Source organism: Mycobacterium sp. SM3041 (assembly GCF_039668335.1).
In the GTDB taxonomy this organism is placed as follows: domain Bacteria; phylum Actinomycetota; class Actinomycetes; order Mycobacteriales; family Mycobacteriaceae; genus Mycobacterium.
The window spans coordinates 115135-168273 of the sequence record NZ_JAYXBQ010000074.1 but is presented as its reverse complement, the minus strand read 5'-3'; the positions used below and the strand labels follow the sequence as shown (position 1 = coordinate 168273).

Here is a 53139-nt window from a genome sequence, read left to right as displayed (position 1 = left end):
AGAACGGCACCGCGGCGCCGGCAGCTACCGCTACTCGCCCGTCTGTCACTGATCGGCGGCGCCCCCAGGCACCCATCGCCACTGCGGCGTACCAGGCATGCAGTGCGGCGGCGTCCGCCGGCGAGGGATACACCGAGGTGCTCGCCACTAGCGAGGGCACGGCCGTGCCGCTGGCGTTGTCCATCCCGTTCTGCAGTGTCGACAACCATGTTTTCGCCACCGATGTCGCCCCGGCCGCGGTGACGGCATCGCGCACCGCTGCGGTCCCCGTGGACACCTCGGCCACGCTCGGGACAACCTTCACCGGGTCGACGGTTACCGCCGAGACCTCAGGATCAGCACCCAGCATCCGGCTGACAGGATGCTCACCATCACTGGCGATGTCCAACCATGGCAGCGGCGTCATGAATGCGATTAACGCGGCGGGGTCGGCCCTGACCCGATCGGAGTAGGCAGCCCATGCGACGTCGTCATCATCAGGGGTGTCCACGGCAAGCTCGATACCAGCCGCCGCGGCCGCGGCTTTGCTCAAGGCCCGCCGCTGCTCGGCAGTGAAATCCACCGGATCGTACTTGCGAATCCCCCGCACCCGCTGAATCACCTCTGCCGCATCATGACTCAAACCATCATGGGCAATGCCCTCAAGCAGAAACGCCCGATTTCCAGTCAGCAGCGCGTACACCATCTCCGGGCCAAGTGCAGTCCAGGCCCACCTCAGTACCGTCTCGGCATGGCGCAACGCTTCATTGGCGGCGACCAAATCCCTTGTAGCTGCGACGATCACGTCACGATCAGCCGCGATTCGTTCTATCTGAGGAGTACACACAGCGTCACGCTCGGCGATCGCCGTCGCCAGCGCCGCACGAAGCTGCCGATCGACCGCCGCTCGCCCGCGAACCTCGTCGAGTCGCTGCTGTTCGATCATTAGTTCCGCGCGTACACGCGCCAAATCCTCCGCCAGTTTTGTCGCGTCGCGGTTTTCCTTGCGCGTCTTGTACTTACCCTTGGCCATCGTCACCCTCGTCTCCGGGAACAACGCCGATCAGCCCGGCAGCAGAGACCCGCGCCCCGATCTGTGCTCGCGCTTCCCGCACTTGCGGCGCCGCAGCCAGCACCTCATCTCGGCACTCCTGAACCCGCGGGGGTGCCTCGGCGATGACGTCGGCGAAACGCTCCATCTGGCGAACACACTTATCGACATGCCGCCACGCCTCGTGAAACGAGCCGATAGCGTCAACGATCCCCTGGCGGGCTTCCTCCAACAGTGGACTAGTCACCGCGTCACGGTCTCGATGCGCCCGGCTGGTCGCCGCCCGCAACGCGTCCGGGTTCGCCAACCCCCGCTCCAGGTCCATCCGCGTCTTGATCACCGCCCGCAACTCGCCCTCAAGCCGGCGCAGTTCCTGCTCACTGTCTGGCACACTCACGCCCCCGATCATCCCCTCCACCTACGACAAATCACGAGGAGACTCACAACCACGAGCTGAGCCGCACAGCCCGACCCGCGCCATCGAAACTCGATTTAGCTTCTGGGACTGAGTTCAAAGTAGGCGTACACGTGCACGTTCTGATCACCTGCCTGGCCGCCACGCACCGGGCTTTGCAGCCCAATCGCGACGACCTTGCCGGGGTTGGCCAAGCGCTGCAGGCGGTTGGTTCGCTCCCACACGATGAACGCGGTGTCCTCGCCGGGGCCGGGGCGCTGGCCGGCGTCCTGGACGCCGAAGCCGGCACGGGACAGGTAGCCGCCAACACTGGTGCGGACCGCATCCCAGATGAAGTCTCCCTCGACCGCCAGGAACCGCTCGGCAACGGGCTGGTACCCGTCTACGACACTGCCGGCAACCCGGCGTAGCAGCTCCTCGGCGCGAGTGCGGTCGGCCGGCGCGATGTCGTCGAGCGAGTAAGCCGAGCCCACAAACGGATAGACGGGCAGCGCACCCAGTGAGGCCGGCTTCTGCGCCGCCGCATACTGACTGAAAAGGTACGTCGTCGCGGCGATGACCGCCAATGTTGCTGCCGCCGTGACCCGTAGCTTCGTGGCCTTGGTCATTTTCCGAGCTCTCCAATGTTCACGTTGGACATCGGATGGGTGCCGAAACCGTCGAATTTGCCGGTTGGCCCCGACCCGATGAGGTCACCCAATCTGACGGTGACGATGGGGTTTTTCATATCGCCAGGGTTGCCTTCCCACGGGTTGCGCAGGGTCAGCTGGGCGTCGCTACCCGAACCCGTGATGCCTTCGACGATGTAGGTGTGCGGGGCCACCAGCGGCAGGCTCGCATCCGTGGTCGTCGAGATGGTCACCGGCTGATGATTGGTGAGGGCTTGGGTGATGCTCTGATCGATGTGCTCCCTTGTCAACCAGACCTTTTCGGGATCAATGGTCACTCCCCGGTTGCCGGTCAAGGCCTGCATCGCGTCGTGGGCGTTACCCCCTTGCCCGATGCCGGCATCGAGGGCGTGGCCAAGGTTGTCGTTCGGGTGGTTCATCTTGGCGTAGGCGTCCTCGAGCACGCTGGGCCACAAGGGCGCGTGCGGTGAGCCGTTGTCGAGCCAACTGGCCCCGTGGTGGTCGATGTTGGTTTGGATATCGTCTTGGGTCACTGAAATCTTTTGCCACTCATGGCCATTCCACAACGTCACGTCGAAATCGGTGGTGTGTTCGTTGTACCGGATGCGGTCTTTGATCCACTGAGGGTTGGCATTAGCGACAGCGCCCATCGTCGCGGACAGATAGCAGTCACCGATGGCGTCCTGGCGGATGTCCACAGCAGACGGCTCGTAGGGGTAGAGGTCCTTGTCCGTCCAACGAGGAATCTTCTGAATTTCGTCGAACGGCCGCAACGGAACTGGCGCATGGTTCTTGTCGAAATCGGCCGCCTGAATGTGGCCATCGGGGTCCTTCGGGGCATCACCGTCACCGAAGTTCAGCGCCTCGTAAGCGCCGGCACCATCAGCATCGGTGGTGGTGTACACATCGGCGTGTTCGGTGAACCGCTGCGCGTAGGTGCCGAAATCGTCGATCTTTCCCCGCAGTGGCCCCTCAGCCTTCGCCAAGCCCGCGACGACACCGACCGCAACCGGATAGCCCATCACGCCATGGGTGCCGGCGATCTGCTGAACCTCCGAGACGGCCTGCGGCGAGATGAGCGCCGCACTGGCGGCCAACTGGGTGTAGGCGTCAGCGACCCCCAACAGGTCAACCGGATTGACGTTCAGTTCCGCCACGCTTGCCTCCCACCAGTTGCGGCAAGCCTGATTGTCGCCCACAACGACGACACCATGAGCAATGTCGTTTGCGGTGGTCGCCGTGATCGAGCGCAAGCAACTGCTCACGCCGGCAACCCGGCGCCGCCAACACACATGACCCATCGTGTCCGACCCAACGGGCATGATCGGACTCAGAGCACACCCCAGCCCACGAAGGGAAGCGATCGATGGCCGGAGCGTACTGCCGCTACTGCAGCCACCGCTGCTTCGTGTTCCGCCAAGTGATCGTCGGCGGCGAGCTCATCTGGTCCGGGCATATGGCCACCTGCGCCAAGGGTGCCGCCCACGACAAACGCAGCCTCGGCGTCGACTTCCGCCAAGCCCACAACCCACATGCCCCGGAGGCCGCATCATGACCACCGCCACCGTTCGCCGGCGCCCCTCCAACGCCCAGCTCAAGGCGCTGGCGATCGCCGCCGCCGGCCGCGCCCAATACGGCAGCGAATACCCCGCCAGGGACCGTCACGCCGCCGCCCGCGGCCGCCACAGTGCCCTCAAGACCTTCCTCGTCGACGGCCACGACATCTACGGAGCCGAGCACGCCACCTGGCAATCCCTGGAGGAGCGCGGCTGGATCACCGTCCGCCATGACCTGCTGCCCACCACCACGGTGCCCGCCAAAACCGTTGAGCGCACAAGCATCACCGGCGAGAAGACCACCTACACCATCCCCGAGCACCCCGAACCCACCGACCCAGGTTGGCGTGCCGTCGTCGAGATCACCCCCGCCGGCGCCGAACTTCTCGCCCGCTACACCCCACCCGCGGCCCGATGAGCCAGCCCGACCTGCCCCACACCTGGGACCCTGCCCCGCTGGCCGCTGCCCTCAATCTCCTCGCCGGCGACACCAGGGCTGCCGGCGACATCGTCTTCGACTTCGGGCCGGCCGGAACCGTCACCGTCGCCCTGGACCTGGACGCCACCGCACTCCCCCGCGACGTCCTGGACGGACTGCTAGCCCAACTCGCAGAACTGTCGCTGCTGGCCGCCCGCACCCAGACCGCACCATCGCGCACCTGACCGCCAAACCCGCCAACCAGCAACTGGCATAAGGAGAATCCCGGCGATGACGCTCCATGAAGCCACAGCGGCCGACGCGCTGGCTCAGCTCCGAGCCGAAATCGAAAGCCTCGCCGGCGCCGCCGCCGCTGCCACCATCCGCACCACACCCCTGCGGGTCGAGATATCAGGCCGAGAACCCAACGAATACAGCACCGAAATCTGGTACGAGGACGCCACATTCAAGGTGATCACGTGCGACGGATGCGTCGGCCTGTCCGGCGGATCAGGCCGGACGCTGGACTGGTGGCCAGACTTCACACTCATCGACACCGAACAGATTCGGGCGATCGTCTCGGCGCTGCTGTCAGCACACGAATGGGTCATCCGACACGAAAAGACCTGACCACCAGTCAGTCGATCGCGGCAGTACACTGGAGCAACGTCGCCTGCGCGCGGCGGTTTCCCCTGGGGAATGGACAGCTGCCCACACCAGCGTGCCCCTGTACCGGGACCACACCCACCGGGTGACGCGCCAGCCCCGTTGAACGGAGCCCTCAATATGCGTGTGGGGCAGCCGGGCTCACCAAGTCGATGGGAAGCTTTCCATGAACACCCCGAATGCACGAAAAGCCGCCGCCCGCCGTTACCAGCGCGCACACCCTGGCACCCCCTACCCTGAGGCCTTGCGCGCGGTCACTGCGGACCTCGTAGTGCACCTTCCGGACCAGGACGACAACGCCACCACGGCGGCCCTACGCGATATCACTCGGGCGCTCCAAGCCCACCTATCGGCGCATCCACCGGCTGACTACACAGCAGAAATTCTCGCCGGCAACTGGCCACCACCGGAGCCCGACGTCATCGGCCTAGGCGGCATCGACGGCTACGGCGAACACTGGACCAACGCGACATTCACCATGCGCCCCTACTACTACGGCGACTGCACATGCGGCCAGGCCGACCTCATCGAGCAGTGGAGCGATGCGAACCCCCACGCCCCCGAGTGCACCCAAACCACCATCGCCCAACTCCAAATCCGATACAGCGGCAAAGAATTTGACGCACACTTCGAGCAACTGAAGAACCAGCTGGCAATACCCGACGACGGTGCGATGTGGCACTGCACATGCGGTATCGAGGCCACCTACCAGCACCTCAAAGAACAGCACTCGCCAACCTGTGAACAGTTCGCACCGAACTTCGTCTATCACTCCACCGGCGCCGAAATCCGTTGGTACAAGTGGATCGGCCGTGACATGGAGATTACCGGCGACCTGCCGGACGACTTCGGCACGCAGTGCCTGCGCTCACTGGGCCTGCGGCGGTAGGTCAGTCACGGCCCGGTGGCTGACGTAGCGCGACACCCATCATCCGAATCAGGACGTCGCCGGCGATCGACACCACCTCCGGCGGCCCGCCCAGGGCAATGCAGGCGGCGGCGATCACAACGAAAGCCGTTATCGCGGAGATGGTTACGGTGATCCGGTACGTGTTGACGTTCATACCCGTGAGGTATATGCATGCGGATCCGAGGATCCCTGCACGCGAGCCGATTATTTTTCGAGGGCATTTCTCCGGCGCCGCTGACGCGGCGACGAGGCCTCACGCGTGGGCGATCCACCAGCTGTAGAGCTGCTCCAACGACTTGCCGTGCACGACGGCCAGCAGGTGCTTGTCGGTGTCGGTCCACGCCAGCGTCGGGCCGCCGGCGGGGGTAGCGCACACCAGGGTGCCGCGCACCGGTTGAGTGAGACCGCCGCGGCGCCACGGCCCGGGCGACTGTATCCGGCCCGGGCACAGCACCACTGCGCCGCCGGCGGTCACGGTCCCGATCGACGCTCCCAGGGCCCGCTGGTCGGGGATCAGCGCGAACGATGCCGTCACGTCGTCAGCTCGATCGCACGCCACGGCCGCGGTCGCCCCGGCCGCCGGGCCCGGCGCCGGGTGGCAGTTCTGGTCGCTGTACCCGCGTGGCAGCACCTGCCGCAGCGCCGCGGCCGCGGCCGCATCCACAGTCGGACCCGCTGCCTCCTGGGCCCGGTCACGTGCCGGCGAACCGGACCTCAGCACCACGAACCCCGCCACGGCGGCGATCACCAGGGCGGCCGCGGCGACCGCACCCACCACCAACCTCACCGACGGCCGCGGCCAGGCACGCCGGCGCCGCTGCACCAACCGAGGAGTCACCAGCGGAGGTGGCGGCACACTCCACCCGTCGTCCGCGTCGTCAGGCATCTGCACGGCGCTCACGGTAGGCGACCCACACGAGCACGCCACGCAACCGGCAGTGTGTTATTCGTCAAGTACCACAACAGAAATCACCGATACCCCGTCACCATGTCACCTCAACCGCCGGAACGTGTTTCAGCTACCAATCCCACGGCGCCGGCAGAACCCACCTGGTGGAGTCATTTGCCTCGAGCCGCTCACGGGCCACCCGCATCAAATCGCGCTGATGAGGAAAGACACCGGGCCTGCGCCACGCGTGTTCGAGTGATCCCGACGGCACTCGCCGACGATCTTTCAGGTCGGGATGGCCGGGCGGAAACATCACGTACGTCCGGGCGTCCTCGTCGAAAACAAGCTGGGTCCCATCGGCTTGTTGATAGAGAAACTGGAACGGAAACCATCGGCCCAGCCAACGGAAATCCTCATCACCATAGCCGCGCTCCCGCGCCATTGGCGGCGTCCGCAAATACCCGTCTCGCCCGTACTGCGGACTGCTGTCGGTCCACAGATAATCGCCCGCCAATGTCTCGATGACCTGGCGCGCACACGGCAATTCAGCATCGCCAAGCACCTTCACCGACGCGACCTTCACCGGCCCATGGAATCGCACACCGAGCGTCGGAAAATCCGTATCGGCCTCGACCTGCAATGCACCGGGCTTGACCTCGCACACTGCCTGCCCACCACTGAGCACACTGAACGCCGCAGCCACCTCCCACGACGGGCTCGCATACACGTATTCGCGGCACTCCGGCGGCACCCCAGGCCTGATCGGCAACCCAAGCATCTCGGCGGTTTCAATCACCTGCACCGCCTGCGGGTCTCGGCATCGACCCAGCCCGTGCCAGTACTGCATCCACCGCCGCGGACTCTTCCCCGCCTTTTTCTTCACCACAGACCACCACCTCCGCCCACACGCCGTTCACACGCCGCCGCGAAGGCCTCCGGATTGAGCACCGGCGCCGGCGCCAGCTCGCCGCTGGGCCGATTGTGCCGATGCTCGGCGGTGCGCGCGTGCCGCCAGAACCGGTACCGGCCAACGAGCTCGCTAACCCAGCTGGGCCACCCACGGCGCCCCTGGTGCAGCGTCGTGTCGCAGAACGTGCACCGCATCGCCCGGTACGGCCGGGAAAACTCGATCCGGATTCTCACGGCGTCACCGCCGGGGGTTCGGTGGGGTCGCCGGGCACCGGCCGGCCATGGGAGGCCACCGCATCAAGGTAGGCATCGTGGTACAGCTGCATCGACATCCGCTCGGTGCTGAACTTCTCGAGGATGCTGGTCACCACCGGCCGGCCGGCCAGCGCCGACGCCACCCGATCGTGCATCCAGTGCCCGAAACTCATCATGTCCACACCCAGCGCCTGGCGCGGGTTTTCCCGGGCCTCGGTGATGTCGTTGCGGACCGCTTCGAGCTCGGTCTCCAACCGACGCAGCGACGAACTCATGTTGCGCAGATGCCGATCGCGTTGCTCCTCAAGCACTCTCACGCACTCGGTCCACGTCGGAACATCACCCGCGGGGAAGTAGATGTGCCCGGCGCGGCCGCGGACTGCCTGGGGCAACAGCCCGTCGCCGGCCATCAGTTTCAGGATGTCCGCCGGGATGCCACAGGCCTGCGCGGCGTCCGACAGCTTCACCATGTCCGGATCGGCCACAGATACCCCCTCCTGGTCTCTACGCAGGGTCCCATGCCCCTGCGACACGAGCCAGCATTCACAGTGCCGGCACCACCCAACATCGCCGTGGTGTCACACAAATCACCGCAGCCCCCTTCCTCGTCATGAGAAACCTCGGTATTAACGGTAAGTGGTGCTCGACCGTGGTTGTCCGCTTAAAAAGGCGAAAACACAACGCCCCCTGTGTTGTGCGGCGTTGGCCAGCAGTGCAGAAGCCCGTTACGGGGTCCCGCCGATCAGCCAGATAATGAAACGCCCGAGCGGCAATTTCCACACATGCTCACGGTCGGGAAACGCCAGGAAGTCATCGAAAAGGCTTCGCCCACCGCTCTCATAGGGAACTTCGATCGAGTCCAAATAGTGTTCGGTCGCCGTGCGCCATCCCGGTGGCACCTGGTTGCGGAACCACAGGCACCGGTCCGGGAACAAGGGAAAGCGCTTGTTGAACAGAGCGAGATCGCCCCAGCTGAACCTGTCGAGCCCCGGGGTAGTTCCGGTAGATACCAAGCGATCCGCATGCGGGAACGACGTTGACACCTCAAGAAACCCTCGGCTGGCGAGCCCCTTGATCGCTCGGTGAAGACTGACCCTGTCGCTGCGGGGTGTTTCCGCGTCCGCCAGGCCTAAGAGTTCGATGGTGTACCACCTGAACGGTTCGACCAACTCGTCCCCGTCGCCGGCTTGTCGGACGAAGACCTCGCTGAGGTCGCTCCAGCTGTAACTGTCATGACAGGAACGCTCCACGAGCACGCTGAGGACTTCCCTCTGACGCACCCCGAGTCCTCTGGACACAAACCCCATTCTAAGTGTTGCCGAACCAGTGTTAAGTGTTGCCGCACCTCCTTACGTGGCCGCCGCAGTGAGTGCCACAGTGACAGCGCCGACCGGAAAGGAACCCCATGACCATCGACCCCGGCAACACGATCGATCAGCACCCGAACCCCAAGCCCCCGAACATGTTCCACCGCATCATCGTCCTACTCGGTGCCGCCACAGCCGGAACCGTCGCCGGATACTTCTCGGACTGGGAAAGCGGACTGACCGTCTTCTCGACCATCGTGTCGATCTGCACCATCGAGCACCGCAACTGACAAGGCCACCGGCCCCGACGCCCGACGCCCGACAGCGCAGGGAATCCGCGGCCGAGACCACTCACTGCTCGAACCCGCTAAACCCTGTCGCCGGCGTAGGACCCCAAGCGGAACCCCTGGCGCACTTAGTGTTTGGTGGCCTTACCCATCACCACATCAGAAAGCGCTGCCGCCGCGCCGGACGGATTCGGCGAGCACATCCTCGCCGTCACCGACACGTTGTCCTCAACGTGGTAGTCCTGCACGCATTTCCACGGCGTCCCGCCGTTGTCCTCAGCCGCAAGGGTGGTCGTGAACCCGATCCGTTGATCACCACGGCGAATGTCGCTGGTCGTCCACTTGGTGTCCGGGTTCGGCGCCACACCCAGCAGCGTGAACGCCCCGCACCCCGCAACCGCGGCGGCCAGCCGATCCAGCGACGCCTGCGCCGCCTCATTCGTAGACCAGAACGCCAGCCCGGCCCACGCCATGGTGCTGCTGCCGTGGGGATCGGTGAACTGCTGCCCGGCAAGCTGACTCGCGCCACCCCACATCGTCTGCGTCGTCGACGACGCCGCCAGCGAGCACGCCGGCGGGTTCGTGGGATGGTCGGGCCCCGACGTCGTCCGCGGGGTGCCGTTCGGGGTGAGCTCCATCAGCGTGGCCGTCTTGACCTCATCGGCGGTCGGCAGCGCATCGGCCGGGTCAGCGAGCATGTAGAACGGCCTTGCCGGCGTCGCGTTGGAGGGCAGCGAGCTCGGGACCGCGGTCTTGACCTCCGAGGTCCGGATACTCGACACCGTGGCCGACTGCCGGGTCACCACCACGATGGCGATCACGACCGCGACGATCACGACCGCCGCGGCCCCGGCGATCAGCAGCCCGCGACGGCCCCGCCGCCGCGCCGGCGGCGGCGCCCACTGCGGTGCACCCGGGCCCCATGACCCACCCGGCGGCTGCGGCCACGGGGTCTGTGCCCCCGCTGGCGGTGGCCAGGACCCGGGCTGCGGGCCCGCACCGGTCTGATGCGGCCCGAATCCATCGTTACCAGTCACGAATCCTCCACTCCCCGCTTACTTTTTGGTCGCGTTGGCGACGATCTGATCGGTCAGCTTCGAGGGGCCGTCGCCGGGATTGGTCTGGCACACCATCGCCTGCGCCGCGATGTTGACCTGCACCCGGTACGACTGCACGCACTGCCACTGGTTGCCCCCACCGTTCAGGGTGTTCGTCCATGCCAGCCGGCCCTCCCGGTCGGCGCCGACGGTCACCGTCCAGGACGACATGCGGCCCGGGTGGCTCGGATCCTCAATGGTGAAGGCGGGGCAGCCATGCACCGATTCACTGACCTTGGTGAAGCTGTCGGCTGCCGCGGCTGGGGTGTCGAAAATAGCCACCGCGGCGACACCGAAGTTGATCGACTTGTCGTAGTCCGGGCCGTCACCGAAGCGCTGGCGAGCAACGGAAATCGCTTGCTCCCAAGCGGATAAGGTGTTGGCTCCGTCGGTAAGAGCGCACTGTGCCGGTGTCGGGGCCGCGTCGGCAGCCACCCTGGTGATCACCTCTCCCACGTATTTCACGTCGATCAACGTGGCCTGCCGTATCTGATCGGCAGTCGGCAGAATCGTCGCCGGAACCACCTGCACCAGCGCCGGCGTCGACGCGGTCGTCGAGGTGGAGCTCGCCGCCGGCCCGGCCGGAGCTGACGACCCACCCGAATGTCGGGTGGCAACCAGCACACCGGCCACGATGAGCGCCGTGGCGATGATGGCCGCGGCGATGATCACCGGCCCCCGCACCGAGCGCTGCGGCCCCGGCGGCCCGTAGCCCTGCCCCGGTGGCCACGGCGGCGGATACGGCGGATTGTGTTGGTACCCAGGTCCAGTCATCAACACCTCACCCCTTGGTGGCGTTGGCGAGCACGAAATCCGTCATCGCGATCGGGCTACCCGGGCGCGCCTTGTCGCTGCACACCACCGCGCTGGCCGCCACATTGGCCACGACCCGGTAGGAGCGCCGGCACGCCCACCCATTGCCGATCGTCGTGCTCCACGTGATGTGGTCATCGCCCCGCTCGACATCGCCGACCGTCCACGTCGACGGCGGATTCTTCGGATTCCAATCCGGCACCGTGAAGGTCGTACACCCATGCACCGCACCCGCCACCACCGACAGCGACGACGCCGCATCGGCCGCACCGGCGAACACCGCCAGCCCAGCCCCGGCCGACGAGTTGTAGCTGTCAACCGTGCCCTCGACGAACCGCATCCCGGCCATGGCGCGCGCCGATTTCCATGTCGATTGCGAGGTCGAGTCGGAGGCGATCGCGCACGACGCCGGGGTGGTGCGGGCGTCGGCGACCGGCGACACGACGGGGTCGCCGAGGTTGGAGAAGGTGATGCCGGTCAGGCGCGACACGTCGGCGGCCGACGGCAGCGCACTCTGCGGCACCACCTGGTACACCGGCCCCGCCGGCGCCGCGCTGGTCGTGGCTGACGCCGACGCCGAGCTGGTTTCCGAGCTGCCGCCGCCGGCCGCCGGCGCAGTGGGTGCACCACCGGGGTCCCGGGTCGCCACCAGCGCCGTCGCCACGATCGCCGCGGCCACAATCAGCGCACCGCCGATGATCAGCGGCCCCCGATACCGCCCCGGCCCCAGCCCCGGCTGCCACGGCGGACCACCCGGATACTGCGCCGGATACTGGCCTGTGGGCGGTTGCTGCGGCGGAACCCATTGATTCCCAGGCATATTCACTTCGCGTTGACGTTGGTGATCACCGCGTCGATGAGCTTGGACGGCCCAGCCGACGGATTCTGGCTGCACAGCACCGCCGTCACCAACAGGTTGGCCGCCGCCCGCACCGCGCGACCGCACTTCCACGGCGTCGCATGCGTCGCATCGGGCTGTTGCGTGTTGAGCCAGGCGACCTGCTTGTCCTGCGTTTTCACCTCTGAGATGGTCCACGGCCTGGGCGGAGGATCGCCCGGCTTCGAGGCATCGGGGAACGTGTACGCCGTGGTGCACGCTTTCAGCGCATCGGCCACTTTCGACCAACCCGCGGCCGCCCCCGCGTCGGTGTCGAACACCGCCGCCGACACGTAGGCCGAATACCGGTAGTCATCGCCCGGCTTGTCGGCGTACACCAGGCCCGCCATCGACACCGCCTGGCCCATCACCGACACGTTGTCCGGAGACCCCGCAATCGAGCAGCTCGCCGGATCGACCTTGCTATCCGGATACACCCGGGTGTCGATGTCCCCGTGCTTGCTCAGCCCCAGCAGGGTCGCTTGCTGCACCTGCTGATCGGTGGGCAGCACCGACCCCGGCACCAGCCGCACCGTCGACGGCGACAACGCGGTCGTGGGCACCGCGGCCTCAGCCGGCCCTGACGGGCCGGTGACGTTGGAGTTCGAGGGCCAGGCGACATAGGCGACACCGCCGGCCACTGCCAGCACCGCCACACCCGCGATCGCGCCGATCACCAGCTTGCGACGAGACCGCCGCGGCCGCGGCGGCGTGAACGGACCCCACTGCGCGCCCTGCAGCGGATGCTGCGGCGCTCCCGGAAAATGACCGTAGCCCGGCGCCGGCGCCTGCGGCCCCGCCCCATACCCGGGCGGCGCAGGAACACCCGGCTGCCCAACACCAGGAGCCGGGGTGTTCCCCGGATTGTTGCCCCACCCCTGCTGCGGGTCCCAGCCCGCGTCCGGCCCACTCATGCGCTACCAACTCCCCCAAGAAATGCGGCGCTCGCGCGCCGAATATCAGCAGGCTACAAGCAACCTTGGACACCAACGAGCATCACTGTCGCGGATGCAGAAACGCCTCCCCGTGGCCCAGCCACCCCACGATGAACCCGGGCGGAATGGTGAACCACCTGCCGAAATGCCGATACGCCTCAGCGGGTGCACCCGCATCACGCGCCGCTGGCGGTGGCAACATGTACCCGTCCTGGTCGTAGACCGGACTGCCGTCCTCCCACCTCGTATACCGGCCGTTCGTAACTCGTTGGACCTCTTCGTCATCCATCTCGACAAGGTCTTCGACAACCTCAAGGACAACCGCGCGGCGGGCAGCGAACCCCACACCCGGATAGTCAGGGTCCAGCTCCAGGGAGCTCGGTGGCGCCGGCCGCACCCGATACAGCGAACCACCGCCCTCGAAATCCAGATGCGTCGCCCAGCCGCGGGCCAACTCACGGTCAGTGGTGAAGTACACCAGTTTCGGGTTCCGGTCAGCGTCATACCCGAGCTGCCGATTCAGCGCGGTCGTGTCCGGGACGCGGTGTAAATACGGAGCACGGGCGTAGGTTCCGCTTCACGACCTGCAAGTCTGCGAAGAAGGAGTCACGCCCGTGCCTGTTCGAGTATCAGCCGTCGATCGCATCCGCACCAGAATCGATGCCCTATTTGCCGAGGATCGGGAGCTTTCGGAGATCCTTGAAGAGGTTGCCCGGCTGGGCGCTCAACTGTTGATGCAGGCGGCCCTGGAGGCTGAGGTCACCGAGTTCCTCGGTCGCGAACGCTACCAACGCGCTGCTGCCTGTCCCGACGCTAACGGCGGCTCGCGCAACGGGTATCGACAGGTGACGGTGAAAACCACCACTGGGCCGGTTACGTTGGAGCGGCCGAAGCTGCGTGGCACCACCGCAGCGTTTGCGTCGCGGTTGTTCGGCAAGCACGTGACGAGAACCAACGCCTTGGAGACGCTGGTGATTGCCTCGTTCGTACGCGGGTTATCGGTGCGCGACGTGCAGGCCACCCTCGCCGAAACACTTGGCGACCAGGCCGCGATCTCCAAATCCACGGTCTCGGAAGTGTGCAAGGCGATCCGAGCCGAATACCAGGCGTGGGCGCGTCGTCGACTTGACGAGATCACGCTGGATTACCTGTTCTTGGATGCCAGCTTCTTTCGGATGCATCCGGGGTCGCCGGCCGAGCCGGTGCTGGCCGCCTGGGGCATCACCACCGAGGGCAAGCCGGTGTTCGTCGGGTTGGCGCCCGGGACCGGCGAGTCGACCGACGCATGGGCCGACTTCCTGACTGATCTGGGCGATCGCGGCCTGGGTTGTCCACTGTTGGTTGTCTCTGACGGCGCCAAGGGCCTGATCGCAGCCATCGAACAAATTTTCCCAAAAGCGTTGCGGCAGAGATGTCTTATTCATCGACTCCGCAACGTGCTCGCGAAGATTCCCGCCGGGATGCAAGCCGAGGTCCGCGACGGCTACTGGGCCATCTTCGATACCGCCGATCTGACGGTTGAACCGGGGCCTGGGCTCGTTGAGATCATCGACAAGCGGATCGAGGCGTTCGCCGCCAAATACTTCGACCTCTATCCGGCGGCGATGCGCATTCTGCTCACCGACAAAGCTGGGTTGACTGCCTATCTGCGGTTCCCGGTCGAACACCATGGGCGCGTTCGACATTCGAATTTTATTGAGCGCTCCTTTGGGGAGACCAAGCGTCGGACCAAGGTCATCGGCCGATTCCCCGGCGAGACCAGCGCCGTTAGCCTGGTATGGGCGGTGCTCGACCGGGCCTCGGCCGGTTGGCGCGGGCTGTCCATGACACCGGTCGGTACCCGATTGCTGCACGACCTACGTCGATCGCTGCTGGACCCACCCCGTGAACTGCGGCTGACACCGTCCACCACGAGTAACGGCACCAACCCCGCAGATCCCATCTCGGCCACCGCGTAACAACTCCGTGTCGCTTTGGCAGGCTCAGTTTCGGTGACGGCTGGCGGTGACCAGGTCGATCGGTGGGATGTAGCCGGTGATGCTGTTGATGGTGCGATGCAGGCCGTGGTGCAGCGCGTCGATGTCGCAGCGGGCCAGGCCGCCAGCGGTGGCGATGACGTGTTCGGTGGTGAACGCCAGGTCGTTGATCGTGCCCAGGATGCGGCGGTCGGCGGTCTTGGCCACGGCCACCTGCTGGGGATCAAGATCGCCGAGCGTATCGGCGGGCAGACCCTCGACGTGCAACGCGGCCTGGATCGCCGAGACGACCGGCGGGCCGATCGGGCGCAACCCGGCGGCGGTGACGTTCGGCATGAACACCGAGAACAAGGTCCCGGCGTGGGTCACCAGCAGGCATTTGCGTCGGTCGATCCAGACCAGGTGGGCATACCAGTCGGTCGCGCAGGCTTGGCCGATGGCCGGCTCAGGCGCCCTCAGCAGCGCCAACACCTTGGCGGTACATCGCAGCATCACGACCCATGATCGTAGGCAGCGTCCCCGAGGATCGGTACCCAAGAACACCGCGACGTGGCGCCGGTACAGTGTGGCGACGTGTTGGTCGCCGATCTGCATCACTTCCTCGACATGCCGCACGACGCTTCCGGTCCCGCGCGCCGCCTGGCACAACACCTGGGCGACATTGTCCGGGCGGGCACCGCCGGCCAGGTCGGTGATCGGTGGGTATCGGCATTGCCGTGTCGGCGCCGCCCCGCCCACAGGCGCTGCCCCGGGCGGATGACCATCGCTATCGCCTCGGCCGAGACGGCGGCGCCGATCCGATGGTCGTGCAGCGTCTGCGACGACGAGGGGGTGATCAGCAACTGGGCAGACTCCCCATACGACCTGCGCCGCCGCCGCTCCAGCGTTGCCGGCGACCTCAAGGAGGTCATCGTCAGCGACACGACCGCCGCCGTGTTACGCGACCTGATGCTGCTTGACCCCGACTGTGAGCGACTGGTGTACGGCATGCGCGCCCACCCAAACGGCGCTGCCTTACTGACCAATGCCGACGACCTCGAAGAGCTTATCGGGTTCGTAGCCGCCGAAGCCAACCACGAACCCAACCGCCGCCGCCAAGACCGCCTCGACGCCGCGTTCAACGCACTGACCGACGCCGCCCAAACCCTCTCCAGCTGAGCATCTCTCGGCCCTACGCATCAGCCCTGGGCGCGCCAAAGCATCCGCAGCAAGCTACCGAACCCGCTCGCCGTTATCCCCAACACCACCAGCTCAAGCTGCAAGAGCCTGTCACTTGAGTTCCCCAGCCCGTATGCTCACCCACGAAGCTGCGAACCGACCGGTGCTTTTACACCCACTTTCGGACGCGACCTTCAGCGCCTCAACCCTGCGCTCGATGGCTGACCACTCACTGCGCCGCTCGTAGGGGCTGCGAAGCATGTCGCCAACTGCGATACCGCGGCGTCCACCGTGCCAATAGTCGACCACCACTACGACTCGATCCGCTCGATGTCAGGGCCGAGGCCGCGCCCATGCCGATGTCTCAGTCCAGCGAACACGCCCCGAATGGCCAGGTACCCGACACTGATGACGACAGCGGTCCGCATCGGACCGGGACTGCCGGCAGTGAATACTCCTGCCGCAGTGGAGCCTTCCGACAATGCGAGCAGCACAACCACGCACGCCGCGACAATCAGGGCCAGCTGACGGGGCCGTGCCGGCAGCTGGAATGTGGTGAACGCCTGCTCCGCCGCAGGGTGCTCCGGATTTCCGTTCATGCCAGCGATCATCCCCCACCAGCGCGACACCATGGGCGATCGCTCAGGAAGCCAGGGAACTAGTCGCGGACCAGCCGCAGGCCCACCGGCTCCGGAACATCCGAGATGACGGTGTGCCGAGGTTCCGCCGGCCGCTCCACACCGATCACCGACCGCGGCACAGGAAACATGACCCCCTCAAGGGCGCGCATCGCATCCCGGGCCCGCGATAAATGAGCGTAAGCCGTTGTTGCACCAAGGAATTCGGGCCGATGCTCAATTGGGGTGAACCCGAACTGCTGCCAATAGCCAGACAACGAGCGCACCGCGGCGAGCTCGGCAGCCTTGCTGGGCTGCGGCTCCGCCGGGGCTGGGTACATCAGGGCCAGCGTGTCTGTCGGGCTGGCCATCCGCTCCACCAGCTCGGTCACGATCCACGGCCCCAGGCCATTCCGGCGCAGTGGCTCGGCCACCTCAACCATGGTGACGATCAAGACCCGGTTGATGGGCACATCGTCGAACTGCTCCTGGACCGCCAGGGCGACGTCGTCGCCCTCGAACAGGCCCGCGAAATGGGCAGTGTCCTGTGACAGCGAGTCCAGCAAGTCACCTATCGGGTGCTGCCCGACGTTGATGATCAGGAACTCGGCATAGCCACCGACGACATCCGGGGCGTCGCCCTCGTTGCCGTCCTCGTCGAGATAGCCCAGCTCCAGATCAGCGCGCCACGTCATCATCGCGTCGAACTGCGATTCTCCGGTGCTGGAGTACCGGAGTCTTGGTCGGAACAGCATCACGTATGGGGGTGTGGCGGCGGTCATCTCCGCCATTCTTTCGGATCGCTCGCGCCGGCGCGAACACCCACGCCGGTAGCACCGCCGGGGCAGCGCGCCGCGCCCCTCCAACCTCAGCCCACGAAAAACCTTGGGTAGAATTCCGTCGTGACCGCGCACCAGCTCCCGGCCATACGCACTGCCGCACTTCTCGGCGCGGTCATCCTCACCAGCGCCACCTGCGGCTGCTCGACCGGCACAGGCCCGTCAAGCACCACCACCTCCGGGGCCAGCGAACCCGTCATCCCCCGAGCCAAAATCGAACAGAACACGGGCGACCAAATCAAGGCTCAGCATCCCGACAAGCCCGTCGCAATCAGCTGCCCCGCCGACCTGCCCCAGCGCAACGGCGCCTCCGAGAAGTGCCTGCTGACCTCGGGCGCCGACCAATACCCCGTCACCGTCACCGTCAACGGTGTCGGAACGCCAGCCGGCACCAGCGTCGACTGGCAGATCGGCCACCTGATCGAAGGCACCTAAGCTCACCGCCCGATCGAGTGCGCCGACAGACACAGCCGCCGGCGCCGGCGCCGGACACAAACAGACACCACCGCACGCACCGCCGCGGCGGTCAGCTGTTATCGGTGATGGTCACCGTGAAGGTGCCGTTGCGCGGCGGATTGTCGGGATCGATCCCGAACACCTCGCACAGACAGTCATCGCCGCCCCACATTGAGCACAGCTCGGCTCTGCATTCACCGACCACCATCAGGGTCCCCCTACGCCGACCGGCGCAACGCACTTTCCAAGGTCGACTGCCAACCGTCCGACCCGGCCCGCGCGACCGGCGCGTCGACGGTGAAGCCGGTAGCCGCGATCGCCCGGTCGATGGTCACCCAATCACTGTCGCTCGGATATCCCCCACGGCCGTGCACCGCTTGACGCTCCCGCAGCAGATTTTTCAACGCATGAAGGATCATCCCGGCCTGCTCAAGATTGGTCATCCCCGTCGAGTCCGTCATGCCCACTGAGTCTAAGCAGCTTTGAATCTAAGGCAACACGCACGCGTTAACAGCAAGTACCACAAACACTTTCGACCGCCCGCCCTGTTGCGCAGCCCGCGGGGCTGGGCGGCGGGAGCGTGCCGGCGGCCTACCGCGGGTAGCTCTGGTTGGGATATCCGGGCGGCGGGTAGCTCTGGTTGGGATATCCGGGTGGGTACCCGGGGTATCCCTGCGGCGGGTAGCCGGGGTACCCCTGCTGCGGCGGCATGGGGTACGTCGGCCCCTGCCCGCCACCGTTCGGCCTGCCGTGGCGGCGCCACAGCACAACCACCATGATGACGGCGCAGACCACCAACGCCGGAACCAGGACGATGTACTGCCAGGACCAGCCTTTCGGTGCGCTCACCCACATCTGATTCGCTCCTGGGCACCGCACAGTCACCGGACCGCGGTCGAGCGGCAACTCGCCGACAGCCCGGTACTCCTTTCCGCCCGATCGCCAGATGCGTTTGCGCGGGCCGAATCTCCTCTCGGGATGCGAGCCAGTGAACGGCGTCAGCGACTGAGTCTGGCCGTCGGACGTCGTTGCGGTGCAACGAATGTTCGCCTGTCCCTTTTCCAGGTAGACGACATATCGGCCGTCGGCCGGAGTCACGACCTCACCGGACCGGATCAATACGCTCGGATCGTTCACCGAACCGAACATCACCGACGCCAGTAGCGCCAACATTGCCAACCCGAACACCAGCCCCAGCACTCTGCCGACCGGGCTACGTCCCCCGACACTCCCCATCCTCCGATTCTCACATGGAGTCCGGCGGTTGTTCGGCAGTAGTTCAGCCCACCAGCCGCTTCGAGTCAGTCGCTGACCAGCCGCCCGAAAACCGCCGCGGACAACGGCAGCCAGTACGGTAACCACCCACTCCCGGAGGCGAAGACTTCGCTCTTAGCGGCCGCAACAACCGCTGGATGATCGAGCGCCAGCGACTGGACCTCAACCAGTCGCGGTACTTCCCAACTCGCCACCACAGTCCCGACTTGCTGCAGTGAGAAGGACACTTCACACTCTGACCTCAGCCCACGAAAAAACGTGGGTAGAATCGCGTCATGTCCGCAAAAAAGGCAGCGACCAACAAAACCGCGTCGGCCAAGACCTCATCGCGGGCACAATCCTCCCGAAAAATCGACGGCCTCCGTACCAAGACCACGTACGGCAAGCCCGCAACGTCACACAGCATTACCGCCCCCTCAGGACGGACATCGCGAGTCACCGCCCCCGCGGGCAGAACAGCCCGGGTCGCCGCCGACGATCCCCTGTCGACCCAACGCGTCGAATACCTGGTCACCATCTTCACCCGCGCCCAAATCGCCCGCTGGATCGGCGTCAGCGCCTCCCAAACATCTAGGTGGGCGTCCGGCGACGAGCGCCCCGGCCCGACCGCCGCGCCCGCCCTCATCGACCTCGAGCACATCTACTCGCGCGCCCGCCTGGTGTGGGGTGAGGAAGCGGCCCGAATCTGGCTGGAAAGCGCCAACGCGTTCCTCAGCGGCGCCCGACCACTCGATGTCCTCCTGACCGACGGGCCCGCACGCGTCCTTGAGGCACTGGACGCTGAAATGTGGGGCGGAGCAGCCTAAAAGTGCTGGTGTACCGCGTCTTCCCCCATCTCGATACCGCGCAGCCCGGCCAACCCGGGCACCCGCTCTACGAACACCAGCCGCAACGCGGCAGCCGCGCCGACCACCCCGACTACTACATCTGGTACCTCGGCCACCAGGCCGAAGCCGCGTGCGGCGAAACGTTCGGCAACTTCGCCCACTGGACCGACTCGATGTTCGAGTTCCCCCTGGTGCCCGGCTCCCGCCGCGCCCTGGGCATCTACGAACTGCCCGACGATCTGCGTATCTGCGACCTCGACGATCCACACCGACTCGTCGACCTGGGCCTGCGCCCGACCCAGGTGGTGGCCCGCAACCTCGCGGTCACGTCCGGGTGGGCGCACCGCATCTGGTCCGAGACATCCCCGGCGATCGAAGGCCGGAAGTGGCAGGCCGTGCAATGGTGGTCATTCCACCGACCGAACTGGACAGTCCTGGCCAGCTGGGAACGACCGACATTCGTCGATCTGCAGCCGCTGAGCCTGACGCACCCGGCGATCGTGGCAGCCGCCACGAGCCTGAACCGAACCCTGTCGTAACCAGCAAGGCCACCGGACACGGAACCAGAAAGACCGAACATGCTTACACCAGAACACTTCCCGCCCACCATCTTCATGGGCGCCCACACCGAACAAGGCGGACGAATCGCCAGCATCCTCAAGGTCACACCACAGTTCCACCGCCAACCGAACCACGACTGGGGCGTCCTGTATCGCCTCGAATGCGAACAGTCCCCCGTGATCGACTGGTGCGACGCCGGATTCGCGAAATGCAAAGCAGGCGAACAGGCACCGGTGATCGTCGCCCTAGAAGCCGCGGCCGCGGCCGCGGATGCCCGGTACATCGACTACCTGCGGCGCCTGGCCCCTGAGGAAGCGGCCAAGATCGTCGAAGCCGAAATCGACAACAAAGAATCCGTCGGCGCCAGCGGTCCGTTCATGCTCCTCACGTACTAGCCCGCCCCCAACACACCGAAAGAGGAACCCGTGAGCGAAACCACCACGGCCGCAGAAGCTCTCGCCCAACTCGCCTGGGGTGCTGCATGGGGCCTCGTCAAAGGCGGCGATTTGGATTCGCGCGCCGAAGTCGGCGACGCGGCCCTGCTCATCCGACTCGACATCCTCGACGCCGCCGCATCCGCCGGCATCCACATCGATCTCGACGAGAACGGCATCGGCGAGATCTACTCCCGCGAAGACCTCAACGGCTAACGCCGCGATACCTGGCAGTCTCCAAGTCGTCATCGCCACCGCCACCCAGCGACCTCGGATACCACCCACTGGCGTGACTATGGCGCTACCATGACGACATGACTACGACAGAAGTGGGCCTAGCTCCGCTACTGACCCAGGTCAACGCCGCAACCCAGCTCCTCGCGGCCTCCCCGGAGGTGCCACCCGAGGTCGCAGAACTCATCGACAGCCTCGATAACCAACTAGGCACACCACAGCCGATCGACGCCGACGCCTACCTGACCAACACCCTCTGGCTGGCAGCCTTCCGCGCCGAAAAAGCCCTGCGCCACGACAACCCCGACGACGCACGCCGAGACGTCCGCATCGCGCTCGAGCAAGTCCGCCAAGCCCTGCGCGACATCGTCGAGCGCCGCCCCTACAGCGACGACGTCCCCATCAACGAAGTACTCGACGCCACGATGGCCATCCTCGATGCACCGCAGACCGCCGCCGCCGAGTTGTTCGGCGTATCGGTCCGCCAGCTGCAGCGCTGGCTCGCCCCCGGCGGCACACAACCCGCCGGCCTGGACGCTGCACGCGTCCGGATCGTCGCGCAGATCACCAACCAGCTGCGCCACACCTTCACCGGCCCCGGCGTCCTGGCGTGGTTCACCCGCGAACACCCCATGCTCGGCCGCGCCCCCATCGACATGCTCGCCGACCCGACCACTTACCCCGATGTCCTCGCCGCGGCCACCGCAGCGCGCGCCATGACGACGTGAAGCTGCAGGTCTTCCGGCACGCCGCCTACGACACCCCGTGGTGGGCGTTCCCCAGCTCCCGGCCTGGACGCTTCCACCGCGGCCGCCAGGACACCGTCCAGTACCTGTGCCTGCACCCGCTGGGCCCGGCCGCCGAGATGCTGCGCCACCAGATCGGCCCCGCCGGCGACCCGGACCACCTGCTGCTCAACCTGTGGACCGCGATCGTCGACGTCCCGGGCGTCGTGTCGATCGACTTCTCCAACTGCGCCGACCACGGCATCACCCCCGACGAGCTCGTCGGCGAGGACTACGCGCCCACTCAACAACTGGCCACCAGTGTCCAACAGTCCGGCGCCCCGGCGATGATCGTGCCCTCGGCCGCGCTCCCCGGAACCCACAACCTGATCGTGTTCGGCGCCCGTGTGGCCCACCCATACCTGCAGCCAGTCCGCATGGCCGAAGAGGCGCCGACCGGGCACCTGACCGACGGCGCCAGACCCGCCGCCGAAGTCGTTCCGCATGTACGGTGGCGCGGCGAACCACACAGTGCCGCAGAACAATTCAAATCGAACGGCAGCTATCAGCGGTTCACCGATCCCCTTCCAACGCGATGGTGAACCGAACAGCGAGCAGATCATGACCGCAAACCGCGACTCCCCCGACCCCGCCGGCGCGATCGACACGTCGGCCCAGCCGGCATGGCACCGCACCGGGCACAAGCACTTCCCTTACGCAGCCCATCAGTCCGGGCAGTGGTGGGTTCTCCGCCGCAACTTCGAGTTCCCCGAGCAGGACATGTTCACCCTGTTCGTCGACGGCCTGGCCGCCGCCGACGTCACCGCCGGCCCCAACGATCCCCTGCCGCTGGTCGCGAGCATCGGCGCCCTCGACGCCGCCAGGCCCGGACAGGCTATTCCGATGCTCGACGAGGACACCGCCGCCACCGTCGTGAGCGCGGTGGCCGGCTACGCCGACTATGGAAGAGAACACGGGACCCAGTCCGATGATTGACAGTCTTGAGGTCGTGATCGCCGCGAGCGACGTGACGTACTTGGCAGCAGTGCTGCGCGGCGAGTTCGATGCCGACGATGTCGACCTGACCGACATCCACGGCATCGAGATCGGGCTACAGCCAGCACTCTTCAAACCCACATTCGACGACGGTGAAGTGCTCATCGAGGCACGGACACCGCACCACCACCTGATGGGCGGATGCTACGGCGCACTGGCTCGCCAGATCGCCGACTCCCTCGACGGCACCAGCGGCGTGCAAGTGCCAATAATGCTGTCCTACTACACATCCGGCGAACCCGGTGCAGAAATGATCGAGGTGGCCGTGTTCTTCGTCGCCGAACGCCGGCCGCCCCGCCGACAACAAGAGCCCTGAAACATCCGCCTGAAAGGACACCGCCCCGCCATGACCGACAACACCAACGGCGCCCCGGACATCACCGACCCCAACGACCTTGCCTTCCTGGCGATGATGCGCACCGCCACGTTCGGCGGAAACGTCACCCTGCCCTCCGGGCTGACACTGACACCCGAGCAGCTCCGCGAACTTACCGCGGACAGCTGAACGCCGGCAGTACTAGATTCTAGAATCTAGTCATCGCGTGGGGGCACAGAAATTCCGTCAATTGCCCGCTGCCGCAACCCTTTCCACGTCCCATGCCGCAAACCCCGCCCCGTGTACTCACGATAGGCAACCTCACCCACATACACCGGCTCCACCCACCGCCAACCACCATCGACCGGCGCGCCGGCGGCCACCGATGAGGACCGCGGCACCTCGACCAACAGCCGATACAGACGTCGCCGCTCCGCGCCGCTGAAACCGGTCCCGACCTCACTCACGACCACCAACTGCCCGTCCGCGTCGTGGCCGGCCAGCAACAGCGAGCCGACCTGGCGACCACCGGACCACCCCACGATCACCAGCTCGCACGTCCGCCGGATCGGTCGCTTGATCCACGCCCGCGATCGCCCCGGCACATACAACGAATCCAGGCTCTTGGCGACCACACCCTCCAGGCCGTGCTCCTCAGCCGTCGCGAGCACCTCACGAGGATCAACATCCGTCCATGCCGGCGGAACAACGAACACCGACGATCCCGTCGCCGCGGCGCCGAGCTCGTCGAGCGCTTCCCGGCGCCGCGCATACGCCAGCCCGGTCAAGTCCCGACCGTCAAGGCCGACCACATCGACGGCGTAGAAGCGCACGGGCACCTGGCGGAGCAACGCCGCAGCGGGCCGGCGCCGCATCGGCCACCGCTGCTGTAGTCGGCTGAACGACGGCCGCCCCGACCCGTCGAGCGCGACCAGTTCGCCATCGAGGACCGCCTGCCGGCCACCGAGCGCGTCGCGTATCCCGGCCAGCTCCGGGAACGTCGCCGACGCATTCGCGCCGCCGCGGGTGTACACGTCCACACCGGCCTGATCGGCAGAAACGCTGAGCCGGAAGCCATCCCATTTGATTTCAGTCGAGTACCCGGGCCCGGCCGGCAGCTCCCCGAGCGTCGCCAGCATCGGTTTCGGCGGAACCACGCGACCACCGGTCACCGGTGGACGCCGGCTGTCGACTGGACCGTCAGCGTTGGTGCGGCTGTGGTCATCCCAAACACCCTTCCACGCAGCCGGGGAAGCACAAAAGAATCGACAGCCGCGGCCCCTGGTGCCGGCAGCCGCGCGCCCCGCAGAGTTGGCTCTTACGAGCCCCGATCGGCTGGCCCAGGTCGCGGCATCCCGCTCGACAGTTACTCGCCGAAAACCTCCGCCAGGTCCTGCGCGGACAAGCGCCACGGTGCCTGCCCGCTCAGCAGCCGCGACAGCCCCGGAACAGGTCCCCGAGTGGACGGCCACAGCGGCGCCGGCGGCTGGGCGGCCATGTCGATCTGTCGCAGCACCTGAGGCCCCATTCCGTTCACCTGTAGCGCCTCCTGGGGCACGTTCCCGGGCTGGGCGACCGACTGGGTTGGCTCAACGTCGACATCGGCCCGCTGGCGCAGCAGGTACACCGTCTCGGCCAGCGCCGAGCTGCCCCCGAACCTCGGGACACGGGGGAACGGCCAGACAACGCCGCCGCTGTCACGGAAGAACGACCACGACTCGTAGATTTCCGCCTCCACCAGCCGACCCTGCGCACTCCCCGCGCGCTGCCCAACGGTGTAGTGAATAGCGCCGTCCTCAGTCCGGACAGCCCACACGGCCCGGTTGAAAGGATCGACGAGCGGCACCAGCGCATCCCGCCCTGGCCGCACCCACCCGTTCTCCGCCGTGCCCATCCGCCCTTGCGCGCGGACGAGCTCGTGCCCCACCGACCAGTGTTCGGCAGGCTCAAGCCGGGCAATCCACTGCGCCGCCATATCGCCCCACGAATCCTTTGGAAGCCAACTGATCTCGGCGACGACCGCCCGCGATTCCGGTAGCCGCCACACCACGTCAGCAGCCGTAGACGTTGCCGGCGACGGCTGCTGCAGCAGCCAGGCCACCTCGGCCGCTGCGAGCGGCCCAGGCACCGGACCCTCGGGCAGGTCCGGCACCGCACCCAGCACCAGCCCGGGCCGAAACGACGAGTCCGGCGTAGTCCCAGGCGGGCACAGCAGGCCCTCGATACGCCGATTAGCCCGCGCCACAACAGCATCCAAGACAGGCGCATTCGCCGCACCCCGCTCATAGCCGGCCGCGGCCACCGCAGCCAGAACCTCCGGCCGATACCGATCGTCCCGCGGCGGCACTGCCACCGGCGTATGCCCCGGCCTCCAGCGCACCATCACCTCCGCCGACCTCAACACCGGAGGCCACCAGGGCAGGTCGGTCCGAAACACCGCGGCCAGATCGAACCACCCGATCTCATACACCGAAACCCCGTGGCACTCACCGCCGGCGCCTGCCCGATACCGGACCGAACTCGACGGCGGATACATCCGCGGCGCGGACTCCACGACAATCACCGCGGCCTGCTCACCTCCACCCGGAGCGGGGCGGGTCTCGTCGGTGATCATCACCACCGCAGCGGCCCCGCCGTCCGACGCGAATGCCTGCTGCGCGTACCGGGTGGCGACCTCAACAGCGCCGGCCCGGTTCATCCGATGCCCGGTGGCCGCCGGGTACAGGACGGCCAATTGGATGTCGCGGCCGTCGCATGGCTGCCAGTACTGAACCACCGTCGACCACGCGGCAGCGTCAGGGAGCGCCGGCGACGGACCTGACCGCCACTGCTCGGCGGCGACCAACACCGCCGGCTGCACGAGTCGACCGGTGACATCGGGGAACGCGGTGGGTATCTCAGAGTGCCTGCGCCGTTGGCGATTCCGCACGTAGTCGTAGATCTGACGCGCAGACCACCTATGCCGCGTCCCAGGAATGGCTGATGGGGGAAACCCGGTGGTGTCCCGACGCAGTGCCTGACGCACCGCCGCCTCGGTCCTCTTCAACATCGTCGCGACGTCGGCAGTGGACAGGTCGGCGGCATCCCACATCGACACTGACGACCAGTATTCCTCGCTGCCGGTGACCGGCGCGGCTACAAAAAGTGGCCCCATGTAGGCAATGTAACGCGAAACCACTGACACGATACAAGTAGCAAATCACTTATCACGCGAAAGCGTGACAATGAGCGTCTCGCCGGCACCCGGACACTCCACGCGTCACAACCCGCCGCACACCAAGAATTCGAGCCAAGAAGTCAAACGCATGTATACGCGCTAGCTACGGTCTGCTACGCAATACAACGCGATAAACACCGTTTAACCCTTGACGGTGTCGGTCAACACCACAACCATGAGCACCATGGACCGACTCATCGACACCGAAGACCTAGCCAAAGCCCTCGGCCTCTCACCCCGCACCGTCGACGCCTGGCGCACCGCCGGCGAAGGCCCCGACTACATCAAAATCGGCGCCCAAGTGCGCTACCGCGAAACCGACGTCGAGCAGTGGCTGAGCACCGTCCGCGTCATCCAAGGCAACACCGCCGGCCGCCTCAAACCCGGCCCAAGCTGGGCCGACTTCGTCGCCAAAACCATCCAGCACTCCGAAGCCAGCATCCTCCGCCCCAACCTGTGGCGCGTGTGGAACGAATACCTGGCCCTGCATCCTGAGGCCCGCAGCGACAGCAATAGCCCGCAGCTTGAATCCGACCTCCGACCAGCCCTCAGAGACCTATCCGTCCCAGTCTCCAGCACCCAATCAGGCGTCTTCGACGGAATACGGCTGACCACCTACGGCCAAACCCTGCTCACCACCAGCAAGAACCGCGAATGGGATCTACCCAGCTACGTCTCAAGCGGCGACATCGGCACCGGCCTCACCGGCGAGCAATTCGCGATCGGTCGCCGGGACGCCGACAACCCCACCGACGTCGTCATCGACTTCGCTCAGCATCCCGTCCTCGCCATATTTGGCCGCGGAAGCGGCAACACCACCACGGTGCATCACCTCATCCGAGAAATCACCGACCGGCGCCGCGACGGCGACCTCAATGCCCTCCTGGCCATCCACGACCCCCGCAGCAACCTCGACCCCAGCACGACCCACCTACTCGACCCCGCCGAGGACAAATACGAGCACGATCTCCGATCCTTCATCCGGTGGCTCCGATCAGTCGAGATAATCACCGACGACCGCACACCCCCCACTTCCGACAGCGCCAGCAATACACCGACGATCTACCTCATCGTCGACAACCTCCACTGGGCAGACGACCCCACATTCATCGGACCACTGCTCAACAAGATCGCCCGCCGCGAACCAGGAATCCGGATCATCTTCACCTACGACCGCACAGTCATCCATGGCCCCGACCGCGCCTTCGACGACAACCGATCCCTGCAACTGCGCCGCGGGCTGAACCTGGAGCGCATGGCTGATCTGGTTAACGTCCTCGGCCTCGGCGACAAGGACTACCGCACAGAACCAGACAAGCTGATCGGCAGCTATAACCCCGACCTCGCCCTGCCACCGGGCGCCGGCTACCTCCACTCACCTGGCGACCCCGTCAACAGCGGATACCTACAACTCGCCCACAGATAACACCAAAAACGGCGATACAGCTATCTATGCCGCACGTTGCCGCGTAAACATGCGGCACAGCGGTCGCGCCGCTGAACGGGAGTCAGCCCCGCCTGCCGCGTTACTGCTCGACGACGATATGCAGCGAACGGCCTTCGCGTTCGCGGACATGCTCGACAATGAAGTCCGGCGGCTCGAAGCCATCGAATTCATCCAGATTCGCGCCCGCGTCGACGAACAACACGGCAAGCGATCTGGCCAGCGCCTGATGAACATCCTCGCCCGGCCAGCTCGGCACCGGGACCGGCCAGATCGCTCCGCTGGTATCCCGGAAAAATCCGCCGCTCTCGGTCATGTAAACCCGCGCCGCGATACCCGTCGCAGGAACCCCGGAACCTATCGTGTGCACGATCGATTTACCTTGGCAGGCGACCCAGCAATCCGGAAGGCTCGGATGCACCAGGTACTCGATCGGCCCAGCGGCCGCGTCGAACTCCCGTTCCAGTAGCCGGAACCCGAGCTCGTCAGGGACCGGCGCCACCTCCAGCCGCGCCACCCACGGCTCGACCAATGGGCCCGAAAGGTCCACGCGCCGCACCGCATTGACAACACCACGCAAGGGAATGCTCTCGAAGTCGACCGCAGCTGCCAGCTGCGCATCCGGCGCCCGCTGATGCAGCAGCAGTGTCACCTCCCCGGGACTTATCCACCCAGGATCAGGGACATACGCCGGCACTGCGGCCACATTGAGGTCCAACAGGCCCGCATAGCGGTAACCCCCCGAGGCCGGGTCGCATGCGCTGACCTCCCAGATCGCCTGCTGCATGCGGCAGCGCAGGCGGCCAATAATGTCATCGACGATCGGTGCGGCACCAGCGGCCGCGATAGCCGCACCCAGAGCCGCAGGATCGCGCCGCTTGGTACCCAATGCGACCTCAGTCGGGCGGTCCCCCGGCCGCCACGCCAACATGGCCTCACGATCCCGCAGCCCATAAGGCCAGTACGGCAAGGACGTCCGCAGCAGGTGGTTCAAATCGCCCCACCCGAACCGCTCCGTGCAAATACTCACCTGGTCCATCGCCTGCGACACACGCGCCTCGGCCACCCAGACACCGGGTTGCGGCGTCTCATAGCCGGGCCGGATCGGCACATCACCGCCACACAGGGTCGCGACAGCACTGGCCCCGGTTATCCCCAGCAGCGCCTCCGCAGCCGGCTTGCCCAGAGTTTTCACCGAATCGCGCACGGGATACCCGATCGCGATCACGCCGCGGCCATCACGGGGGTCCCAGGTGTGCACCACGAATTCCGCGTCCAATTCGGCGATCAGAACGTGGCTGGTGTGCAGTAGCCGCGCTGGCCCGCGCTCATCGGAAAGCGGAAACAAACGCGGTACCTCACCACCACCACCACGTTCATGCACGAAGTGGAGAATTTCTGACAGGCTGTACCGCCGACCATGATCCGGCTTCGCGGCAAAGAAATCCGCCGCCAGGGAACCCTCGGCACCTCCCAGATACCGCGCTACCCGGTCGACCGTCAGATACGCGTCGTACCAGCGCGACAGATCGCGCCACTGCTGTTCCCCGCCCATACATCAAACGGTATCCCCACCAGCTGACATTCCATGTCCATGATCCGTGGGCTTCACGATCGAATCTGACCCCCCGCGGCTTACCGTTCGAGCGCGACAGCGCGACGGAAAGACTGCGTGAGCTCCGTGTGCAGAGACTTGAGGTCGTCCCGGTCGACGACCATCGCATCGCAATGGCTGAGCGCGTTCCCCGAGTCCGCGTACTCGACATCAGCGTTGATCATCGCCTGCCGATGTGCTTCCGCCAGGCGGCGAGCTACCTCGGCGAGCGTGCTATCGAGCAGCTCGATCCGCTCGACGATGACCAGCATCTGGTCCACTGAGTGCCGCGGATGTGGACCGCCCGTCGCTGCGGTGTTGAACGGATCGACCGGCGGTCCGATCCCGGGCGGGATCATGCCGTCAAGCGCTGCTTCGAGCACGGCCTGCCGATGCAACGACAGTTGAGCCAATTCACTTGTCGCCTTGAGCAATTCACTGCGCCGCCAGTTAAGCAACTCGCGGCGCGAGGCAGTCCGCTGCGCGTACCAGCCCGACCACAGGGCTGTGCCGATCGCCACGACCAACGCCGCAGCCGACAGCCACGTTGTGGTCATCGCTCGGCGTCGACCTGATCGGTGTAGCCGACGATCATGCCGCCTGGGTGCAGACCGAAGCGTGACCCATCCGCGTGTCGCGGCCCGATCTTGACCACCTGAATCTGGTAGGTCACGCCGTCGGGGTAGTCAACTTCCACGGCGCCATCGAAATTGTGGATCACGTACTCGACGACCGCCTGGACCGCGTTGTCGCTGACGTCGTCCGTGGGCTCGACGAGGCCGTCGCCCGCTTCGTTGATCCGGCCGGCGACAACGCGTTTCGTCTCGCCAAGGAACTGGACGGCGAACTGGCGGCCAGCAGCCATGGTGTCTCTCCTCGGGAAAACAGCCGCAACCGGCCCGCCAATAGTGTTCTGACGCAACGGAACTACGCGACCGCCGCCGCAGGCTCCAACGGCGCACCCGCCAACCGCGTGGAGTACAGCAGGTCCGCGCATCCCTCAGCGGTCGAGTGATTCCGCAGGCACAGCACCACCTCCGCGGCCCGGGCCGACGCCAACGCCCGAGCGGGCTCCGCGCCACCCTGGCCGGCGGACTTGACCGCCATCTCGTACTCGATCAGCGACGTGAACCGTGCGCGCTCGACGTCGCGCCACAGCTTCTCGTCGATCGGCTGGCCCAGCTCGAACAAGTCCATGATCTCTTCGGCGGCGCCGCTGGAAAGGTGCCCCGCGCTGGCGGCCATGTGCATATGCCGCTGCGCGACCCGCATCCGATCACTGGTATCAAATGCGTTGGCCTGCCGCCATTCCCATGGCATCGCCACAGCGCAGCGGTGCGCCATCGCCATATCCGCAGCGGTGATCGGGGCCACCGACTTCGGATCCACAGACACCGGCCGCGCACCCACCTCGCTGGCCCAGTCCATCACCTGATGGATCGGCAGCGAGGACGCGATCGCTAGGACTCGGCCACCCGGGGCCGCCATCTCGCGGGCCTGGGCCTGGCGCACAACCACCTCAAGCGGGTTGGCGCCGCCGGACGCCGCGGAGGCCTGCCACAACTCGTGCCCGACGATGGGGTCGTTGATCGACATCTGCACATCCCGCGGAACTCGCACGCCCATCGGGATGTACGACGCGCCCTCGCTGGTGGCCATCCACGCCGACACCGTGCCGCCCCGCTCGTACACCAGCGCCACCGCGTAGTGGATCGCGATGTACCCGGTGCCGATCGTCTGCGCGACCATCGCCGACACCACGTCCTGCCCCGCCGTCACCGCCTGACTGAACAGCGCGTCGCCGCTGGCACCGTCAGCACCGATGCCACGCACCCCGCGAGGCTGATCAATCGGGACCGGCGCGAACTGCGAACCCGCAGCCTGCGGCGCCGCACCACCAATACTCGAGGTCGGCGTCTGCGCGGCCGCCGGCGTCGACCCGGGACCACCATTCACCGACGGCGTACCGCTCGATGGAGTACTCGTCACCGGGGTCACTGTCGACGAACCACCGCCACCGACCGGACCGCCACCGCCGCCCATCATCATCGGCCCACCACCACCCGGGGTGGCCGCTGCCGGCATCGTCGTGCCAGCCGGAGACGACGCCGGTGCAACCTGACCAGCCGCATGCGAAATCGCGTTCTGGGCAACGTTGGAGCCCACATTCGCCGCACCCGACGCGACGTTCGACGCCGTGTTCACCGCCCCGGACGCCAGCCGCGCGGACGACTCAGCGATACCGGACCCAAGACCGGCCAGCCCGGACCCGCGACCGGCCGCACCCGCACCGGACGCGGCCGCGGCGTTCGCACCACCCGGAACCGCCCCAGCAGCATTCGGCGTCGGCTTCGCATTGCCCAGCTGGCTCGACTGCGCCGCATTCGCCGGATTCGCACCACTGCCGGCACCTGACGACGCCGGCGACGATGACGAGGCCGGCGACGAGCTGCCCGACGACGCCGGTCGCATCATGTGCGAAATCCCCGACGCCGGATTACTACCCGAACTGCTACCGCCACCGGAGCTGGCCGGCGAAGACGGAGCCGACGACATCGGCGAAGGATTCGACGGTTTCTGCTGCGTCGCAGCCTCTTTCGCTGGATCGGTGTCCGTACGCATCGCCGTCTGCTGAACGCTTTTCTGCGTGTTCTGCGCGCCGTCCTTCGCGTTATTACTTGCATTGTTTTGCTGCGAGTCGGGCAGCTTGTCCGTCATGTTGTCGGTCTTGTAGCCAGTCGGCTGCACGTTATTGCCGCCCCGCTCCATCCCATTCGCGGGAGGAGTGAACTGCGGCGCTGCCGGCGCTGCAGGTGCCCCCATTGGTGGGGCTCCGGCGCCATCAGGCATCTTGCTATTGATGTAAGGCTCAGACCACTGAGCAATGTCATTCGACAGCGCAGTAACCGTTGTGGCGCCCTGCAGGTCTCGCGCGTGCGCCTGGGCTTTCGCGGCCGCAACGGCGGCTTGCTCGCAGGCCTTCACGAACGCGTCGATGGCCGGCGCGGCCGTGGGCATCGCAGCCTTCTGCGCCTCACCAAGTTCTCTCAGCTGCTTGATGTTGTCCTCGGTCGTATTGACGATGTCTGCCAATTCGGTTTTGGTGGACTGCAATTCGCTCGCGGCCAGATGCGCCTTTTTCGAGATGTGCCGATAGGCCTCGATCCGGTTCTGCAGCGTCGTCTCACGCCCGCGCGCCAGCTGCTGCAGCGTGTCGATCAGGTACCCGTCCATCCCTACCATCGACGTCTTGATGTCCATCTGGACATCAAGCTGAGTGAACAACGCGTTGGCAGCCTGCGACCACGCCATCGAATAGCCCGACCAGGCCATCACACTCTGCGATGGCCACGCTCCCGCCAGAATCTCCGCCGAGTGCTCAGTCATCGGCATCGAGACCTCACCAAATCCCAAGGCTTGGAGCCCCTTTCGTTACGGCGCCAGGCGCTGGCACAGGTGGCCAACCTGCGAGCCGGAAGTGTTGACGATTTCGCCCGCATTTCCAGTCGCTGGGTCGCCAGTCCTCATCGCGGAGGCCAACAGGTGGAGCGAATTGACCGCAGTCCGACCTGCCTCAGCCAACGCCGGAGTAGTCCCCGGCGCGATGCTGCCAGCCAGGGCGTCACCCGCTTGCTGGTATGCGTCAGCAGCTCGTCGAACAGCAGCAGTCCAGTCTGGGTTTGAGCGGACCGCCGGATCGCCGACCTTGATACCGTCCGGCAGGGTGCGGACCGCAGCCAGAGCTTGGTCAATCAGGTTCCCCGCTGGAATCCAGCCCTGCTGGCAGGTCTGGCGATCGGCTTCTGTGGTCGGCAGTGGAACTGGTGGCGCCGGAGTCGGCGCCGCGACGGTGACCGTCGTCGGTGCAGGTAGCCCCTGCACCGTGGTGTCCCGAGCCTGTGTCGTGATCGCGAATGCCGCGACGGCGGAGACAACCGCGCCGACGATTGCAGCACCGACGAGCACTGGCCACCGCCGACTACCGCCGGCCGGAGGGCCGGGCGGCAGCGGCGGGTACCCCGGCATCTGGGGCGGCGGCGGTGGCGGGAATGCCGTATCCACACCAAAAGATTTGTGAGTCATCGGCACAGCCAGTCCATCGCCTTCTGATTGGCCTGGTACATCGACACGGCGCCCCCGTTGGCGGGGTCAAAAGCCTTGAACGACTCACTCAGCGTGCGCAGGGACCCGACGGTGGTCTGTGCAACGCCAGCCAGCATCGAGCTGGTGCCAGGAGCAATCTGCGACTCCAAGGAATTGGCGGCCTGCCCGTAGATCTCGCTGGCCCGCATCACGCCAGCCTTCCACGTCGGGTTGGTCTGGACCTCGGGGCTGGTGATCGTCATTCCTTGCGGGATGACGCTCTGGGCGACCGCAGCCGCGGTGAACATCGTGTCGGTGGTGCCCCAGGCGTGGCAGGTCTGCGCGTCAGCCTGAGCGGCGGGCAGCGGCGCCGGGGGTGCCGGCGGGGCGGCCGTCACCGTCACGGTCTCCGCGGTGGGAGCCGCATTGTGAGGGGTGGCCGGGGAGGTGACCGACAGGGTGATGGCGGTGGTGATGACACCGGCGACGAGCGCGCCGGCACCCGCGGCCGCGGCAGCAGCGGGCCACAGCCGGCGCTTCGTCGGTGCCGGGTACGGCGGGTACTGCTGGGGCGGCCACGTCGGGTAGGCCGGGGGCGGCGCGATCGACATGTAAGGCTCCGGTTCCTGTAGCTGTTGGATGACGACTTACGTCGTCCACACCTTGGTGGTGTCGTTCGGTCCGATGTGCATCGGAACCCGGGTGATCGGGAACTGTGCGGCGCGCTGGATGTCGGCGGCGCCCTGGACGTCCTGCTGCTGCAGCGCCGGCGGCCCCGCGGTCAGCCGCTCCGACTGCCGGGTCGCCCAAGTGACGTCGTTGGTATCCACCTTGGTGCCGAGGGCTTCGGAGCTGGTGGAGACCAGGACCAGGGCGGCGTCGAGCTGCGAGACGGCGGTAGGCGGAGGCGGTGGGATCGGCTTTGGCGCGCTAGCAGCCAGCGTCGCCGAGGCCTTGCCGGCCGCGGCGTGAAGTACGTCGGTCTCGATCTGAAGCTTCGATTTCGCCCCCATGCTGGCCATTGTCCCAGGAACGGCGGACATGCACCACCAGTTAGACAGTTAAATGATCTGGGGGGTAAAAATGCGAAAGATCATCATCGCCGCGCTCACGGCAGCAGTCGTCGCCGGATGCGGGGCAAAGACCGAGTCCTGGCCCGGCGAGTTCTATGGCAACGCCGACAAGGTCGACATCTACGGGCAGACCTACGCCACCACCGACGTCAAGCTCCTCTGCAGCAAGACCGGCGACCAGCTGAAAATCCTAATCACCGCACCAGACGGCACCCAAGTGACCTCAACCCGGCCGAATGACGGATCCAAAAAGGCCGACATCCAGGTCACCGGCGGCAGCCATAGTCCGCAAACGCTGGTCAACGGTGCCCTGTGGAGCAGTCCCAGGGGCGAGTGGGGATTCGAGGGCGATCCCGAAGACACCGACAGCCACAAGACGTTCTACCTGCACGACGGGAGTGCGTACTGCCCCGCCAATCACTGACGGCGGCGCAGGCAGCTAATCGCGGGCCTTGCGCACAGCGAGGCTGCGCACCACCGGCGGTCGGCTCGGATCTGTCATCTGCGGCCTGGCGACGGCCTTCACTCGGGGATCAACCGGCCGACCTGTGCGCTTGCTCGCTGCCACGGCAGCTTCCGCGGCCGCTTTCAGGACCTCAGGGCTGATACGGGGCTTCTGCGCCTGATTCTTCTGATCCGCCACTGCTGTCCTCCTCCCCGAGTTCTGCTATCACCGCGTGCTCTGCGATTACCTGCAAAAAGTCGGAATCGTCCGCTCTCTTTTCTCCTAGCGGCGTACGCAGTTGACGTCCTCTCCTGGCTGTAGCCGGGAGATTCCAACCCAACATCTACTACCTATGCGGCAGGAGAATCGAGTTGAGGTTCACGGTTCGCAGACCGGCTGTTGCCGAGGTCTCCCCGTGCGGTCACCGCCCGTCCGGCGGCGATATTGCGTGCGGCGTTCACGTCGGCGTTGCACGGCCCCGCCGCGCAGGCCACGCACGCGAAAACCGCTTGGCTCTTGCGGTTCTCGGATGCGATATGCCCGCACGCGGAGCATCGTTGCGACGTGTACGCGGCCGGGACCTGCTCAACCCGACCAAATCCTTTGTGCTGCAGCCGGGCCGCCAACAGGCCCCAGCCGCTGCGGCTGATCGACCGGTTCAACCCACGCTTCTGCGCAACATTGCTTCCCGGCCGGTCGACCATTCCTTTGGCGCTGCGGGTCATGGCCCGCACATCGAGGGCCTCGATCCGGATCGTCTCGAAGCGGCGGGCGATAGTGGTGCTGGTCTTTTCCACCCAATCTTTGCGACGGTCAGTCTCGCGGGCCCGCAGCCTAGCGATCGCCAGCTTCGTCTTCGCACGCCGATTCGAGCCCCGCTGCGCGCGGGCAAGCCTGCGTTGCAACACCTTCAACCGTTTGGCCTCACCACCAGTCAAGCCCGGAGCATGCAGGAGCTCGCCAGTGGACAGGGCCGCCGACACGGCCACGCCCCGATCGATCCCGACCACGCTGCCATCGCGTGGCCCGGCGATCGGGTCGGGCACGTGCGCGAACGCGATGTGCCAGCGGCCGCCCCGATCCCGGGTGATCCGGTAGGACTTCACTCCCTCGGGGACCGGGCGGCTCAGCCGGAACCGCACCCAACCAACCTTGGGCACCTGGACCTGCCCGTAGCGGCGGTTGAGCCGCACAACGTGATGCGGTTTGACCGCCACCTGCCGGAAACCTTCATGCACACCGGCTTTGCGCCACGTCGGGCGCCGGTGAGTACCTGCGAAGAAGTTCCGCATCGCCTGCGCGAAATCCCGCAACGCTTGCTGTTGCACGGTCTGCGACCCGGCCGCCAACCACGCGAAGGCGGCCCGAGCCTCGGTCAGCTGCGCTGCTTGTTCGTTGTAGCCAGGCGCTTTACGGCCCGGCCGCCAAAACCCCTGTTGCTCCACCGCCAGATTCCACACGAACCGGGCCTGCCGGCAATGCTCGGCCAACGCCACCACCTGCTCAGCAGTGGGCAACAACCTGTAACGCGACACACCCGCACGATAACCACACCCACCGACACCCCTCCGAAAGGAGATGTGGCGTTTCCTCCCGCAGCTAATGCAACGGGCTTCCACGCCACAACCTGTCGCCAGCCAGCCACCCGCCGATGCAGAAGAAGTCGTCTGCTGGTGCGCGTAGGTCGGCTAGTGCTTGGCTGTTGCCGTAGTCGACGTCGATGTTCATTCGGCACCTGCGGTGTTGTTGCCCTCGGCGGCCTGGTTGATCCGGTATTCGAGCCAGCGGGTGGCGGTGGTGACGGCCGATGAGTAGCGGGAGTCGACTGTTGGAAGTCGTTCGGCGATGACATTGGGATCGACGAGCTGCTCTTGGAGGAGGGCGTCGACGAAGTTGCGGTCTTTCGGGCGGAATGCGCAGAGCTTGGCTACGCACAGGTCTTCTTTGTCGAGGCACCAGCCGATGAATTGTGGGTGGCCCGATGGTGGTGCGGTGTTGGCGTTTTGCACCTTGACGAGGCGGTCGCGCCATCCTTCGGGCAGTGCCGCTGTGGTGAGGTCGACGCCGTCGATGCTGAATCCGTGGAGCTGCTCGAAGGGTGAGAGTTCGCCGGCGACGCCGACGATCATGTCGGCGAGTTCGATGGTGGTGTCGTTGTCGTCGGTGATGGGCAGGATGTCGACTTCGAGTGAGCTGGTGGCCAGGTGCGGTAGTTCGTATTCGGGGTAGGTGCCCAGGATTGCTTGGGATCCGATGACGATCACTTCGGTTTGGCCGGTGATCTGGCAGGCGGCGCGGATGGCGTGTTCGAGTTGGGCGCGTCGCATCAGACGGCGCTCCGGAGTGCGAACTGGCGCTCGTCGTCGGGGAGGAGTCCGCCCATGGGGGTCACTTCGCGCATTTCGATGGCGTCGCGGTCCAGGCCGGTGAGGGCGCGGCGGAGGGCGGGGAGGTCGTTGGTTTCGACGATGTGTTGCCAGCGGTCGATGTTGGCGAGGTGCGGTTGGCCGCGTACGCCGGCGCGGAGTCGGTTGAGGTTGGCGAGGATGGTTGGGCGCCAATCGGTTAGGGACTTTTGGGTGAGGTGTGTTGCGAGTTGGCGGTGCACGCTCCAGGAGCGGCGTTCGGATCGGGTGAGGTCCGGTTCGACGGCGTGGTGGGTGACTTCGAGGCGGTAGCCCATGCAGGCTAGGAGGCGGTCGATTTGGTCGTCGCTGAAATCGATTTTGCCGGTGAGGAATTGGCTGATGCTGGGTTGGTGCACGCCGCTGAGTCGGGCGAGCTGGGATTGGCTGGTGCCCGTTGTGGTCATGATTTGGTGGAGGAGGTCGCGGCGTCTCACAAGAGAACTATAGCACCCAGTGCTATAGGGTGTGAGTTTACGGCCTTCGGGGTGCCCTAGTCCCGAGCCACGTTCGAGTGCTTCCCCGCGGCCGCTGAACCGCCATCTCGCTGGGAACCTGTGGCCGAGGTCGACTTCGTGGGTTTAGAGCTCGGGGTTGGGTGTGTGGTTGCCCCGGCGCCCTGGGTTGCCGCAGTCTTCGACGGTGTCGCTGATGTAGGAGTTGCGGCGGGTTTGGCCAGCGCTCCGGTTGCGGTGGCGCCAACAGGTGCTGCTGTCGCCGGCGATGCGGGATGGGCCGTTGCACTGCCGGTAGCGGTCGTTGCCGGCGGCGTGCTCGAGGTGGGGGTCGTCGCCGGCGATGGGTTCGGCGCGGCGGCTCCCACCGGCGCTGCGGTCGGTGCTGGGGCTGTTGACTTGGAATCTGTACGCGTGCTGCCACTTTCGCCCGTGGCGGTCGTGCCGGCGCTCGAAGCCGGCTCAGTTGTCGGTTTCGGTGCAGTTCCTGCCTCGGTGGTCTGCGCGATGGGCTTGGGGGCGACCGCTGTCGTGGCGATCGCCGACGTAGCCGCGGGGGTTGGCGCCGGCGCTGGCTTAGGTGCTGCGCCGATTCCCACGGACGCCAGCGCCCGCGCGATGGTGACCTCGGTGCCGTAGAAGCTGGCACCCAGTGCGTGGGCGGCGGCCTGGGGGCTGGTCGGGAAGTTGATGAGCATGTTGATGCCGGTTTCGGCTGCCGGGGTGATGGCGTTGAGGGTTTGTGCTGCGGCCAGGGACACGGCGTGTGCGACGGTGCTGAATGCCTGTTGCAGCGGTGCGGGGGCGGCGTTGTAGAGCGCCTTGGTGACGATGTTGGGGATCAGCAGGGCCTCGTTGACGACGGACAGCGAGAATGAGACCAGTTGTATCCACAGTGTTTGTGCGGCAGGCAGTTGCGGCGCGGTGTAGGCGGGCAGCGGTCCGGCGGCGAGCTGCTTGATCAGCGCTGCGAGGGTCTGGGCGGCGAGTTTGGGAATGCCGTCGGTGGTGAACAATCCCAGGTTGTTTTCGTCGAGTAGGTAGCCGGTGTTCAGGTCGTTGGCGGTGTAGACGAACGAGGGGCCGGCGAAGCTGAGTTTGGACCAGGCGGTCACGAAGTCGCGGAGCATCTGCGCTTGCTGTGTCTGGGTGATGCCGCCGGGCATGGTGGGGTTGCCGAACTCGGTTGCCCAAATCTGTTTGGCGGCATCGCCATTGGCTGTCATCAGCGCGTACAGGGCTTTGACTTGCTCCAGCGGTGAGTTGGCTATGCCTGCTCCGGCGCTGAAGGGGAGGGTGTAGTTGTAGGGGTGGAATGACAGTGCGTCGAAAAAGCCCTGGGCGCCAGCGGCATACATTCCTGCGAGGAATTGCTGGGGTGATACGGACATGCCGGGGACGGTGGTGACTGCGCCGAGTACTCCGGCGATGACGGTGGCGCTGGGGTTGACCGCCTTGATGGCGGTGTACGCGGCTTTGAGTATGGCGGTGTATGTCGCCGGGTCGCTGGGTGCCATGAATGTCACCGCATTAGGTTCGTTCCACACCTCATATGCGTTGATCTGGTTGGCGTAGCGCTGGGCCACTGCCGCGGCGAATGTGGCGTAGGTGTTGGGGTTTGGTGCACCGACCAGTGGGGTGCCGTCCCAGGTGGGGTTGCCGGTGATGGAGGCGGTCAGGGTGAAGCCCATCGCGTGGGCGGTGTTGATGACGTTGTCCATCTGGCCCCAGTTGTAGGTGGTGGCGCTGGTGGGCTGGATGTATATCCAGGGCACCACGATTCGCAGGTCGGTGACGCCGAGGCTGCGAATTTCGTTGAGCTGGTTGACGAGTTGGGTTTGGTTGAGCGTGTACAGGTAGGCGTCGGCGACGCCGACAGTCTGCGATGACCCGTCGGAGGTGATCGAGGCAGCGAGTTCGACGGCCATGGACACCGTTGGCGGGGCGGCCGGCGGGGCGGGGTGCGGTGCCGAGATGGTTTGGTGCGCTGCGGGTGTCAGCGCTGATAGAGCGATGGCTGATGTCGCGACGGCCATTTTTGCGCGTAGCAAGGATGTGGTGATCATGGCTGGTTCTGTCCCCCTGTTGGTTTCTGGTTTCTGCGTTTGAGCGCTCGGGTCAGGCCGATGACCAGGTAGCCGGCGCCCCACAGTTCGACGAACAGGGCGCCGGCGATGGTCAGGTCATTGGCTGTGGGCATGGCCACTGCCTTGTGGGTTGGTGGTGGATGGTCCGGGTGGTTGGGGCCCGGTAGTGAGTGCCGCTGTGGCGACGTCGCCTGGCTGATGTGTCCGCCGGGGGCCGCGGTAGTGGGCGCGGTGAACGGAGTGGGCGGGGCCTGTGTGGTTGCGGCAGCGACGGCGCTGGACCGCGGGGGTGCTTGTCGTGGAGATGCCCACGGTCGCCTCTGTCTACTCGGCTCGGGGATGTGTTGATGTCGACAGGACCATAACACCCTTGTCCGGCGCTGGGCTAGATCTTTCGCACGAGACCGATGAGTGGTCGCAGCTGCACGAGGGTCTCGGCTTCATGCATTGAACCGCCCTGTTGCATAGCCATGTTCATGCAGCTCGGATTTTTGGACCGGCGTCCGCCGGTAGCGCTTGGAGGAACGATGCTCCGCCATGGAGATGTCTAGAACAGCGCTGCAATGGCGCTCTATTGTCGCATTCAGCTGGTGAGCTGCGGCTATCGCGCCACCGATCTCGACGACCTTCCCAGCCGGCGAGGATCGCAGCGTTAGGCTGACGACGATGAGGGCCTGGATGACAACCCTGCGCGACGATGTCTGATAGCACCGCCGGCATGTTCGCGGCGCAGGTGTTCCGCGAGTCCATGGACGGGTCCGGATTGACTCGCCAGGATGTTGCCGATCGTCTCGGAGTCGGCGTCAATATGGTCAGCGCGATGCGCACCGGCAGGAAATCACCTTCGATGGAAGGCCTTGCCCGCATCGCCGCCGTGTTCAACAGGCCGGTCGCAGATTTCCTCAACCTGCCTCCAGCCGGCGAGTGGACTCTGCGCCACTACCGTCTCGCTGCGGGACTTACCCAACCCGATGTCGCGGAACAGGTGGGGGTCGACGCCACCTCAGTGGGCAAGTGGGAGCTGTACCGCACTCGGCCGCCCGAAAGCACGGTGGACCGCCTGGCGGCTGTGTACAACGTCGACCCAGACGATCTGCGCCAGGTCGTCGATCGTGCCCACGGTGGACCGATGGACCAGATTCTCACCCTGACCGACTCGGTTCGGGCTGTGGCGCAGATTGCGGTACGGGCGGTCCTGCGTGATTCCGAGTCGGTGCGAGGGCAGAACGCGTTGACTGACATCCGCGATCAGGTCATCCAGGCTCTGGGCATTCTCAACGGCGCGATGACGCAGCTCGACAGCGCGGCCGCTCTCACTCGGGCGAAAAAGACGGTCGCTGATTTAGCTCAAGTGCTCAGCGAGACCGCTGACGAATCGGGCGCGGCCCGGCCAGGCGACAGCTGACGGCCACGGCCGCATTCAGGATGATGCCGCGAACGTGTGCGCGTGCAGGCCCATAACGAACAAGATGGCGTCGAGGCCTGGCGACGATACGGTGGCGTCCGCGACAGCCTGGAGAACGGGTTTGGCGTTGAAGGCGATGCCCAGCCCGGCGGTGGTGAGCATGTCGATGTCGTTGGCGCCGTCGCCGACCGCAACGGTTTGGGTGATGGGTACGCCGGCCTGGGCGGCGAACTCGAGCAGGGCTGTCGCTTTGGCGGCTCGGTCGACGATGGGACCGACGACTCGGCCCGTGAGCTTGCCGTCGACGATTTCGAGGTTGTTGGCCTGCACGTAGTCGAGTTCGAGGTCGCGGGTGAGGTTTTCGATGACTTGGGTGAAGCCACCGGTGACGACGCCGCAGTGGTAGCCGTGCCGGCGCAGGGTTCGGATGGTGGTGCGAGCGCCCGGCGTCAGTTGCAGGGTGTCGGCGACGTCGTTCAGTGCGCGGGCGTCGAGTCCGGCGAGGGTAGCGACGCGCTGCGTGAGCGATTGGGTGAAGTCGATATCACCGCGCATCGCGGCTTCGGTGATGCGCCGAACGGTGGTTTCGGTGCCGGCCTTGGCGGCGAGCATGTCGATGACTTCGCCTTGGACCAGTGTCGAGTCGACGTCGAACATGACCACACCGGTGGGCGTGGTAGCGATGTTCGTGGCGGCGGTGGCATCCACCGTAGGTCTCCTGACTCAGGGGTTCATCTCTAGGGTGCGGTGGCTGTCCACCGATTTATTCGTGCAGGCCTGAGGTTATGACAGAGATCGGACACGATGGCCAATCACTGCGGGCGCAGGCACGACGCCCGCGCGAAAAAGGTGAAACGTCAGGATTGCTTGCTCGCGGGGTGCTCGGCGAGGTAGTCGGCCATCGTGTACGACTTGCCGGCGGCGCGGCGGCGCTCGGCTTCCTCGAACGCCTTCTGGGTTTCCGCGTGTCCTGCGTGAGTGCGCAAGTGCAGGAACAACTCTCGGTCCAAGGCGTAGACGCCGGGAATCGGGTGTGCGAGGTGTCGAATGAGCAGATCGTGCGGTGGTTCGGCGTCGGGCTCGCCGGCGTCGAGCCGGCGGAGCGCCTCCGTGGAGATCGCGTCCGCGGCGGCCTGTTCGCTGTCGGCGGTCACATGCCAGTGGACGCCGGGGTATTGGGCACGCCATGTGTGGTCGTCGGTCTGGGTGATGAGCGGTCGGATGTGGGTGGCGTACTTCTCGTACAGGGCCGTGAGTTCAGCGTCGGTGTCGTTGGGGTTGGTCATGGTGGGCTCCGTTTAGTCGGGGAAATCGGGCCAGTAGCCGGAGAGGTCGGCGGGGCTGAGCCAGTGGTAAACCATGCCGCCGGGGAGGAATTCTGAGCAGCGGAAGCCGCCGAGCATGGGTTTGCAGATGACGCGGCCGACCGGCAGCGGGGGCAGCTTGCCTTCGGTGTAGTCGAGGAGGTCGGCCGGCGCGACGTAGGTCTTCGCGGCCTCGCTGTCCTGGTTGCGGTAGGTGGCGGCGTGCTCGGTGAAGCGTTGACTGTACTGGTCGAATTGGGCGGTCTTGGCGTCGAGGGCGGCTTGTTGGCGGGCCAGGTTGGTGACGATGCCGACGGCGACGGGATAACCCATTGGGCCGTGGGTGGCGCTGATGCGCTGGACCTCGGCGGCGGCCTGGGGGCTGATGGTGGCGGCGCGGGCGTGCAGCTCGGCGTAGTCGGCGGCGACGCGGAGGAGGTCGGCAGGGTTGACGTTCAGTTGGCCCATGGCGTGTGTCCGGTTGCGGTGTGGTCTGTTTGGCTCACGCTATGCGAATGCCGTGCAGCGCGGAAGCTGCCGGGGGCGAGTTCTTGGAGGCGGGATTCGGCTTCGATGACAGGTAGCCCAGCGATGTAGTCCAAGGTGAATGGCACGGTAGTGAGCTTGTCCATGGTGCGGGTAATGACCGTAATGAGATGTGGCCACATGGCTTTTGGTGTGGAGCGGTCGTTGAGCTGACTGACTAGACCGTAGAGACGGGACAGTGCTGCCTCTTCCGATGGGCTGAGGTCGTTGACGCCGCGCTCCAGGGCGAGCGCGTTTGCGTCATGCCAGGTTTTCAATGCGGTGCGGGCTGCGCGCTGGGCATCGTCGATCTGGCTTTCCGTTGCGCTGTCGGTCAATTCGGCGGCTTTGTCCCGCAGCGTGACGTATGCGTCGCGGTATGCGGCTACGGCGGGATCGTCGCTGTTGCGCAGCTGGGGCTTGGTGAGAAACCAGGCGCGCAGGTCTAGCTCGTATTCGAGCCACTCTTGGTCGAGCTCGGCGAGGGCGGCATGCACTTCGGCGATGCGCTTGGCTCGCTGGCCGGTGATGCGCTTGGCGGGCGGCTCGGCGATGGGCTTGTGCAGGTCTTTCTGGCCGGTCGGGGGGTTCAGGCGCAGGCGTGCTGATGCGGGGATGGTGGGCTGGCGGCGGTACTGGGCCAGGGCAAGGGCGTCAGCGAAGTCGATTTGGTGGTAGGGCGGGTCGTCTTTCGGCCGAATTACTCCGGCCGCTCCCACCGCTCCGAATATGAGTACGAGGAATGTCAGCAGCATCGGGTTGAGAGGCATGTGGATTGCGTATGAAACAACGACTCCAACCGCCACCAGAAGTGTTACGGGCACCCAGACGAAGGGGCGTACGCGTGCCGGCCGCTTGATGGTGTCCATGACAGTGCGGACCCGCTCTGGTAGGTCGGCGTCAGAGACGGTGGTGGTGGGCTGGTCAGTCAGGATGGCCAGCACCGGTCCAGGCGCCGCCAGCATGTATCGCTCGGGGTCTTCGTGGTTTCCCAGGTGGAGGTAGAGGGTGTCGCGTTCACGCTCGACGATTGTGCGTAAGTGGTCCGGTAAGGGTCGTTTAGCACTCGTGGACTTGAGGAAGTCGTCAAGCGTGGCGTAAGCGCGTTTCGCCGATATGGCGGGGATTCGCTTGCGTGCCATGGTGTTTCCTTTTTGGGCCGCTTGATGTCTCACAGCGTAATGACGCTGAGCAATGGTTGTAGGCCGTCGAAGTCGGTGGTGTTGCGTGTGGCGAGGGCCGCGCCGTCGCCGATGGCGATCGCGGCGATCATGAGGTCGACGCGGCGCTTGCCGCCGGGGGTCCGGCCAGCGGTGGCGACGAGGTCGCAGAGTTCTCGGTAGATGTCCGCCTCGCGCTGGGTGAACGGGAGGCCGTCGCCGTAGGTTGATCGGTGCTGGATGAGCTCGATGGCGGCGTGGGCGGCGATGGCTGGGTTGGAATGCGCTGTGCCTTCGCTGAATTCGGCGAACGCGATCGCGGAGACAAGGAATTCATGATCGCCGGCGGGTAGGCGTTCCCAGCGTGGTGTCTGGATGAGCAGGTTGGTGTCGAGGTGGATTCTCACTGGTCGCGGTCCCCGACCCGGCCGGCGGCGTCGCGGCCGCGCTCGACCATTTCCAGCATGGCCTGCTCGTAGCCTGGTGATGTTGGTCGGGTGTAGAGGCCGGCTTGCTTGATTTGGGCGAGGGTGATGCCGCGGCGGCGTTCGGCCGGCGGTGTTGCGGGTTGTTTGGTGATGACGACGCCGGTGTCTTTGCCGCGGACGGTGACGTGGAATTCCTGGCCAGCTTCGGCGGCGGTGATGATGTCCGCGGTGTTGGTGCGTAGCTCGCGGATGCCGACGGTTTCACTCATCCACCCAATGTATCACTAATGTGTCACATCGGTGATACATTGGGTGTACCTGGACACAGAACAGCATGTGAGGGGCGGAAATCATGGCAGATAGAAGCGACTACGGCTGGTGCGACAACCGCACGGCACACGGCGTCTACGACCACACGCGGCAGCCGGACTGCGTCAATTTCGTGTCCGATGACGAGATGACTGCCCGGCTGATGGCCGAGGCCGCCGAAGCCGATCGCAAGACCATCCACGTCTGGCCGAGCGGGGCAACCAATCAGGCGGCGGCATACGTCGCCGAACACCGCCCGTACTGACAGGGGGCACGCCAGGTGGCCGATCGCGAAACACTGCCGGCCGCGCTCACGTGGCACCCGCGCGAACCGCTGACGGTGGTGATCGCTGAGGCTGATGTCGGCGAGCTCGCCGAGAAGCTCGTCAGTGACCAGTGGTGGCGTGTCGACGACCTCCTGTCGGTCAATGGGATTCATGTGAACATGCGGGCGGATCAGTTCTGGAATGCACATCCGCTGGAGGCGCGCCCGGGCCCGAGCGAGGGAACAGCGTGGGTGGGACTGCACTTCCCCGGCTACATCTTGACCTGCAGCATGCGGCGGGACGCTGCACGTGACGTCGCTGCTGGGCTGACCGGACAGTCCCCTGTCCGGGTGCCCGTGTTGTTCAGTTGCGAGCCGGACGAGGAGGCCTGGCCGGACCCGGTGGTCGTGTACTTCACGGCGCGGGGACGCTAGCCGGCCAGCTCGGCCGCGCGATGGACTGTGATATTCCGGTGGGATCGACGATTGAGCCTCCGGCGGGACTCGAACCCGCACCGGTCGCGAGGTAGAAGCTCGCCGCTCTGTCCATTTGAGCTACGGAGGCGGTGGAAGGTGGCGGAGGACAATGGAATTGAACCATCAGGCTGTTAGACCTGGCACGGGTTTCGAAGCCGCTTTGCACGCCGTGGCGCTGCCCTCCCTGACAGTGGTGGCATTGGGGGTGCCGGATGCGGGACTTGAACCTGCACGATTCCTACTAGATAGGTGCTCTGCCTGTTGAGCTAATCCGGCTTTGGTGAAAGTTGGTGCCCACGGCAGGATTTGAACCTGCGGCTTCCAGATCCGTAATCTGGCGCTCTTTCCGTGCTGAGCTACGTGGGCGTGGCGCCCCTGGCAGGATTTGAACCTACAGCCTCCGGCTCCGGACACCGGCGCGCTATCCGTTGCGCTACAGGGGCATTGACGATTGGGGTGACGGACGGGGCTCGAACCCGCAACCTCTGGGATCACAACCCAGCGCTCTACCGATTGAGCTACCGCCAACGCGGAAGTGAGAGGATTCGAACCTCCAAGCGCGGTGTTTGCCGCGCCGGCGGCTTAGCAAGCCGCTGCATTACCGTTCTGCCACACTTCCCGATTCGTTGTTTTGGTGGAGTACCGAGGACTTGAACCCCGCCATCCTGCGTGCAAGGCAGGCGCTCTGCCAGATGAGCTAGTACCCCATGGCGACCCTGACGGGGCTTGAACCCGCGACCTCCACCGTGACAGGGTGGCGAGCTTCCGACTGCTCTACAGGGCCAAATATGGTTGCCTGGAAGGGACTTGAACCCTCTACCTCCGCCTTATCAGAGCGGCGCTCTCACCAGGTGAGCTACCAGGCAGTCGTACCCCGTGCGGGACTCGAACCCGCTCCTCCGCTGTGAAAGAGCAGGAGACTAACCCATATCCGAACGGGGCGTGGGTGATTGGCGCCGTTGGCACGGATCGAACGTGCTACCTCCCGGGCTTCACTCGGGTGCTCTTCCCTGTGAGCTACAACGGCGTGGTGGTCCGTAGGAGGGTTGAACTCCTGCCGTCTGGTTGAGAACCAGGTGTGCTGCCGACTACACCAACGGACCGTTGGTTGACCCGCCAGGATTCGAACCTGAACTAGCTGAACCAAAATCAGCGGTGCTGCCGGTTACACCACGGGTCAGTGTTGCGTTGCCCACCCAGGATTCGAACCTGAACTAGCTGAGCCAGAGTCAGCGGTGCTGCCGGTTACACCAGCGGGCATTGGTGCGTGCGGAGGGATTCGAACCCCCTGAGCCCGAGGGCAACTGGGTTACAGCCAGCCGCGACACTCCCGCGTCGCCGCGCACGCGTGCGCTACCCCGGCAGGAGTCGAACCTGCAACCGACTCCTTAACAGGGAGCTGCTCTGCCAGTTGAGCTACGGGGCATTGGGTTGGGGTTGGGCGGGGCGGACGATTCGTCCCAGGTAGTGAACCACCCCGAGTTTGATGCACACCTTCTTTCGAGGGAAGGTAATTCGCATCATGCCGAAGAAGTACGACGAGGAGTTCAAGGCCCGGGCGGTGCGGTTGGTCGTTGACCATGCCGAGGAGTACGACACCCGCACGGCCTGCATAACCGCGGTCGCCAAGCGGTTGGGGGTGTCCTACGAATCGCTGCGCCGGTGGGTCACCCAGGGCGAGGTCGATGCCGGGGATCGTGCCGGGGTGCCCAGCGATACCGCACGGGAGTTGCGCGAGCTCAAACGTAAGAACCGTGAGCTTGAGGAAACGATCGAAATCCTCAAGGCGGCAACAAGTTTCTTCGCGCGGGAGAGCGACCCGCGACGCCGCTGATCTGTTCGTTCATCGCCGAGCATCGTGCTCGGTTCGGGGTCGCTTCGATCTGCCGCGTGCTGTCCGAGCATGGCTGTGCGATTGCCCCGAGAACCTTCTACGCCTGGCTGGCGCGGCCGCCGTCGGCGCGGGCCCTGTGGGACACCGCGATCACCGAGGTGCTGGCCGGCTACTACGAACCCGATGAGCACGGCCGCCGGGCCCCAGAGTCGCTGTACGGGGCGACCAAGATGTGGGCCCACCTGCAGCGTCAGGGCATCGAAGTGGCCCGCTGCACCGTCGAACGGTTGATGCGGGCCAACGGTTGGCGCGGGGTCACCCGGCGCAAGAAGGTCCGCACCACCGTCGCTGATCCGGCCGCGGGCCGGGCACCGGATCTGGTGGACCGCCAGTTCCGCGTCTCGGCGCCCAACCGGCTGCTGGTGGCCGATTTCACCTACGTCCGGTTGGCCAGCGGGGTGTTCGTTTACACCGCGTTCGCCATCGATGCCTATGCCGGGCGGATTGTGGGTTGGACCTGCTCGGCGGGCAAGAGCGATGCGTTCGTGCGGCGTGCGATCCGCCATGCTGCCGAACTCCGGTGTCGTGAGGGTAATCCGTTGTCCGGCAGCACTATTCACCACTCAGATGCGGGGTCTCAATACACGTCGGTGAAGTTCGGGGAAACCCTGTCCTTGTCCGGGTTGGTGCCCTCGATCGGATCGGTCGGTGACGCCTACGACAACGCCTTGGCCGAAACCACCATCGGGCTGTACAAGAACGAAGCCGTCCGCGACGATTCGCCGTTCCGCCGCGGCCCGCTGCACCGGCTGACCGACGTAGAACTGCTCACCGCCGACTGGGTGCACTGGTACAACACCGACCGGCTCATGCACCGCCTGGGCCGCATCCCACCAGTCGAGTACGAGGCCGTCTACTACGCTACGAGCACAGCCCAGTCCGAGGCTGCATACCCATAAACCGGTGTGCACCGAACTCGGGGTGGTTCATAGTTCGTCGTCCGCCCCGCCGGGGTGGTTGGTTCAGGCCATCGCGGGAACGCGGTAGCGGTCTCGCTCGCGGGGTTCGTAGGGCTCCCAGAGCAGCCGCATGCCGGCTTCGGCCGGGGTGCGGTTGTCTTTGTGGCCGTTGCACGGTCCGCAGGCGGCGACCAGGTTCAGCCAGGTGTTCTGGCCGCCCCGGGATTCGGGGAGAACGTGGTCGAGGGTGTCGCCGTAGCCGCCGCAGTAGGCGCAGGTGTAGCCGTCGCGCTGGAGGACTCCCTCGCGGGTGACCCGGTTGGTGTGCCGGTGCGGGAGGTGGACGTATTCACGCAGGGCGACCGAGATGGGCAGCTCGATGCTGGTCGAGGGGCTGTGTATGTGTACGGCCGGGCTGTGGCGTTCGATCACGTAGACCGAGCCCCGCAGCAGCAGTCGGACGGCCTCCTGCCAGGTCACGTGGGTCAGCACGCGGTAGTCGGCGTTGTACACCGCGACGGTCTGCCGGCGGTGGTTGGTACGTTGGCGGAGCTGTCTCATGCCGCGTGCCTCCTCTCTGGTTGTTGTCGCGGATGAAATGTGGTTGCACGGGCAGGATTTGAACCTGCGACCTCTCGGGTTATGAGCCCGGCGGGCTGACCGAACTGCCCTACCGTGCAAGGTTTTTGGGCCAGTGCCCCTGGAGAGAATTGAACTCCCGGCATCCTGCTTGTAAGGCAGGCGCTCTCCCACTGAGCTACAGGGGCGAAATATCGTCGGGAAGGCCGGATTTGAACCGACAACAACCCGCGCCCGAAGCGGGTGCTCTCCCAAGTTGAGCTACATCCCGTTTGGTCCTGCCTGACGCTGCGTGCCCGCTGCGCCCTGTCCACCCGCGTTGGCGGGCGACTTGCTTGCGGTCCGGTGTGCACTCCGGAGTCGCTTGTGCAGGGTTTCGGCATCGCCGTCGCGATGCCTGGCACGGATGACAGGATTTGAACCTGCAGCCGGCGGTTTTGGAGACCGCTGCTCTACCAGTTGAGCTACATCCGTATTGGTGGAGCGGCCGGCGGGAATCGAACCCGCGTGGGCGGCTTTGCAGACCGCTGCCTAGCCTCTCGGCCACAGCCGCATCGGAGCCGTCGACGGGCCTCGAACCCGTTCCGTCAGTTTGGAAGACTGATGTGCAAACCTGTTACACCTCAACGGCATTGGTGAAATGTGTTGGTGCGCCGTGAGGGTTTCGATCCCCCGTCCCCAGATTAAGAATCTGGTGCTATCCCAGCTCAGCTAACGGCGCCTGGTGGGTCGCCCGGGGCTCGAACCCGGAACTCATGGGTAAAAGCCAAGAGTGATACGCGATTTCACCAACGACCCGACATGGTTTGTGCGCCTGGAAGGATTCGAACCCACACTGACCGGCACCTAAGACCGGTGCCTCTCCCATTTGGGCTACAGGCGCCTGACACCATACGTGCGCTCGGCAGGATTTGAACCTGCACACCCAGAATGGGCACCCGGTTTTGAGCCGGGCGCGTCTACCGGTATTCCGCCACGAGCGCGAATGCCACCACTGTGAAGTTCTCAAAGGTCCGACACGGCAACGTGATTGGGTTGCTGGTCTGCGTTGCACACCGCGTTGGTGTGCGTTGCGGTTTCTCATCGTGCACCTGTCAACGGGTGCTGTCTAGGGAATATTTCGCCGAATATTGTTGGCGGACTTGGCGTTTGGGTGCACCAAACTATAGGAATGTCAGGCGACGTTCCTAGCAGCGCAAACACCAATAGTGAGAGATGTATGAGATTGTTCTTCTGGCCCTAGCTTCCGGTCGGGGCGCACGCCCACTGGTGGGGCGGAAGGCTCATGACGGAATAACCGGAAGCTGCTGGGCTGGCTGTTGCCGCCGCGGCGCTGGGCCTGGATCGTCCACGATGGGACGAAGAATTCGTTGGTGAGGTCCGCGCACGACAAAGCCGCCGATGATGCTTTGTGCATCACGGCGGTCGAATAGTCGCTGCGGATCATGGTCACGGATTCAACGGTAGCAGCGGTCTACGACATTTCCGCCAGCAATTTTTCGGGGCGCTACGCCGCGTCAGCCGGTCGCGCGTCCGCTATGGCGTTTGTTCATTCCCGCATTCCTGCGGTCGGGCATGGTGTCAGGGGGCCAGTTCCCGCAGGCGTGACTCGGCTTCGATGACCGGCAGTTTGGCGATGTCGCGCAGGGTGAACGGCACGGTGGTGAGTTTGTCCATGGTGCGTGTGATGGCTTTGATTAGTTTGGGCCACATGGCTTTCGGAGTGGCGCGGTCGTTGAGCTGGGCGACGAGGCCGTGCAGGGTGTGCAGAGCTGCCTCTTCGGAGGGGGTTAGCGCGCTGACTCCGATGGACAGGGCGTGGCGGTTGGCGGTCCCCCAGGCTTTGAGCGCGGTGCGTGCGGCGTCTTCGGCGGCGGTGATCTGGGTGTCGGTGCAGTGGTCGGTGAGGTTGTCGGCGTGGTCGCGTAGGGCGGCGTCGGCGTCGCGGTAGGCCTTGATGACGGGGTCGTTGAGGTTGCGCAGTTGGGGTTTGGTGAGAAACCAGGCCTCTAAGTCCAGTTGGTAGTCAAGCCATTCCGCGTCGAGCTCGTTGATCGCGGCGTGTATGTCGGCGATGCGGCGGTGGCGGTCGTCGTGCTCTGCGGTCTCGGCGGCCGGGCCCTGTGAGGTCGGTGTGGCGTGGTTTGTCGGACCGGCCGGCGGGCTGCCGGGGTCGGGGTTGTGCCACAGCTGAGGGGTGATGGTGGCCAGCTGCAGTCCCTCGTCGAGCGTGATCGCAGGGTATCGGGGCGGTATGCGGATGTCTCCGGGGCCCTTGATGCGGATGCCGCTGCGGTGCAGCGCGGAAGCGGTGCGGCCCGCGCCGAAGGCACAGGGCAGGGCGCCGAGGAGGGCGAGCACGAGCGGGATGTGGAGGTCGGTTCTCAGGTGGATGCATCCGATGATGCCGATGATGTAGAGCAGGAGCAGGGCGGCATGTGCGCCGATCGGTTTTGAGGTGGTGGCACTGATGATCTGCTTGACGCGCTCGATGCGGGCGTCGTCCTGGATGCCGGTGAGTGTGGCGAGTGTCGGGTCGAGCAGGATTGACTGCACGGGGCCGATGACCACGGTGTCGGTGTCTAGCAGGTCGTCGAGGTTGAGGGGGCCGTCGAAGCGGCTGCGTTGCAGGTGCCGCAGGTAGGTTTCTTCGCGGTCGATGATGATCCGCTGGCGTTCTGCGGTCATCAATGCTGATGTGCGGGCCAGCTGGGAGGCGTGGCGCAGTGCTGCGAGTCCGAGGTCTGCTGGTGCGGTGGTGAGCACCGGTTGAGTCGGGCATGCGCTGGGTGCCGCCGCGGCGGTTGGTTTCGGGTTCGACATGGCGCGCTATTCCGGTTGGGCCGCGTTGAGCGATGACAGCTGGGAGCCGCGGATGCCCCAGGCTGTCACTGTCAGCTGCAAGCCGTCGGGGAACCGGAGCCGTTGGGTGTCGGTGAGTTCGCGCTCGGCGATGGTGTCACCTTGGTTGATGGTGAGCGAGGCTCCCGTAATGCACTCGATGACAACAGCGTTGGGCCCGCAGTAAGCCGGGAGGCTTGCCAGCTCGTCTGGGGTCATCAGCCACAGCGGGTCCGGGTCGTCTTTGAATCGGTTTCCGGTCAACATGGTGGTCGGGGTGAAATCGGTCATCGCGCGTCAACCTCCAGCGCCGCGCCCGGCGCGTTCGATGTCGGTCATGGGTGGACCTTAAACGCTGGGTCGGACACGATGGCCTATCCGGCCATGCCGAGAAATACGAGGAGTCCGCGCGGATGTGGGTGCAGAACCGCGTCGGCGGCCAGGAGTAGCTTCGGCAGCGGAAACGCTGCGGCAATGGGGCCGAGTTGGGAGGTACACGGTGGGCGGTAAAGCACGGGTGCACGTGCTGGCCAAAGAGCTGAGCGTGCCTGCCAAGACGGTGTTGCAGTGGCTGACCGAACACGGCGAGTTCGTCAAGTCGGCGTCCTCGACGGTGCCCGCTCCCGTGGCGCGCCGGCTGCGGGAGGGCTTCGACGACTGGGCCCAGGGCAAGGGTGATGTTCGCCGCGGCCCCGACACCGCACCCCCGCCGGCGCCAAAGGTTGGCGTCGCACGCCCCGCTAAACCTGAACGGCCGGCTCGCATCGCTGCACCTGCGCGGCC

General features: G+C 65.7%; 69 protein-coding genes, 25 tRNA genes and 1 pseudogene (2 of these 95 cut by a window edge). 25 read left to right on the top strand and 70 right to left on the bottom strand.

The window, feature by feature from the left end; all coding sequences use genetic code 11:
* The 4 genes from VXD91_RS25515 to VXD91_RS25500 form a co-directional block, all read right to left on the bottom strand.
* Positions 1–1012: part of a hypothetical protein coding region (locus VXD91_RS25515; RefSeq protein WP_346416691.1), annotated on the bottom strand (this coding region is incomplete at its 3' end). 418 nt of the annotated region lie to the left of the window's left edge; the window shows 1012 of its 1430 annotated nt.
* Complete coding sequence (locus VXD91_RS25510; protein ID WP_095795060.1) at positions 999–1427, bottom strand: hypothetical protein; 429 nt, start codon at positions 1425–1427, stop codon at positions 999–1001. The genes VXD91_RS25515 and VXD91_RS25510, both read right to left, overlap by 14 nt.
* A gap of 95 nt (positions 1428–1522) precedes the next feature.
* The gene (locus VXD91_RS25505; RefSeq protein ID WP_095794997.1) at positions 1523–2053 is read right to left on the bottom strand and encodes a hypothetical protein; all 531 of its coding nucleotides are present in this window, start codon (positions 2051–2053) and stop codon (positions 1523–1525) included.
* Positions 2050–3327: a C2 family cysteine protease gene (locus tag VXD91_RS25500; protein ID WP_293023961.1), complete on the bottom strand. Its 1278-nt coding sequence runs from the start codon at positions 3325–3327 to the stop codon at positions 2050–2052. The genes VXD91_RS25505 and VXD91_RS25500 overlap by 4 nt, the downstream gene beginning before the upstream one ends.
* Before the next feature lie 113 nt (positions 3328–3440).
* Here VXD91_RS25500 and VXD91_RS25495 point away from each other — a divergent pair, with 113 nt between their 5' ends.
* The 5 genes from VXD91_RS25495 (at position 3441) to VXD91_RS25475 (ending at position 5603) form a co-directional block, all read left to right on the top strand.
* Positions 3441–3629, top strand: a complete 189-nt coding sequence (locus VXD91_RS25495) for a hypothetical protein (protein ID WP_095794995.1) — start codon at positions 3441–3443, stop codon at positions 3627–3629.
* Positions 3626–4048 carry a hypothetical protein gene (locus VXD91_RS25490; RefSeq protein ID WP_095794994.1) on the top strand — a complete coding sequence of 141 codons (423 nt, stop codon included), beginning with the start codon at positions 3626–3628 and terminating at the stop codon, positions 4046–4048. Before VXD91_RS25495 ends, VXD91_RS25490 begins: the two co-directional genes overlap by 4 nt.
* On the top strand, positions 4045–4293 hold the full coding sequence (locus VXD91_RS25485) for a hypothetical protein (protein ID WP_095794993.1): 249 nt from the start codon (positions 4045–4047) through the stop codon (positions 4291–4293). Before VXD91_RS25490 ends, VXD91_RS25485 begins: the two co-directional genes overlap by 4 nt.
* 46 nt (positions 4294–4339) lie before the next feature.
* Entirely contained in the window at positions 4340–4678 is a 339-nt protein-coding gene (locus tag VXD91_RS25480) for a hypothetical protein (RefSeq protein ID WP_095794992.1), read from the top strand.
* Positions 4679–4958: 280 nt separating this feature from the next.
* Positions 4959–5603, top strand: a complete 645-nt coding sequence (locus VXD91_RS25475) for a hypothetical protein (protein WP_293023956.1) — start codon at positions 4959–4961, stop codon at positions 5601–5603.
* A 1-nt stretch (position 5604) separates the two neighbouring features.
* Here the strand turns inward: VXD91_RS25475 and VXD91_RS25470 are convergent, their stop codons facing one another.
* From VXD91_RS25470 to VXD91_RS25445, 6 genes are all read right to left on the bottom strand, one after another.
* Positions 5605–5778: a hypothetical protein gene (locus VXD91_RS25470; RefSeq protein ID WP_176470757.1), complete on the bottom strand. Its 174-nt coding sequence runs from the start codon at positions 5776–5778 to the stop codon at positions 5605–5607.
* A 99-nt stretch (positions 5779–5877) separates the two neighbouring features.
* The gene (locus VXD91_RS25465; protein WP_293023954.1) at positions 5878–6516 is read right to left on the bottom strand and encodes a hypothetical protein; all 639 of its coding nucleotides are present in this window, start codon (positions 6514–6516) and stop codon (positions 5878–5880) included.
* A 127-nt stretch (positions 6517–6643) separates the two neighbouring features.
* Entirely contained in the window at positions 6644–7399 is a 756-nt protein-coding gene (locus VXD91_RS25460; RefSeq protein ID WP_255251173.1) for a hypothetical protein, read from the bottom strand.
* Positions 7393–7656 carry a hypothetical protein gene (locus VXD91_RS25455; protein ID WP_095794989.1) on the bottom strand — a complete coding sequence of 88 codons (264 nt, stop codon included), beginning with the start codon at positions 7654–7656 and terminating at the stop codon, positions 7393–7395. Before VXD91_RS25455 ends, VXD91_RS25460 begins: the two co-directional genes overlap by 7 nt.
* On the bottom strand, positions 7653–8162 hold the full coding sequence (locus VXD91_RS25450; RefSeq protein WP_095794988.1) for a DNA-binding protein: 510 nt from the start codon (positions 8160–8162) through the stop codon (positions 7653–7655). Before VXD91_RS25450 ends, VXD91_RS25455 begins: the two co-directional genes overlap by 4 nt.
* 240 nt (positions 8163–8402) lie before the next feature.
* Complete coding sequence (locus tag VXD91_RS25445) at positions 8403–8975, bottom strand: hypothetical protein (protein WP_141244991.1); 573 nt, start codon at positions 8973–8975, stop codon at positions 8403–8405.
* Between the two features lie 107 nt (positions 8976–9082).
* Here VXD91_RS25445 and VXD91_RS25440 point away from each other — a divergent pair, with 107 nt between their 5' ends.
* The gene (locus VXD91_RS25440; protein ID WP_095794986.1) at positions 9083–9274 is read left to right on the top strand and encodes a hypothetical protein; all 192 of its coding nucleotides are present in this window, start codon (positions 9083–9085) and stop codon (positions 9272–9274) included.
* 125 nt (positions 9275–9399) lie between these two features.
* Here the strand turns inward: VXD91_RS25440 and VXD91_RS25435 are convergent, their stop codons facing one another.
* From VXD91_RS25435 to VXD91_RS25415, 5 genes are all read right to left on the bottom strand, one after another.
* The gene (locus VXD91_RS25435) at positions 9400–10308 is read right to left on the bottom strand and encodes a sensor domain-containing protein (RefSeq protein ID WP_141244990.1); all 909 of its coding nucleotides are present in this window, start codon (positions 10306–10308) and stop codon (positions 9400–9402) included.
* An 18-nt stretch (positions 10309–10326) separates the two neighbouring features.
* A complete protein-coding gene (locus tag VXD91_RS25430; RefSeq protein ID WP_141244989.1) occupies positions 10327–11142 on the bottom strand; it encodes a sensor domain-containing protein in 816 nt (271 codons plus the stop codon).
* 7 nt (positions 11143–11149) lie between these two features.
* Positions 11150–12001: a sensor domain-containing protein gene (locus tag VXD91_RS25425; protein WP_095794983.1), complete on the bottom strand. Its 852-nt coding sequence runs from the start codon at positions 11999–12001 to the stop codon at positions 11150–11152.
* A gap of 2 nt (positions 12002–12003) precedes the next feature.
* Complete coding sequence (locus VXD91_RS25420) at positions 12004–12972, bottom strand: sensor domain-containing protein (RefSeq protein ID WP_095794982.1); 969 nt, start codon at positions 12970–12972, stop codon at positions 12004–12006.
* Between the two features lie 82 nt (positions 12973–13054).
* Positions 13055–13471, bottom strand: a complete 417-nt coding sequence (locus tag VXD91_RS25415; RefSeq protein WP_095794981.1) for a hypothetical protein — start codon at positions 13469–13471, stop codon at positions 13055–13057.
* Between the two features lie 136 nt (positions 13472–13607).
* Here VXD91_RS25415 and VXD91_RS25410 point away from each other — a divergent pair, with 136 nt between their 5' ends.
* Complete coding sequence (locus tag VXD91_RS25410; protein ID WP_074328301.1) at positions 13608–14951, top strand: IS256 family transposase; 1344 nt, start codon at positions 13608–13610, stop codon at positions 14949–14951.
* Positions 14952–14975: 24 nt separating this feature from the next.
* On the opposite strand, the gene VXD91_RS25405 is transcribed toward VXD91_RS25410, so the two are convergent.
* Positions 14976–15461, bottom strand: a complete 486-nt coding sequence (locus VXD91_RS25405; protein ID WP_043370462.1) for a hypothetical protein — start codon at positions 15459–15461, stop codon at positions 14976–14978.
* An 81-nt stretch (positions 15462–15542) separates the two neighbouring features.
* Here VXD91_RS25405 and VXD91_RS25400 point away from each other — a divergent pair, with 81 nt between their 5' ends.
* Positions 15543–16127 (top strand): hypothetical protein, encoded by a 585-nt coding sequence (locus VXD91_RS25400; protein ID WP_043370464.1) that lies wholly within the window; start codon positions 15543–15545, stop codon positions 16125–16127.
* 311 nt (positions 16128–16438) lie between these two features.
* Here the strand turns inward: VXD91_RS25400 and VXD91_RS25395 are convergent, their stop codons facing one another.
* A complete protein-coding gene (locus tag VXD91_RS25395; RefSeq protein ID WP_293022160.1) occupies positions 16439–16726 on the bottom strand; it encodes a hypothetical protein in 288 nt (95 codons plus the stop codon).
* Positions 16727–16785: 59 nt separating this feature from the next.
* Entirely contained in the window at positions 16786–17526 is a 741-nt protein-coding gene (locus tag VXD91_RS25390) for a hypothetical protein (protein ID WP_141244988.1), read from the bottom strand.
* 120 nt (positions 17527–17646) lie between these two features.
* Here VXD91_RS25390 and VXD91_RS25385 point away from each other — a divergent pair, with 120 nt between their 5' ends.
* Positions 17647–18018 (top strand): DUF4333 domain-containing protein, encoded by a 372-nt coding sequence (locus VXD91_RS25385; RefSeq protein WP_095794978.1) that lies wholly within the window; start codon positions 17647–17649, stop codon positions 18016–18018.
* Positions 18019–18109: 91 nt separating this feature from the next.
* Here the strand turns inward: VXD91_RS25385 and VXD91_RS25380 are convergent, their stop codons facing one another.
* The 3 genes from VXD91_RS25380 to VXD91_RS25370 all read right to left on the bottom strand — a co-directional run bounded on the left by VXD91_RS25380 (position 18110) and on the right by VXD91_RS25370 (position 19275).
* Complete coding sequence (locus tag VXD91_RS25380; RefSeq protein ID WP_176470755.1) at positions 18110–18247, bottom strand: hypothetical protein; 138 nt, start codon at positions 18245–18247, stop codon at positions 18110–18112.
* Positions 18248–18257: 10 nt separating this feature from the next.
* Complete coding sequence (locus tag VXD91_RS25375; RefSeq protein WP_095794977.1) at positions 18258–18500, bottom strand: hypothetical protein; 243 nt, start codon at positions 18498–18500, stop codon at positions 18258–18260.
* Between the two features lie 130 nt (positions 18501–18630).
* On the bottom strand, positions 18631–19275 hold the full coding sequence (locus VXD91_RS25370) for a hypothetical protein (protein WP_176470754.1): 645 nt from the start codon (positions 19273–19275) through the stop codon (positions 18631–18633).
* Positions 19276–19589: 314 nt separating this feature from the next.
* On the opposite strand from VXD91_RS25370, the gene VXD91_RS25365 reads away from it, so the two are divergent.
* From VXD91_RS25365 to VXD91_RS25325, 9 genes are all read left to right on the top strand, one after another.
* The gene (locus tag VXD91_RS25365) at positions 19590–20120 is read left to right on the top strand and encodes an MbcA/ParS/Xre antitoxin family protein (protein ID WP_095794976.1); all 531 of its coding nucleotides are present in this window, start codon (positions 19590–19592) and stop codon (positions 20118–20120) included.
* 2 nt (positions 20121–20122) lie between these two features.
* Entirely contained in the window at positions 20123–20680 is a 558-nt protein-coding gene (locus tag VXD91_RS25360) for an RES domain-containing protein (protein WP_095794975.1), read from the top strand.
* Between the two features lie 39 nt (positions 20681–20719).
* Positions 20720–21097 carry a hypothetical protein gene (locus tag VXD91_RS25355; RefSeq protein WP_176470753.1) on the top strand — a complete coding sequence of 126 codons (378 nt, stop codon included), beginning with the start codon at positions 20720–20722 and terminating at the stop codon, positions 21095–21097.
* Between the two features lie 30 nt (positions 21098–21127).
* Positions 21128–21352: a hypothetical protein gene (locus VXD91_RS25350; protein ID WP_141244986.1), complete on the top strand. Its 225-nt coding sequence runs from the start codon at positions 21128–21130 to the stop codon at positions 21350–21352.
* A gap of 98 nt (positions 21353–21450) precedes the next feature.
* Positions 21451–22098, top strand: coding sequence for a hypothetical protein (locus VXD91_RS25345; RefSeq protein WP_141244985.1), 648 nt, complete (start codon positions 21451–21453; stop codon positions 22096–22098).
* Positions 22095–22697, top strand: coding sequence for an RES family NAD+ phosphorylase (locus VXD91_RS25340; protein ID WP_095794972.1), 603 nt, complete (start codon positions 22095–22097; stop codon positions 22695–22697). The genes VXD91_RS25345 and VXD91_RS25340 overlap by 4 nt, the downstream gene beginning before the upstream one ends.
* Positions 22698–22716: 19 nt before the next feature.
* Positions 22717–23091: a hypothetical protein gene (locus VXD91_RS25335; protein ID WP_095794971.1), complete on the top strand. Its 375-nt coding sequence runs from the start codon at positions 22717–22719 to the stop codon at positions 23089–23091.
* Entirely contained in the window at positions 23084–23467 is a 384-nt protein-coding gene (locus tag VXD91_RS25330) for a hypothetical protein (RefSeq protein ID WP_293022181.1), read from the top strand. Before VXD91_RS25335 ends, VXD91_RS25330 begins: the two co-directional genes overlap by 8 nt.
* Positions 23468–23497: 30 nt before the next feature.
* Positions 23498–23656, top strand: a complete 159-nt coding sequence (locus VXD91_RS25325; protein WP_176470752.1) for a hypothetical protein — start codon at positions 23498–23500, stop codon at positions 23654–23656.
* Positions 23657–23682: 26 nt separating this feature from the next.
* Here VXD91_RS25325 and VXD91_RS25320 read toward each other — a convergent pair whose 3' ends face one another.
* Positions 23683–24624 (bottom strand): hypothetical protein, encoded by a 942-nt coding sequence (locus VXD91_RS25320; RefSeq protein ID WP_346416690.1) that lies wholly within the window; start codon positions 24622–24624, stop codon positions 23683–23685.
* A gap of 209 nt (positions 24625–24833) precedes the next feature.
* Positions 24834–26621 carry a hypothetical protein gene (locus tag VXD91_RS25315; protein ID WP_095794969.1) on the bottom strand — a complete coding sequence of 596 codons (1788 nt, stop codon included), beginning with the start codon at positions 26619–26621 and terminating at the stop codon, positions 24834–24836.
* Between the two features lie 217 nt (positions 26622–26838).
* Here VXD91_RS25315 and VXD91_RS25310 point away from each other — a divergent pair, with 217 nt between their 5' ends.
* Positions 26839–28110: a helix-turn-helix domain-containing protein gene (locus VXD91_RS25310; protein WP_293022223.1), complete on the top strand. Its 1272-nt coding sequence runs from the start codon at positions 26839–26841 to the stop codon at positions 28108–28110.
* A gap of 100 nt (positions 28111–28210) precedes the next feature.
* Here VXD91_RS25310 and VXD91_RS25305 read toward each other — a convergent pair whose 3' ends face one another.
* The 7 genes from VXD91_RS25305 to VXD91_RS25275 form a co-directional block, all read right to left on the bottom strand.
* Positions 28211–29683, bottom strand: coding sequence for a hypothetical protein (locus VXD91_RS25305; protein WP_095795331.1), 1473 nt, complete (start codon positions 29681–29683; stop codon positions 28211–28213).
* Positions 29684–29763: 80 nt separating this feature from the next.
* Positions 29764–30243: a hypothetical protein gene (locus VXD91_RS25300; RefSeq protein WP_346416689.1), complete on the bottom strand. Its 480-nt coding sequence runs from the start codon at positions 30241–30243 to the stop codon at positions 29764–29766.
* 32 nt (positions 30244–30275) lie between these two features.
* Positions 30276–30587 (bottom strand): hypothetical protein, encoded by a 312-nt coding sequence (locus tag VXD91_RS25295; RefSeq protein WP_095795329.1) that lies wholly within the window; start codon positions 30585–30587, stop codon positions 30276–30278.
* 62 nt (positions 30588–30649) lie between these two features.
* Positions 30650–33109, bottom strand: coding sequence for a hypothetical protein (locus VXD91_RS25290; RefSeq protein ID WP_141245041.1), 2460 nt, complete (start codon positions 33107–33109; stop codon positions 30650–30652).
* A gap of 45 nt (positions 33110–33154) precedes the next feature.
* On the bottom strand, positions 33155–33688 hold the full coding sequence (locus VXD91_RS25285; RefSeq protein WP_255251240.1) for a hypothetical protein: 534 nt from the start codon (positions 33686–33688) through the stop codon (positions 33155–33157).
* A gap of 113 nt (positions 33689–33801) precedes the next feature.
* On the bottom strand, positions 33802–34416 hold the full coding sequence (locus VXD91_RS25280; protein WP_095795327.1) for a hypothetical protein: 615 nt from the start codon (positions 34414–34416) through the stop codon (positions 33802–33804).
* Positions 34417–34452: 36 nt separating this feature from the next.
* Positions 34453–34818, bottom strand: a complete 366-nt coding sequence (locus tag VXD91_RS25275) for a hypothetical protein (protein WP_141245040.1) — start codon at positions 34816–34818, stop codon at positions 34453–34455.
* A gap of 70 nt (positions 34819–34888) precedes the next feature.
* Between VXD91_RS25275 and VXD91_RS25270 the strand changes: the two genes are divergently transcribed.
* The gene (locus tag VXD91_RS25270) at positions 34889–35302 is read left to right on the top strand and encodes a membrane lipoprotein lipid attachment site-containing protein (protein ID WP_095795325.1); all 414 of its coding nucleotides are present in this window, start codon (positions 34889–34891) and stop codon (positions 35300–35302) included.
* A 371-nt stretch (positions 35303–35673) separates the two neighbouring features.
* Here the strand turns inward: VXD91_RS25270 and VXD91_RS25265 are convergent, their stop codons facing one another.
* The 5 genes from VXD91_RS25265 to VXD91_RS25245 form a co-directional block, all read right to left on the bottom strand.
* Positions 35674–36858: an RNA-guided endonuclease TnpB family protein gene (locus VXD91_RS25265; RefSeq protein ID WP_176470798.1), complete on the bottom strand. Its 1185-nt coding sequence runs from the start codon at positions 36856–36858 to the stop codon at positions 35674–35676.
* Between the two features lie 189 nt (positions 36859–37047).
* On the bottom strand, positions 37048–37650 hold the full coding sequence (locus VXD91_RS25260; RefSeq protein WP_095795324.1) for a DUF6036 family nucleotidyltransferase: 603 nt from the start codon (positions 37648–37650) through the stop codon (positions 37048–37050).
* Positions 37650–38165 carry a helix-turn-helix transcriptional regulator gene (locus VXD91_RS25255; RefSeq protein WP_255251238.1) on the bottom strand — a complete coding sequence of 172 codons (516 nt, stop codon included), beginning with the start codon at positions 38163–38165 and terminating at the stop codon, positions 37650–37652. The genes VXD91_RS25260 and VXD91_RS25255 overlap by 1 nt, the downstream gene beginning before the upstream one ends.
* Before the next feature lie 56 nt (positions 38166–38221).
* Entirely contained in the window at positions 38222–40249 is a 2028-nt protein-coding gene (locus tag VXD91_RS25250; protein ID WP_095795322.1) for a cellulase family glycosylhydrolase, read from the bottom strand.
* Positions 40246–40383, bottom strand: coding sequence for a hypothetical protein (locus VXD91_RS25245; RefSeq protein WP_176470796.1), 138 nt, complete (start codon positions 40381–40383; stop codon positions 40246–40248). The genes VXD91_RS25250 and VXD91_RS25245 overlap by 4 nt, the downstream gene beginning before the upstream one ends.
* A gap of 605 nt (positions 40384–40988) precedes the next feature.
* Here VXD91_RS25245 and VXD91_RS25240 point away from each other — a divergent pair.
* On the top strand, positions 40989–41675 hold the full coding sequence (locus VXD91_RS25240; protein ID WP_346416688.1) for a helix-turn-helix transcriptional regulator: 687 nt from the start codon (positions 40989–40991) through the stop codon (positions 41673–41675).
* Between the two features lie 15 nt (positions 41676–41690).
* Here the strand turns inward: VXD91_RS25240 and serB are convergent.
* From serB to VXD91_RS25210, 6 genes and pseudogenes are all read right to left on the bottom strand, one after another.
* Positions 41691–42338 (bottom strand): annotated as a pseudogene (gene serB / locus VXD91_RS25235) (phosphoserine phosphatase SerB); the annotation flags it as partial.
* A 194-nt stretch (positions 42339–42532) separates the two neighbouring features.
* On the bottom strand, positions 42533–42961 hold the full coding sequence (locus VXD91_RS25230; protein WP_095795320.1) for a hypothetical protein: 429 nt from the start codon (positions 42959–42961) through the stop codon (positions 42533–42535).
* Between the two features lie 12 nt (positions 42962–42973).
* Positions 42974–43447, bottom strand: coding sequence for a type VII secretion target (locus tag VXD91_RS25225; RefSeq protein WP_095795319.1), 474 nt, complete (start codon positions 43445–43447; stop codon positions 42974–42976).
* Entirely contained in the window at positions 43435–44646 is a 1212-nt protein-coding gene (locus VXD91_RS25220; RefSeq protein ID WP_141245037.1) for a hypothetical protein, read from the bottom strand. Before VXD91_RS25220 ends, VXD91_RS25225 begins: the two co-directional genes overlap by 13 nt.
* 29 nt (positions 44647–44675) lie before the next feature.
* Entirely contained in the window at positions 44676–45071 is a 396-nt protein-coding gene (locus tag VXD91_RS25215; RefSeq protein ID WP_095795317.1) for a PIN domain-containing protein, read from the bottom strand.
* Positions 45068–45361: a type II toxin-antitoxin system prevent-host-death family antitoxin gene (locus VXD91_RS25210; protein ID WP_095795316.1), complete on the bottom strand. Its 294-nt coding sequence runs from the start codon at positions 45359–45361 to the stop codon at positions 45068–45070. The genes VXD91_RS25215 and VXD91_RS25210 overlap by 4 nt, the downstream gene beginning before the upstream one ends.
* 83 nt (positions 45362–45444) lie before the next feature.
* Between VXD91_RS25210 and VXD91_RS25205 the strand changes: the two genes are divergently transcribed.
* Together VXD91_RS25205 and VXD91_RS25200 are read left to right on the top strand one after the other, a co-directional pair.
* Complete coding sequence (locus VXD91_RS25205; protein ID WP_095795315.1) at positions 45445–45666, top strand: hypothetical protein; 222 nt, start codon at positions 45445–45447, stop codon at positions 45664–45666.
* A gap of 15 nt (positions 45667–45681) precedes the next feature.
* The gene (locus VXD91_RS25200; protein ID WP_095795314.1) at positions 45682–46101 is read left to right on the top strand and encodes a hypothetical protein; all 420 of its coding nucleotides are present in this window, start codon (positions 45682–45684) and stop codon (positions 46099–46101) included.
* A gap of 54 nt (positions 46102–46155) precedes the next feature.
* Here the strand turns inward: VXD91_RS25200 and VXD91_RS25195 are convergent.
* The 15 genes from VXD91_RS25195 to VXD91_RS25125 form a co-directional block, all read right to left on the bottom strand.
* Positions 46156–46231, bottom strand: a tRNA-Arg gene (locus VXD91_RS25195).
* Between the two features lie 200 nt (positions 46232–46431).
* Positions 46432–46509, bottom strand: a tRNA-Arg gene (locus VXD91_RS25190).
* 1 nt (position 46510) lies between these two features.
* Positions 46511–46586 (bottom strand) — tRNA-Arg (locus VXD91_RS25185).
* Between the two features lie 9 nt (positions 46587–46595).
* A tRNA-His gene (locus VXD91_RS25180) sits at positions 46596–46672 on the bottom strand.
* A gap of 1 nt (position 46673) precedes the next feature.
* A tRNA-Ser gene (locus VXD91_RS25175) sits at positions 46674–46762 on the bottom strand.
* Between the two features lie 13 nt (positions 46763–46775).
* Positions 46776–46850, bottom strand: a tRNA-Ala gene (locus tag VXD91_RS25170).
* Position 46851: 1 nt separating this feature from the next.
* Positions 46852–46927: transfer RNA gene (locus tag VXD91_RS25165), tRNA-Asp, on the bottom strand.
* 5 nt (positions 46928–46932) lie between these two features.
* A tRNA-Ile gene (locus VXD91_RS25160) sits at positions 46933–47009 on the bottom strand.
* 4 nt (positions 47010–47013) lie between these two features.
* Positions 47014–47085, bottom strand: a tRNA-Glu gene (locus VXD91_RS25155).
* Between the two features lie 9 nt (positions 47086–47094).
* Positions 47095–47170: transfer RNA gene (locus tag VXD91_RS25150), tRNA-Phe, on the bottom strand.
* Between the two features lies 1 nt (position 47171).
* Positions 47172–47246 (bottom strand) — tRNA-Glu (locus VXD91_RS25145).
* A gap of 2 nt (positions 47247–47248) precedes the next feature.
* Positions 47249–47323 (bottom strand) — tRNA-Gln (locus VXD91_RS25140).
* Positions 47324–47331: 8 nt separating this feature from the next.
* A tRNA-Gln gene (locus tag VXD91_RS25135) sits at positions 47332–47403 on the bottom strand.
* A gap of 1 nt (position 47404) precedes the next feature.
* Positions 47405–47491 (bottom strand) — tRNA-Tyr (locus tag VXD91_RS25130).
* A gap of 5 nt (positions 47492–47496) precedes the next feature.
* A tRNA-Asn gene (locus VXD91_RS25125) sits at positions 47497–47569 on the bottom strand.
* 96 nt (positions 47570–47665) lie between these two features.
* Between VXD91_RS25125 and VXD91_RS25120 the strand changes: the two genes are divergently transcribed.
* Positions 47666–48936, top strand: a protein-coding gene (locus VXD91_RS25120; RefSeq protein WP_095795313.1) for an IS3 family transposase whose coding sequence is annotated in 2 segments (ribosomal slippage) — positions 47666–47939 and positions 47939–48936 — 1272 coding nt in all. Because the reading frame shifts where the segments join, the coding sequence is not laid out codon by codon here.
* Positions 48937–48999: 63 nt separating this feature from the next.
* On the opposite strand, the gene VXD91_RS25115 is transcribed toward VXD91_RS25120, so the two are convergent.
* The 14 genes from VXD91_RS25115 to VXD91_RS25050 form a co-directional block, all read right to left on the bottom strand.
* Positions 49000–49497: an HNH endonuclease gene (locus VXD91_RS25115; protein ID WP_095795312.1), complete on the bottom strand. Its 498-nt coding sequence runs from the start codon at positions 49495–49497 to the stop codon at positions 49000–49002.
* A 40-nt stretch (positions 49498–49537) separates the two neighbouring features.
* A tRNA-Met gene (locus tag VXD91_RS25110) sits at positions 49538–49616 on the bottom strand.
* A 15-nt stretch (positions 49617–49631) separates the two neighbouring features.
* Positions 49632–49703 (bottom strand) — tRNA-Val (locus VXD91_RS25105).
* A gap of 9 nt (positions 49704–49712) precedes the next feature.
* Positions 49713–49786 (bottom strand) — tRNA-Pro (locus VXD91_RS25100).
* Between the two features lie 127 nt (positions 49787–49913).
* Positions 49914–49989: transfer RNA gene (locus tag VXD91_RS25095), tRNA-Trp, on the bottom strand.
* 5 nt (positions 49990–49994) lie between these two features.
* Positions 49995–50068: transfer RNA gene (locus VXD91_RS25090), tRNA-Cys, on the bottom strand.
* 5 nt (positions 50069–50073) lie between these two features.
* Positions 50074–50146 (bottom strand) — tRNA-Gly (locus tag VXD91_RS25085).
* 15 nt (positions 50147–50161) lie between these two features.
* Positions 50162–50236: transfer RNA gene (locus tag VXD91_RS25080), tRNA-Lys, on the bottom strand.
* Position 50237: 1 nt separating this feature from the next.
* A tRNA-Lys gene (locus VXD91_RS25075) sits at positions 50238–50313 on the bottom strand.
* A gap of 11 nt (positions 50314–50324) precedes the next feature.
* Positions 50325–50398: transfer RNA gene (locus VXD91_RS25070), tRNA-Leu, on the bottom strand.
* A 13-nt stretch (positions 50399–50411) separates the two neighbouring features.
* Positions 50412–50498 (bottom strand) — tRNA-Leu (locus tag VXD91_RS25065).
* Between the two features lie 191 nt (positions 50499–50689).
* A complete protein-coding gene (locus VXD91_RS25060; protein WP_141245036.1) occupies positions 50690–50968 on the bottom strand; it encodes a hypothetical protein in 279 nt (92 codons plus the stop codon).
* A gap of 128 nt (positions 50969–51096) precedes the next feature.
* Complete coding sequence (locus tag VXD91_RS25055; protein WP_293021416.1) at positions 51097–52281, bottom strand: hypothetical protein; 1185 nt, start codon at positions 52279–52281, stop codon at positions 51097–51099.
* A 63-nt stretch (positions 52282–52344) separates the two neighbouring features.
* Complete coding sequence (locus tag VXD91_RS25050; RefSeq protein ID WP_095795310.1) at positions 52345–52647, bottom strand: hypothetical protein; 303 nt, start codon at positions 52645–52647, stop codon at positions 52345–52347.
* A 334-nt stretch (positions 52648–52981) separates the two neighbouring features.
* Here VXD91_RS25050 and VXD91_RS25045 point away from each other — a divergent pair, with 334 nt between their 5' ends.
* Positions 52982–53139, top strand: the 5' portion of a protein-coding gene (locus VXD91_RS25045) for a hypothetical protein (protein WP_346416687.1). 1576 nt of this gene lie beyond the right edge of the window; the window shows 158 of its 1734 coding nt (coding positions 1–158); the start codon lies at positions 52982–52984; its stop codon lies off the right edge, out of view.

Excerpts from the sequence above, each read along its gene's own strand:
- VXD91_RS25305 (WP_095795331.1), bottom strand. The coding sequence starts at position 29,683 with ATGGGCGGGGAACAGCAGTGGCGCGATCTGTCGCGCTGGTACGACGCG.
- VXD91_RS25280 (WP_095795327.1), bottom strand. The coding sequence starts at position 34,416 with ATGTCGATCGCGCCGCCCCCGGCCTACCCGACGTGGCCGCCCCAGCAG.
- VXD91_RS25375 (WP_095794977.1), bottom strand. The coding sequence starts at position 18,500 with ATGACGGACTCGACGGGGATGACCAATCTTGAGCAGGCCGGGATGATC.
- VXD91_RS25250 (WP_095795322.1), bottom strand. The coding sequence starts at position 40,249 with ATGATCACCACATCCTTGCTACGCGCAAAAATGGCCGTCGCGACATCA.
- VXD91_RS25290 (WP_141245041.1), bottom strand. The coding sequence starts at position 33,109 with ATGACTGAGCACTCGGCGGAGATTCTGGCGGGAGCGTGGCCATCGCAG.
- VXD91_RS25315 (WP_095794969.1), bottom strand. The coding sequence starts at position 26,621 with ATGGGGCCACTTTTTGTAGCCGCGCCGGTCACCGGCAGCGAGGAATAC.
- VXD91_RS25050 (WP_095795310.1), bottom strand. The coding sequence starts at position 52,647 with ATGACCGATTTCACCCCGACCACCATGTTGACCGGAAACCGATTCAAA.
- VXD91_RS25495 (WP_095794995.1), top strand. The coding sequence starts at position 3,441 with ATGGCCGGAGCGTACTGCCGCTACTGCAGCCACCGCTGCTTCGTGTTC.
- VXD91_RS25485 (WP_095794993.1), top strand. The coding sequence starts at position 4,045 with ATGAGCCAGCCCGACCTGCCCCACACCTGGGACCCTGCCCCGCTGGCC.
- VXD91_RS25470 (WP_176470757.1), bottom strand. The coding sequence starts at position 5,778 with ATGAACGTCAACACGTACCGGATCACCGTAACCATCTCCGCGATAACG.
- VXD91_RS25260 (WP_095795324.1), bottom strand. The coding sequence starts at position 37,650 with ATGCGACGCGCCCAACTCGAACACGCCATCCGCGCCGCCTGCCAGATC.
- VXD91_RS25330 (WP_293022181.1), top strand. The coding sequence starts at position 23,084 with ATGATTGACAGTCTTGAGGTCGTGATCGCCGCGAGCGACGTGACGTAC.
- VXD91_RS25345 (WP_141244985.1), top strand. The coding sequence starts at position 21,451 with ATGACTACGACAGAAGTGGGCCTAGCTCCGCTACTGACCCAGGTCAAC.
- VXD91_RS25395 (WP_293022160.1), bottom strand. The coding sequence starts at position 16,726 with ATGAACGGAAATCCGGAGCACCCTGCGGCGGAGCAGGCGTTCACCACA.
- VXD91_RS25325 (WP_176470752.1), top strand. The coding sequence starts at position 23,498 with ATGACCGACAACACCAACGGCGCCCCGGACATCACCGACCCCAACGAC.
- VXD91_RS25370 (WP_176470754.1), bottom strand. The coding sequence starts at position 19,275 with ATGGGGAGTGTCGGGGGACGTAGCCCGGTCGGCAGAGTGCTGGGGCTG.
- VXD91_RS25490 (WP_095794994.1), top strand. The coding sequence starts at position 3,626 with ATGACCACCGCCACCGTTCGCCGGCGCCCCTCCAACGCCCAGCTCAAG.
- VXD91_RS25240 (WP_346416688.1), top strand. The coding sequence starts at position 40,989 with ATGTTCGCGGCGCAGGTGTTCCGCGAGTCCATGGACGGGTCCGGATTG.
- VXD91_RS25230 (WP_095795320.1), bottom strand. The coding sequence starts at position 42,961 with ATGACCAACCCCAACGACACCGACGCTGAACTCACGGCCCTGTACGAG.
- VXD91_RS25480 (WP_095794992.1), top strand. The coding sequence starts at position 4,340 with ATGACGCTCCATGAAGCCACAGCGGCCGACGCGCTGGCTCAGCTCCGA.
- VXD91_RS25270 (WP_095795325.1), top strand. The coding sequence starts at position 34,889 with ATGCGAAAGATCATCATCGCCGCGCTCACGGCAGCAGTCGTCGCCGGA.
- VXD91_RS25440 (WP_095794986.1), top strand. The coding sequence starts at position 9,083 with ATGACCATCGACCCCGGCAACACGATCGATCAGCACCCGAACCCCAAG.
- VXD91_RS25390 (WP_141244988.1), bottom strand. The coding sequence starts at position 17,526 with ATGACCGCCGCCACACCCCCATACGTGATGCTGTTCCGACCAAGACTC.
- VXD91_RS25245 (WP_176470796.1), bottom strand. The coding sequence starts at position 40,383 with ATGCCCACAGCCAATGACCTGACCATCGCCGGCGCCCTGTTCGTCGAA.
- VXD91_RS25225 (WP_095795319.1), bottom strand. The coding sequence starts at position 43,447 with ATGGGCCAACTGAACGTCAACCCTGCCGACCTCCTCCGCGTCGCCGCC.
- VXD91_RS25275 (WP_141245040.1), bottom strand. The coding sequence starts at position 34,818 with ATGGGGGCGAAATCGAAGCTTCAGATCGAGACCGACGTACTTCACGCC.
- VXD91_RS25365 (WP_095794976.1), top strand. The coding sequence starts at position 19,590 with ATGTCCGCAAAAAAGGCAGCGACCAACAAAACCGCGTCGGCCAAGACC.
- VXD91_RS25425 (WP_095794983.1), bottom strand. The coding sequence starts at position 12,001 with ATGCCTGGGAATCAATGGGTTCCGCCGCAGCAACCGCCCACAGGCCAG.
- VXD91_RS25210 (WP_095795316.1), bottom strand. The coding sequence starts at position 45,361 with ATGAGTGAAACCGTCGGCATCCGCGAGCTACGCACCAACACCGCGGAC.
- VXD91_RS25115 (WP_095795312.1), bottom strand. The coding sequence starts at position 49,497 with ATGAGACAGCTCCGCCAACGTACCAACCACCGCCGGCAGACCGTCGCG.
- VXD91_RS25430 (WP_141244989.1), bottom strand. The coding sequence starts at position 11,142 with ATGACTGGACCTGGGTACCAACACAATCCGCCGTATCCGCCGCCGTGG.
- VXD91_RS25420 (WP_095794982.1), bottom strand. The coding sequence starts at position 12,972 with ATGAGTGGGCCGGACGCGGGCTGGGACCCGCAGCAGGGGTGGGGCAAC.
- VXD91_RS25295 (WP_095795329.1), bottom strand. The coding sequence starts at position 30,587 with ATGGCTGCTGGCCGCCAGTTCGCCGTCCAGTTCCTTGGCGAGACGAAA.
- VXD91_RS25335 (WP_095794971.1), top strand. The coding sequence starts at position 22,717 with ATGACCGCAAACCGCGACTCCCCCGACCCCGCCGGCGCGATCGACACG.
- VXD91_RS25355 (WP_176470753.1), top strand. The coding sequence starts at position 20,720 with ATGCTTACACCAGAACACTTCCCGCCCACCATCTTCATGGGCGCCCAC.
- VXD91_RS25205 (WP_095795315.1), top strand. The coding sequence starts at position 45,445 with ATGGCAGATAGAAGCGACTACGGCTGGTGCGACAACCGCACGGCACAC.
- VXD91_RS25405 (WP_043370462.1), bottom strand. The coding sequence starts at position 15,461 with ATGCTGCGATGTACCGCCAAGGTGTTGGCGCTGCTGAGGGCGCCTGAG.
- VXD91_RS25220 (WP_141245037.1), bottom strand. The coding sequence starts at position 44,646 with ATGGCACGCAAGCGAATCCCCGCCATATCGGCGAAACGCGCTTACGCC.
- VXD91_RS25380 (WP_176470755.1), bottom strand. The coding sequence starts at position 18,247 with ATGGTGGTCGGTGAATGCAGAGCCGAGCTGTGCTCAATGTGGGGCGGC.
- VXD91_RS25505 (WP_095794997.1), bottom strand. The coding sequence starts at position 2,053 with ATGACCAAGGCCACGAAGCTACGGGTCACGGCGGCAGCAACATTGGCG.